A 57671-nucleotide genomic window follows, 5' to 3' on the forward strand; every position below is an offset into this window, starting at 1 on the left:
AAGCTCAAGCTAAAAGGACTGAGTCCTGTGCTGTACAGAACTCAGTCCTTAATATCGTAATTTCCCTGTCCAACTTTTCGGGGTCACTTCACATAAGCGGGCTTTTTTTTGATCTATCGCCCGCGAGTCTTCGGCAGTTGTCTAATCTCTTCCGTCACGACGCCTTCCTGCGTTTGCGATCCGCCTTCAAGGTGACGCGCGTGTCCCTTACGGCAATTTAGGCGATCCCGACGTGCCGCGACAGCACCCCGTCATAGCGGGCGCCGGTACTGCGCAGCGACGGGGGCGGTCGTGGACCGTCGCGAGAGCACCCTTCGCAAAAACCGACGCATCGGCTGTTCGAAATACCGGTGCATGCCGAGCGATATTAAAGCGATGGCGACGAGAATCACGACCGTTCTGCTGCTCAGGATCAGAATGTTGGCCAGTGTGGGATCAACGAATACGGTCGGCGCCGATTTCTCGATTATCACCATGTGCAGCAAATACATCGAGTAGCTTGCCTCACCCAGCGCGACAACCGGCGCCCATGACAGCAGTTTCACGTCATAGCGCGCACAACAGAACATCACGATGGAGATGGCGGGAAGCAGTCCCATCGCGCTCACCAACTCAGTGAGCCAGTCGGCGTCGATTTGAAACTCCAACACAAACATCGCGATATACGCCATTGCACCGATGACCAGGATGCGTGCGACACAACGCTCACGCTCGCTTACCGGATGCCTGTCAAGAAACATGTAGGCCTGTGCGACGGCGCAGCCCGTGAAAAATTCCAGCACGCGAGGATAGGGAGCGATATAGCCGAACCATTCGGAAAACTGTGTTTTCGGGTCGGCATTCGGATTCTCAATCACGCCGAGTACGGCACCCAATCGATCAATCAACGGACCATTTTCCCGTACCCACCAGAGAATCAAGGTGCTTACCGCGCAAACGCAGATCGCGACATGGATCGCTCGCTTGGGCGAGCGCGGTAGCAGGACGACAGCACACAACGCCGGGTACGTGAGGTACAGAAAAAACTCCGTGCTGATCGACCAGGAAACGTGTGTGAAATGGAAGGGGAACGTGATGGGGTGATTGCCGAAAAAACCGTACACCCAGCTTTGTATGCCAGCCAACATGTACGGCAGTGCAACAATGTAAGGTCGTCGCTCGACGCTTGTGCTATTGAGGATGAAGTTTCCGCAAATGACATCGTAGACAATCAGCGCCAGGAACAATGGATAAAGCCGACTGAAACGTGCGACAGCGAAATCGTAAAGACCGCGCGCGGAACTGACGAGCGTCGAATAGTTGTAGTGGATGATGAAGCCGCTCAGTACGAAAAACAGCGACATTCCAAGATAGGCCAACTGGTGAAACGAATCAGGATACGGTACCCCAGGGGTAACCTTCATGAGGTTCGGCCAAAGGTGCTCGACCACAATGGCAAACGCAGCAAAAAATCGAAGCCCAGTGAGCGCCGGAATGTCCCTGTTTCGCATTCGTTCTGTACGGATTTTTCTCAAATAATATGGAGTTGTGAGGAATTGCGTTTGAAGCGATGGGAGTGATTTCCACGAAAATCGTTCCGATATCCGAAGAATTAATAATTTGCGTCGATTGTTGAATTTATATCTCGTCATCACAATCGAAAATGCGGTATACCCCCTAGGGCGAGGGCCTATCGCGTCGTCATCGCTATATTGCGCCGGCAAGCATCGTGCCCGCCATTTCGAGCGCATACGATTGTGTCTTCTATCGGGATTATTGTTTGATATTTTGCTGTGCTTACGATCGAATCAAAAGGCACTCGCTCGTATCGCTGCGTTGCGGAAATGATTGCCGACTATCGGCGAGCACTTCGAATAGGCAATCGCAATAGCGGATTCCGAACCATCGATTGTGATTGTCGTGCACGCCCGGTTATCAATCTCGATAGCAGGTAATGTGCGACGGGTAGAGAGCTCGCGCTTGAGCCAGTCGTGAACCGTCGCACGTTGTTGCCCGATTCGTATTGCCGCGCCACCCACCCACACGCCTCCTGTGTGGATGGCGGCTGGAAATTCACCCGATCTCCGGGCTATGCCGCCATCGCGGCACCATCGCTGCGCGGATCGTGTGCCCCGGTGGCCAGGCCGTCCTCTGCGATAGCGATCACGCCTGCCTGACCGGCCAGCGGACTGTGCTTCGGCAACGGCGCCACGGCATGGCCGCGTTCGGCGAGTGCAGCGAACACCGCTTCCCCGGCATCGCTTTCCAGTTTGAGATTGTCCCGGCTGTCGGAGAACGTTCGGCCAAGCAGGAAGCGCGGATGCGACAGCGCCGCTTGCGGCGTCATACCGTAGTCGATCAGTCGTGTGAGCAATGCGCTCAGTGTCTGCGGTTGCCCGTCCGCGCCTTGCGTCCCATATAGCAGTCGTGCCCGTCCGCCCTTGAGGTACATGCCCGGATTCAGCGTATGAAACGGACGCTTGCCAGGCATCAATGCATTGGGATGCCCGCTGTCGGCAGGCCGAAATGCCGCCCCACGGTTGTGCCATAGCACGCCCGTGTCGCCCGCCATCACGCCGCTACCCCAGTCGAAATAAATCGTCTGCAACACACTGACCGCGCGACCTGCCGCGTCCGTCGCCGCGAAATACACCGTGTCGCCTTCGCGAAATCGATGCGGCCATTCAAGTGCGATGCGGTCGTCGATGCGAGAGGCCGCGGCCCGAAGATGCGCGTCCGACAACATCGTCTCCACCGGCACATCCGCGAATTCCGGATCCGCGACGTAACGATCGCGATCGATGAACGCCTGCTTTACTGCCTCGACCAGCCGGTGGTAATACGTTGCACTGCCATGCGCACAATCCCCGAATCCCTTGCGAGCGAGGATGCCCATGATTTGCAGCGTCGTCACCCCTTGCGTCGGCGGCGGCAACGTTGCCAGCAGACCGTCGGCGTAGGGCATCGTCAGTGCATGCGACACATGCACGCGCGTTGCGGCAAGGTCGTCGCGCGTCAACGGCGAGCCCGCCGACTGCAACCCACGCGCCATGCGCGCGGCCACGTCGCCCTCATAGAATTCGCGTGGCCCGCCGTCGGCCAGTCGCCGTAGTGTCGACGCCAAGGCCGGTTGCCGGAAACGCTCGCCGGCGTCAGGCGCGCGACCGTCCGGCAGAAACGTCCGTGCGAAGCCATGCCAGGTCGACGCGTCGACCATCTCCGCCGCGCGATACGTGTACCAGAAATCCTGCGACCGGCTCGTTGCAAAGCCGTCGGCGGCAGCCGCGATGGCGGGGGCCAACAACGATGCCCACGACAAGGTACCGCCCCACTGCTCGCGACTCACCCGGTACGCGGCCTCCCACGCTGCGACCGTGGCGGCCGACGTCAACGCGGACGCGGGCCCTCGCATGGGAATGACGTCGCCGCCCGACAACCCCGGCGGCAGATGCTGCGCTGCCTGCCCGATGCCGGAGATGGCGAGCGGTGCCGTGTCGCCCGACGCGCCGTTGGCTATCAGCCAGAAGCCGTCACCGCCCAGGCCGGTGAAGTGCGGCATCGTGACACACAGCATCGCCGCGATGGCGATGGCGGCTTCGATGGCATTGCCGCCCTGACGCAGCACGTCGCGACCTGCGGCGCTGGCCAGCCGGTGCGGGCTCGTCACCAGACCGGCACGTCCGCTCGCGGATGTCTGCTCGGCGCCACTTGCCATTCCCTTCACCGAGCCCCCTGCGCCACCCGCCTCAGCACGCACCGTCATGCCACCGCTCCCGTCTCATGTGCACCGCCGAGGTACGCTGCCGCAAGACGTGAATCGCCCGCAAGCTCGCTCGCAGAACCGCTCACCGTCACGCGACCTTCTTCGAGTACATAGCCACGGTCGGCAATCGACAGCGCCATGGCAGCCATCTGATCGACGAGCAACATCGACAGCGATTCACGTCGCAGCGCGTCGAGCGAGGCGAACAACTCGGCGATGACCTTCGGTGCAAGGCCCAACGACGGCTCGTCGAGCAGTAGCACGCGCGGAGACGACATCAACGCCCGGGCAATCGCCAGCATTTGCTGCTCACCACCGGAGAGCAGCCCCGCGCGCTGATGTTGACGTTCACGAAGCCGCGGATAGCGCACGAACATCTGTTCGATACGGGCTTCAAGCGTTGCACGCGGGAGTCGCGCGCATGGGAATGCACCGAGACGCAGGTTATCGAGCACCGAAAGCTCAGGGAATACCTGACGCCCCTCGGGCACCAGCACCACCCCCAATGCGGCGATCTTCGCCGCATCCAGACGTGAGAGATCCCGCCCGTTGAACGTGATTCCGCCACTGACCGGACGATGCAGTCCCGCCAACGCACGCATGAGCGTCGACTTCCCGGCGCCATTGGCCCCGAGCAAGGCGACGAGTTCGCCGTCACGGACCTGAATCGAGATGTCGTGCAGCACTGGCGCGGCACCGTAACCCGCTGTCAGCTTGCCGACGCCCAACACTTCGGGTGATGCAGGCACGCCGCGCTCGAGCGGTGCGGCCGATGCGGCTGCCGCTGCCCCGAGATACGCCTGCCGCACGCGCTCATCGTGACGGATTGCGCTCGGCGTACCCTGCGCGAGAAAGCGACCCGCATCGATCACGACGATGCCGTCCGACACGCCCATCACCAGCGACATATCGTGCTCGACCAGGCCGACGGCCACGCCGCTATCGGCGATTTGCCGCAGCAATCGCCCCAACTGCGCTTTGTCCTGCGTCGACAGGCCGGCGGCCGGTTCGTCGAGCAGCAACACGCTAGGGCGAGTCGCCAGCGCCCGCGCGATCTCCACGAGACGACGGTCGACGTGTGCGAGATCGGCGGCCATCAGATCGACGTCGCCGTGATAGCCACATGCGCGCAGTAGCGCGTGGGCTTCGTCGCGTCGCGTCGTGTCCTGCATGCGGGCGACGCCGAACAGTCCGCCCAGACGCCCGGCGCTCAATGCAAGCGTCACGTTATCGAGCACGCTCATGCCGCCGAACAGTTGCGACGTTTGATACGTGCGCGCCACGCCGTGCCGCGCGCTATCGCAGGCGCCCCGGGCGGGGAGGGTGTCCGGGCCGAGCGAGCGTGTGCCCGAGAGCGGCCGGTAGAAGCCCGAGAGCATGTTGAGGACCGTCGACTTGCCTGCGCCGTTCGGCCCGATGAGGCTCGTTACGCGAGCCGGGGGCAGTTCGAAGGAGAGATCGGCTACGGCTTTCACGCCGCCGAACGTCATCGCCAGCCCGTGCGCCGCGAGTCCTTTACGCTGCGCCGGCGCAAGTGCCGGCAAGGTCATTGCCGGTGCGGCTGCCGCGCCGGGGGTGTCCGACGAAGCACGCCGGCGCGACGTCCACCATTGCCCGAGGACACCGATCACCCCGTTGGGCGCACCCCATAGCACCACCAGCAGCAATACACCGAAGCACAGCAGGCGCAGGTTCTCGAGACTCGCGAGAAACTCGGGCAAGAGTCCGACGATGACCGCCCCGACGACGGGTCCGGCGATCGTTCCCGCGCCGCCGATCATCACGACGAGTACGAACAGAATCGATTGCAGGAAAGAGAACATGCCCGGTGTGACCATGCCCTGTAACGGTGCGAACAGCCCGCCCGCCAGCCCGGCAAGTGCGGCGGAAAACGCAAACGCCACGGCCTTTACGACCAGCGGATCGACGCCGATCGACGCCGCTGCGGTTTCGCTGTCCCGCACCGCGCGCATGGCGGCGCCCCACGCGCCGCGCGACACGCGTGCGTAGATCAGCAACGCGACGGCAAGTACGGCCAGCGCAGCGACCGCCACGACGCGTTCGCTGCCTGCAATGCCGAACACGCCCGGCGGCATCACGCCCATCAGTCCGTTCTGGCCGCCCGTCAGACCGCGCCACTCGACCGCGCCATGCTCGACGATGAACCCGAACGCAATCGTCACCATCGCCAGCCCCGGTCCCCGCACCCGCAGGGCGGGTAACGCCAGCAGTCCGCCCGTGAGCGCCGCGACGACGCCGCCCGCGAGCCACGCCGGCCAGAACGGCCAGCCCGCTTGCGTGGTCAGGATCGCCACCGCGTAAGCGCCGATCGCATAGAAGCCCACATGGCCGAACGACACCTGCCCCGTCAGACCGAGCAACAGGTTCAAACCCACACCGCAGATGGCGAGCAGCGCCACGCCGGCGATCACCACCACGAAGTAGCCGTTCACCACGCATGCGGCGCCGGCCATCGCAAGCAATGCGACGGCAAGCGCGGCGGTGAGGGCGAGACCGTCGCGTGAGGGAGGGCGCGCGTGCGTTGCCGAAGGCCGGGAGGGGGGCGACGTCAGCCGCAAAGAAGAATCGCTCATACCTTGCGCACCTCCGCGCGACCGAACATGCCGTCCGGACGCATCGCGAGCAACACGATGACCAGACCGAATGTGATGATTTGCGTGTAACTGGATCCGAGCGTCGCCGTGATCATCGCTTCGGTCACGCCGAACAGCAGGCCGGCGATCATCACGCCCCAGGCGCTGGACAAGCCGCCAAGAATCGCCACGGCGAACGCCTTGAGCCCGAAGACCGTTCCCATATCCGCCTGCACATTGAACAGCGGCGCGATCAGCACGCCGGCGATACCGGCAAGCAGCGTCGAGACGGCAAATGCGCCCGCGATGGTGCGCTGGATGGGAATGCCCATCAGGCGCGCGGCATCGCGGTTCTGCACCACGGCGAGCATGGCCACGCCCCAGCGCGAGCGACGCAACACGTAGTGCAGCAATGCGGCGAGCGCGAGGCCGACGACCGGGATCAGCAGTTGCAACGGATAGACACCGAGACCCGCGTCACCGATGCGCAACGAGCTTTGGGCGAGCGGCGAGGGCAGACTGCGCGGTTCCGTGCCGAACGTCAGCATGACGAGGTTGTCGAGCACGATGCCCAACGCGACCGTCGCCATCAGCCACGCGCTCGAACCGCGCCGCACGAACGGCTGCACCGCGAGCCGCTCGACTGCGAGTCCGTAGACGGCGCAAAGCGCCAGCGCCACGACGATCGCCAGCGGCATGGGCCAACCGAGCGTCTGTGCGAAGGTGTACGCCAGCACGGCGCCCAGCATCATCGAGCTGCCTTGCGCGAAATTGACCGTCGCGCTTACCGCGAAAGTCAGATGAAAGCCGAGCGCCATCAGGCCGTACATGCTGCCGAGCCCAAGGCCGGCGACGAGCGCCGAGATCCATTGCATGAGATGTCCTCCGGGACGCCGCATTGCAGCGCCCGTTCATTGCCGGTGTCGTGTGACGGATGTTCCCGACTTACTTCGCGGCGACCTTGGCAGCCGCTTGCGCCACCGGCACGATGCGGTTGTCGATGAACTGCGCCCACACATAGTCCTGGGCGGACAGTGCGTCGTGCTGCTGCTCGCTGAACGGTTTCACGTAGGTCTTGATGAGGCCTTCGTAGCGGTCGATCTTGTAGAAACCGTTGCGAATGGCGTCGCCATGGGTCGATCCCGCGCGCTCGATAGCGAGCGCCGTGAGACGCATGGCGTCGTAGGCGTTGGCAACGCCCACGGCCGGTGTGATGTCGTCCGGTCCCTTGATGTCCGGGTATTTGGCCTTGAGCGCCGCAACGACACGCGTGCTGACCGGCGACGTCGCGCCGAAGAAGCTGTACGTCTGCACGAAATGCACGGTCTTCGCGTTCGGGCCGGCCAGTTCGGTGAAGCGTCCGCCCGCAGGACCCCAATGCGAAACGATAGGCACCTTCCAGCCCATGCGGTCGAGCGACTTCACGACCTGCGCCGAGGGCCCGACGTTGCCGACCATCAGCAGCGTGTCTGCGCCGGCGGCCTTCAGGCGGCCGAGTTGCGGCGTGACGTCGACGTCGTTCGCTTCGAACTTCTCGACGGCGGCAGGCTTCATGCCCTTTGCCGCGAGAGCGGCAACGATGCCTTTCTCGTTCGACTCGCCCCATGGGTTGTTCACGAGAATCAGGCCGAGCTTCTTCGCCCCGAAGCTTTGTTGCGCATAGTTCACCATCGCACCGTCGACGATTTCATCGACCGCCGACACGCGGAACACGTAGTTCGGATTGGCGCCGTTGTGCGTGATCGCCGTGCCTGCCGCCCACGGCCCCATGAACGGCACCTTCTCCTGATTGGCGATCGGCACGATGGCCATCGAGACCGGCGTATCCAGACCGCCGAAGAGCACCGCCACCTTGTCCTTGTAGATCAGTTCGCGCGCGGCGAGTACGCCTTTGGCGGGGTTGCCTTCGTCGTCGCGACGCACCAGTTCGAGCTTGCGTCCGCCGAGCACGCCACCGCTCGCATTGATTTCGTCGATGGCGATGGTCATGCCGCGCGTGAGCGCCTCGCCCGCGCGGGCCGACTGCCCCGAGAGCGCGGTGACGAGACCGATCTTGATGGTGTCCGCCGCATAGCCCGCCACGCTCACGAACATGCCGGCGGCCGCGAGAGCGACGGCCCCGGCGCGAAGCCAGCGGCGGCGGGAGGGTGCGGATACCGGTGTCGGGGTCGTGGTGCAGACGGCATTGTGACGTGCAGAGGCAGACATGGGCAATCTCCGTGGGGACACATCGAGGTGATGCGTCATAAGCGAATCGCAAGCGAATCGAAGGCGAATCGAAAACAAATCGAAAACAAATCGGAAGGGACGGCAGCGCGTCCCGGCGTCGGGCACAGCCCGCTATGTCCTGGCCGTACGCAAGAGGCGTGCCACCTCGTCGACATTTCGAAGTCATCCTGTCGTGCAATATGAATAGCAATGTGTAGACGATCTGGCATTGAAATTGCGAACGATTGGATATGACGTTCGTTGACGATGCGCTTTGCGCCAACTCGGAACGCGCCCGCACTGCGGCGGTGCGCGAATGTTTCAAGACGACACACGATGACCCTGACGCTTCCTCTCTCGCCCTCCGACGATCCCGTGACGGGCGACGCACGTTTCGGTGCGCTTCGCTCGCACGATCGCTTCGACTATCTGCCGATCACGGCGCGCGACACTTATCGCTGGCCCAACGGCGCGCGGCTGGCCGTCTATCTCGGCTTCAATCTCGAGCATTTCGCGTTCGGAGAGGGGCTGGGCGCGAATCTCGGCCCTGTCTCGCCCCAGCCGGACGTCCTCAATTACAGTTGGCGCGAATACGGCAACCGCGTCGGCGCGTGGCGCTGCCTCGATCTGTTCGACGATCTCGCGATGCCCGCTGGCATCGTGCTCAATACGTCGCTGCTCGATCACTGCCCCGAACTCGTGCGCGCGTGCGTCGCACGCGGCGACGAGTTGATCGGGCATGGCCATACCAATGCGCACCGGCAAAGCGATTTCGAGTACGCGCACGAGCGTGATCTGCTGGCGCACTGCCGCTCACGGATGACCGAGGCGACGGGTTGCACACCATCGGGATGGCTCTCGCCGTGGATCTCGGAGACGCATCACACACCGGACCTGCTGGTGCGCACCGGCTATCGCTACACGCTGAACTGGTGTCATGACGACCGCCCGGTGCGCATGCGTACGGAACATGGCGCCTTGTGGTCGGTGCCTTATCCGCAGGAGGTGAACGACATTCCGATGATCGTCGGGCGTCAAATGGACGGTGCGGCTTTCGCCGATCTGATCGCCGACAACTTCGACGAGATGTACGCGCAGGCCGAGCATCCGACACGAGGCCAGCCGCTCGTGATGGGCATTGCGCTGCATCCCTATCTGGTCGGGCAGCCGTACCGCCTGCGGCATTTGCGGCGCGCGCTCACGCCCATCGCGCAGGCGGCGCAGCGTGGCGAGATCTGGCTCGCGACGCCGGGCGACATCGCCGCGCATGTGGCGGCCGTCGGTGAAGCCGATCCCCACGCCGTCATGGGATGAGTGCATCATGACGCTCAGGCCCTATTGCCCGGATTGCCCCCGCCCTGCCAACGACGGGCCTTCGCGCTTATTGCCCTTGCTACCATCCTCACCTTCGTCACCATCGTCATTTTTGCCCGCCATGCCAGCAGACATGTCCGCCCCGCGAGCGCGCCGCCCTGCCGCGAACGTCACCCCCGCGGCTTCCGACGCAAGCGCCACCGAATCCCGTCTCGTCGCCTTGCACGCGCCCATGGCGAACGACGACGATCAGAGCGCCGAGACACGCATCGAGACGCACATCTACCGCACCATCGTCGATGGCGTACTCGCGCATCGACTCACCCCCGGCACGAAGCTTCCCGAGCCCGAGCTATGTCAACTGTTCGAGGTGGGGCGTGCGGTCGTGCGGCGGGTGCTGGAGCGTCTGGCGCATGATGGCATCGTCACGCTCAGGCCGAACAAGGGGGCGGTGATCGCCGAGCCGACGCCTGAGGAAACGCGCGAAATCTTCGAAGCGCGTCGTGCGCTGGAGCGCTCGCTGGTGGAGCTTGCCGTGTCGCGCGTGACCGACGACGACCTCGCCATGCTGCGCCGTCAGCTCGATGCCGAACACGAAGCGATGCACCGCTTCGATCAGCCCTCGTGGGCACGGCTGGCAAGTGACTTCCACTTGCGCGTAGCGGCGCTGGCGGGCAACGCCGTGTTGCTGCGTTACCTCACCGAGCTGATCTCGCGGTGCTCGCTTATCGTCGGGCTGTACGAGCCACCCGGCTATGCGCCTTGCGAACACGACGAGCACGCGGCGATCGTGGCTTGTATCGAGCAACGTGACGCCACCGGCGCCATCGCCCGCATGCAGTCGCATCTCGAGGAACTCGAGCGCCGCATCGAGACGACCCGCATGCGCGGGCAGAAGAGTCTGGCGTCGCTGCTCGGTTTGCCGGAAGTCGCGGCAACCGAAGCGGCCATGCCGCCGTCGGTCCCGACCAAACGCGCGGGCCGCAAACGCGCCTGAGGAGAACGCATGGAAATCGACTTCCGCGAAATCACGGCCTATCAGCGCTACAAGCTGATGGCCAGCCTGATCGTGCCGCGTCCGATCGCACTCGTCACGACGATCAACGACGGCGGCACCGTCAACGCCGCGCCGTTCTCGATGTTCAACATGTTGGGCGAAGAACCGCCGATCGTGATGCTCTCGATCAACCGTCTCGACGACGATTCGCTCAAGGACACCGCGACGAACATCCTGCGAGACCGGGAGTACGTCGTGCATCTGACCGACGAGGCGATGACCGCCCGCATGCACGCATGCGGTGAACGGCTGCCGCCGACGCAAAGCGAACTGGTGCATGCGGGACTTACGCCGGTCGCGAGCCGTCTCGTGAAACCGCCCCGTATCGCCGAAGCGCCGGTGGCGTTCGAATGCACGTTATGGGAGACACTGGAGACGCCGAGCCGCCACATCTTTATCGGACGCGTCGAGCGCATGCACGCCCGGGACGAACTGATCGACACCGAGACATGGCGCGTGCGCTTGCAGAACTATTTCCCCGTGGGACGCTTCGGCGCGAGCTTCTACGTCGACACGCGCAATCGCTTCTCGCTGGAGCAGCAAGACGGCCAGCCCACCGCCACGACCGCCGTCGACGAAATGTGAGCGCCTCCGAAGGGGCGCCACGGGGGGCGGCGTCGGCATTGGGGCGCGACGCTGCGCCCGACACCGTGATCGTTGCCTGCGTCCGGCCGCGTCCTTCCGCTGTTCAGCCTTCCTGCTTCCTGTTTTTCCCTCCTCACGTCTTCCCGCTTTCGGTGCGCGGTGCGCTCGCCGCATGGCTCAGCATTTTCGTCGTCGGATCCATCGTGCAGTTTTTGTGGCTGCGTTCGCAGCGCAGCCCCTGATCGAAAGCCGACGCCTGAAATTACCGAAGATCGCCGATGCCGATAATTCAACGACCCGCGTCGATTTCATCCACGATAAATTCATTTCAACACCGCGGATATTCATCCGATCGGCTTGAGGGTTGACGCTAAGTCTCGGTCGCGTCGGAATTAATTGTGCCGATTTTGTGAAATAAAACCAGATAAAAACGAGCGGGATACGGCATTGCGTTTTAACAGGCGCAACATCGCTTCGCATCCCCGAAAACCATGATTTCTCGGGCTTTCGGGGCACCTCGGCAAATCCGGCATCGATCGGCTAGAGTGTATTGACGCGCAATGGAAATGCGCTATTTGTCGAATTATTAAAACGAGGAGACTGCTGCGATGCGGTTATTGCTGTTGCTGCCGTTCATCGGCTTGTTGTGGGTGCCGTTCTACAACCGCGAATTGCCTACGCTTTGGGGATTCCCCTTCTTCTACTGGTATCAGTTTGCCTGGGTGCCGCTGACCTCTTTGCTCATCTGGATCGTGTTCCGCGATGGTCTGAAAAAAGGGGACGTGTAAATGGGTACCGGTATCAACTGGACCGCGCTGGCGGTCTTCGTGTTTTTCTTCATCCTCGTGACTGTCATGGGGTTCTGGGCGTCGCGCTGGATGGCCGGGCCGTCGCACAAAGGCGCGCATCTGGATGAGTGGGGGCTGGGCGGGCGTAACTTCGGCGCGTGGATCACCTGGTTCCTCGTCGGCGGGGACTTCTACACCGCTTATACCGTGATCGCTGTGCCGGCGCTGGTCTACGCGGTCGGCGCTTACGGCTTCTTCGCGTTGCCGTACACGATTCTCGTCTACCCGATCGTCTTCCTCATCATGCCGAAGCTGTGGCAAGCGGCGCACAAGGCGGGACATGTGACGGCGGCCGACGTCGTGTTCGGTCGCTATCAGTCGCGTCCGCTGGAGTTCGCGATTGCGCTCACCGGCGTTGTCGCGACGATGCCGTACATCGCGCTGCAACTGATCGGGATGGAGGTCGTCATCAAAGCGCTGGGGCTGACCGGCGAATTGCCGCTGCTCGCCGCCTTCGTGATCCTCGCGCTGTACACCTACTCGGCGGGCCTGCGAGCACCGGCGCTGATCGCGTTCGTCAAGGATCTGATGATCTACATCGTCGTGCTGGTGGCGGTGGTCGTGGTGCCGGCCAAGCTGGGCGGGTATGGCGTGGTATTCGATTCGGCGCGCGACGCTTTCGCGAACAAGGGCGGTGCGACGGGGCTGACGCTCAAGCCGGCGCAGTTCCTGCCGTTCGCCACGCTTGCGCTCGGCTCGGCGATGGCGGCCTTCATGTATCCGCACACGCTCACGGGCATCTTCGCTGCGAAGGATGCCAACACGATTCGCAAGAATGCCGTGTTCCTGCCGGCCTACACCGTGCTGCTCGGCCTGATTGCGTTGCTCGGCTTCATGGCGTATGCCGCCGGCGTGAAGGTGCAGACCAACAACGATGTGGTGCCGGCGTTGTTCAACGGTCTGTTCCCGAGCTGGTTCGCGGGCTTCGCGTTCGCCGCCATCGCCATCGGTGCGCTGGTGCCGGCGGCGGTGATGTCCATCGGCGCATCGAACTTGTTCACGCGCAACTTCTGGAAGCCTTACGTCAACCCGGGGATTTCGAACGAGGGGGAAGCGAAGGTCGCCAAGGTCGTGTCGCTGCTGGTGAAGCTGGGCGCGCTGGTGTTCATCCTCTTCCTGCCGACCCAATTCGCGCTGGATCTGCAATTGCTCGGCGGTGTCTGGATCCTTCAGACGTTCCCGGCGCTGGTGTTCGGCCTGTTCGTGGGCTGGTTCGGCGCGCGCGCGCTGCTCACCGGCTGGGCCTTCGGCATCGTATGCGGTAGCTGGCTGGCGTTTGCGGACGGTATCAAGCCGGTGCACACGTTCACGCTCGGCGGCGACAAGTATTCGATTTACACGGGCCTGGTCGCGCTGGCGGTGAACATCGTCGTCGCCGTGATCGCGAACGTGGTGCTCGGCAAGGGGACGCGTCCGGCGCTGCGCAACGCCTGAACGCCGATTGCGCCTTGCGTATCGTCGCCTTGGCGACGTGATACCTGGCTGCGGTCGCCACGCGCGGGGCTTCCCACGCGCGGCGACCGGCCAAGCGGCGATTTTCCCGATATCAAGGACATTCGATGCGCAATCTCGACCAGCACACGATTACGCAGGAGGTGATCGACCGACTCGTCGATACCCCCGACCCGCGCCTCAAGGAGGTTTTCAGCAGCCTGATTCGCCATCTTCACGACTTCGCCCGCGACGTTAGCCTGACGGAAGACGAATGGGCCAGAGGCATCGCCTTCCTGACGGCAACCGGGCACAAATGCGACGCCAAGCGCCAGGAGTTCATTCTGCTGAGCGACGTGCTGGGTCTGTCGATGCTGACGGTCGCGATGAACAACGCGAAGCCGCCGCAATGCACGGAAGCGACGGTCTTCGGGCCGTTCTTCGTCGACGATGCACCGCACTACGACAACGGCAGCGATGTCGCCAACGGCGCGGCGGGTGAGCCTTGCGAAGTGAGCGGCACGATTCGCGATCCCGAAGGACGCGCCGTTGCCGGCGCGAAGATCGATGTCTGGCAAGCGGATGCGCAGGGGCTTTACGACGTGCAGCGCGACGAACTCGATCGGCCTCAGGCACGCGGCGTGCTCCATGCGGACAGCGAAGGGCGTTACCACTTCCACAGTGTGCTGGCCGAGGCGTACCCGATTCCCACGGACGGACCCGTCGGCGAGTTTCTGGCGGCAACGGGCCGGCATCCGTGGCGTCCCGCGCACCTGCACTTCCGGATCGAAGCGCCGGGCTATGAGACCCTCGTCACGCATGTGTTTCGCGAAGACGACCGGTGGCTCGATTCGGATGCCGTCTTCGGCGTGCGACAGTCGCTTATCGCGCCGTGGGTGCGGCGCGACGACGGTAGCTATTCGCTGCGATACGACTTCGTCCTGAATCCGGAGACAGCCCCTGTGTCGCAAGCTCGCTGATGCGTTGCGAACGGCCAGCGCACCGCCGCGTGCGCGCCGCACAGCATTGCATTCCCGTAGCGCGCGCATAAGCTTTGCGAAAACGATTGCTTCGCCGGTGTCGGACGCGGCCGTAGGATCTGAGCTTTCCCTCGGTTCCTACCTCGCACGCTTGTGAAGGCCGTCACCATGGCAAATCCGTCCCGATATCGGCAGTGGTTCTCCGCCGCTGTTTCCTCCCCGTCCCGGCTTCAGGTAACGCGTCGACTGCGTCATTTGCCCGATCGGCTGCCTCGCAAGCTCCTGACGCTCGGCGCAGCCCTCGCCGTGGCGGCCGCCGCCCTGTATCTGCGTCCCGCGCAAGCAGCGCCTGCGTCCGGCGACCCGGTCTGGGTCGGTGTGTCGGGACCTGTCACGGGCCAGAATGCCCAGTACGGTTTGCAGTGGAAGCGCGGGTTCGAACTCGCGCTGGACGACATCAACGGCGACGGCGGCATCAAGGGACATCCGCTCAGCCTCGACTTTCAGGACAGTCAGAGCGATCCGCGTCAGGCTGTCGCCATCGCGCAGAAGTTCGTGGGCGATCCGCGCATCCTCGTGGAACTGGGCGACTTCTCCAGTCCGGCGTCGATGGCGGCGTCGCCGATCTATCAGCGTGGCAAGCTGATCCAGTTCGGCTTCACCAACTCGCACCCCGACTTCACCAAGGGCGGCGACTACATGTGGAGTACGTCGATCAGTCAGGCCGAAGAGCAGCCGCTGCTGGCCGACTTCGTCGTGCGTCAGCTCGGGCTCAAGCGTGTGGCCGTGTTGTATCTGAACACGGACTGGGGACGCACGAGCAAGGATCTGTTCACGAAAGCCGCCGAACAATACGGCGCGAAGGTCGTGGCCGCAGAAGGCTATCAGCCCGACGAGAAGGATTACCGCTCGACGCTGGTGCGTGTGCGTGACGCCAGGCCCGACAGTCTCGTGCTGATCTCTTATGCACCGGACGGCGCGCAGATTGTCCGTCAGGCACATCAGGCCGGCGTGACACTGCCGACCATCGGCGCCAGTTCGCTGTATTCGCCCAAGTTCCTCGAATTGGGGGGCGCGGCTGCCGAAGGCGTGCATCTCGATTCGAACTTTTTCCCCAACGATCCGCGCCCGGAAGTGCAGCGCTTCGTGACCCGCTATCGCGCCAAGTACCAGCAGGAGCCGGATGCTTTCGCTGCCCGCGCCTACGACGCCTTGTGGGTCACGGCTACGGTGCTGCGCGAATTCGGCACGTCGCGCGAGGCGGCCCGCAAGGGCTTTGCGCAGGTCAAGGACGCGCCGAGCATCGTCTTCGGCAAAGTCGCCTTCGACCCGCAGACGCGCCGTGTCGCACAGGCGAAGAACGTGCACCTGATCGTCAAACAGGGCCATTTCGTGGTGTGGCAGGGCGACGCATCCAAGGTCGCCGCGAAGTAAGCGCCAATGAGTGCAGTAAGCGCTGATGGGCGCAAGTCTGCGCGACGCCACACGTCGCAACGTTCGGGATGACGTCATGGGTTCATGGTTCGATTACACGATCAACGGGTTGATCGTCGGCAATATTTACGCGCTGCTGGCCGTAGGGCTGGCGTTGATCTTCGGCGTTTCGCATCTGATCAACTTCGCCCACGGCGCCGTGTACTCGGTCGGCGCGTTCCTGGGATGGGTCGCGATCACCTATTTGCATACCCCGCTGCTGGCGACGCTCGCCATCGTCGCGATCGGGTGCGCGTTACTCGGCGCGGCCATCGAACGGCTCGCGCTGCGGCCGCTGCAAAACGCCCCGCGCATTGCACCGCTGCTCGCCACCATCGGCGTGTCCATCGTGATCGACCAGTGCGTGCTGCTCGGCTTCGGCGCGGACCCGCGCGCGCTGCCGAATCCACTGCCGGACTGGCGGTTGTCCATCGGCGGCGGCAACATCGGCGCGCTCGACCTGCTCATCGCCGGTGTCGGTATCGGCACCGCCGCTCTCCTGTTCGGCTTTCTACGCTTCACGCGACTGGGCTGGGCCGTGCGCGCGACCGCGCAGGACCGCGATGCCGCCCGTCAGATGGGCGTGGACGTCGACATCGTCAACAGCACCGTCTTTGCGATTGCGGGCGCGCTGGGCGGCGTGGCGGGCATGCTCGTCGGCATGTATTACAACAGTATCGATCCCTCGATGAGCTATCAGGCAACGCTCAAGGGCGTGGTCGCACAGGTGATCGGCGGCGTGGGCAATGTGCCCGGCGCGATTGCCGGTAGCTTGCTGCTCGGCGTGATCGAGAGCTGGGGAGTCGGGCTGCTCGGATCGAGCTACCGGAACCTGTTCGCCTATGTGTTGCTGATCGTCGTGCTCGTGTGGCGGCCCAACGGGCTGTTCTCGCGCTCGGCGACGCGCGCTCCGGAACCGTTGACGGGCACGTTCATCGCACCGAGCCGGCCGGTCGTCATCCGCCCTCGCTGGTGGGTACTGGCGTTTGCGGTGGCGGCGTTGTTGCCGCTCGCGCCGTCTTCGGCCGTTGGCGATTACCTGCTGCGCACACTGACGAACGCATGGCTGTACGGCTTGCTGGCGCTGTCGCTGCTCGCGCTCGATGCGGGATGGCCTGTGCTCGGGGCGATCCTCGCGGCCAGCGTCGTAACCGGCGTGATCGGTGCGCTGCTGGTCTGGCCGGCGTTCCGGCTGCGCGGCCATTACGTGTCGATTGCGACGCTGGGCATCGGCGAAATCGTGGCGCTCGTCGTGCTCAACGGCGGCAGCATCACGCGCGGCCCCATCGGCGTGGCAGGGGTTCCGCCGTTGTCGCTGGGTGGCTACGAAGTGCTCGACGTTCGCGGCCAGTACTGGATCGCGCTGGCAGTGCTGGGGGCGCTCTCGCTCGCGCTATGGCGGCTTCTCGGCTCCCACCTCGGACGGACTTGGCGCGCCATGCGCGACGACGACGTGGCGGCACGCGCGCAAGGTATCGCACTCGATCGCTATAAAGGGCTCGCCTTCGGCATTGCCGGGGCGGTGGCCGGCATGGGCGGCGCGATCATGGCGCACATTTTCTCTTACATCAATCACGAGACGTTCACGTCGCAGGTGTCCGTGCTGGCGATCACGATGGTCATTCTCGGCGGGCTGGGCAATCTTGCCGGTGCCGCGCTCGGCGCCCTCGCGCTGATCGGTCTGCCGGAGTGGTTCCGGGCGCTTGCCGACTATCGCATGCTGATTTACGGGGTGGCGCTGCTGCTCCTGATCCGCTTCCGTCCTCAAGGTTTGCTGGGAACCCGCTGATGGCTTCGTTACTACAGATCGATGGCCTCACGCGCCGCTTCGGCGGGCTGACGGCGCTCGCGCCGCTCACGCTTCACGTGAGCGAAGGCGAACTCGTGAGCGTGATCGGCCCCAACGGCGCGGGCAAGACGACATTGTTCAATGTCGTGAGCGGCGCGGATCGTCCGGACAGCGGCCGCGTCACGCTCGCCGGGCGTGATATCACCGGCTGGACACCGGAAGCGGTCGCCCGCGTCGGGCTGGCTCGCACGTTTCAGCACGGACGCGTCTTCGCGAACCTGTCTGTGCTCGATAACGTGCTCGTCGGCGCGCATACGAAGCTGCAGGCGGTGATACCGGGGCGAGGGCTCGCACGGTGGTCGGGACCCGTCGCAGAGTTGCTGCTGGCGCTGCTGCGCCCGCGTTCGGTGCGCGCCGAAGAGGCGGCGCTTCGCGAACAGGCGCTGGCGTTGATCGCGCGCTTCGGCGAGCGTCTGACGCCACGTCTGGATCACCCGACGCACAGCCTGTCGTATGCGAACCGCAGACGCGTAGAGATCGCGCGGGCGCTGGCGTCGCAGCCGCGTATTCTCCTGCTCGACGAACCGACGGCGGGCATGAACCCCAGCGAGACGGCGCAAATGCAGACGCTCATCGCGGAACTCAAATCGGAAGGGCACACGATCCTGTTGATCGAACACAAGCTCGAGATGGTCATGGCGCTGTCGGACCGGGTGATCGTGATGGACGACGGTCACAAGATCGCGGAAGGGCTGCCGGAGCAGGTGCGACAGGATCCGCGCGTCATCGAAGCCTACCTCGGCACGCGTTACGCGCAGAACGCAGTGCACGCAGACGCGACGGGGAACGATAGCCAAAGGAATAGGGAAGCCGCATGAGTCTGCTGGAACTGTCGGGGATCGACACGTATTACGGCGCGTCGCAGGTCCATTTCGACCTCGGATTCTCGATCGACGAGGGCAAGATCGTCTGTCTGCTGGGGGGCAACGCGAGCGGGAAGTCGACGACGATGAAGATCGTACTGGGCTTGCATGCGCCGCGTCGCGGCACGGTACGCTTCGCGGGTGAGGACATTACCGGACTCAAAACGCCTGCCATCGTGAGGCGTGGCATCGGTTCGGTGCCCGAGGCGCGGCGTCTGTTCGGCGCCATGACCGTGCGTGAGAACCTGCTCATGGGGGCGTATGCGCGTCGCGACAAGGCGGCGATACAGGACGACTACGAACGTATGCTGGCGCTGTTCCCGCGCCTGAAAGCGCGGCTGACGTTCGCGGCGGGCGCGCTTTCGGGCGGTGAGCAGCAAATGGTCGCCATGGCGCGGGCGTTGATGGGCAGGCCGCGTCTGCTATGCATGGACGAGCCGACGATGGGCCTGTCACCGCGCTACGTCGATCACGTGCTGGCATTGATTCAGACAGTCAACAAGGGCGGTGTGACGGTCTTCATGGTCGAGCAGAACGCGAACCTTGCGCTGGCGATCGCGCACGACGCCTACGTGCTTCAGACCGGCCGCATCGTGTTGCACGGCGATGCCCGCACGTTGCTCGACGATCCGCGTGTTCAGGACGCATACCTCGGTGGCAATCCGGGCACGGCGTCGCACTAAACGAGGGGTTTGACGAGACGATGACATCGTTTCGTATTGGGCGCCTCAACTTCGGGTTGAGAATTTGACGGGGGGTGGGTAGGAATACATTTTGATTTCCTAAATAAAAATAATGTCAACGATGAAGATCCAGAGCGCCCCCAGTCAGTCTACCGATCTCGCAAATCACCCGGCCACTTCGACGCCGGCCCCGCTCAAGCCGGAACCGGCGCATTTATCCGCCGAGCCCTGCGCATCCTCACCACCGCTCAAGCCGTTTCGCCCGTCTGTGTCGGAAGCCGGAGGCCGCAGGCCGCGCGCAGCGCTCCCTGCCCGCCCCACGGCGGCCGCGCTTGCTGCGGACGCATCGGCCTGCGCCCCTTCTGCGCCCCCGACGCCCCCGACGTCCCCTGTGGCGCGGGTGGAGACAGCCGACGCGCGTGCCGCGCGACAGGCCGGTGTCCATGCCGTCGTCTCCCAGTACTTCATGCGTCACGCCACCGATGGCGAAGACTCCAATCGTGCCGCGCTCGCCGCGCAGATCGACGACCGTGTTGCCGGTCTGGTTGCGATGGGTGAAACAGGGGAGAGCGTGGCGGCGACGTTCGCCAAAGCGCGTCGGCTCGACATCGTCAGTGCGACAGCGCTGGGCGTCACTTCGGTGCCGTTCGGGATCGCGTCGCGCATGCTCGACGCGGTGCCAGGTATCGGTAACGCGGTCGTTGCGGGCATGAACGCCGTGCCGGGTCTCCGGCACGCGTCGGAAACCTTCAAGCCGGGGTCTGCCGCCGGGTTGGTATCGGGCGTTATCGATCATGTTGGCTCCCAGGCGGCGGGGCCGGCGATGGCGAACACGGAATGGCTGGCGTCGCCCTCGGCGGCGCTCGAAGGTGCGATGCCCGAGGCCAAAGCCAACGCGGAAGGGGGCATGTTGCGCGCCGTTTGGCAGAACGCCGCCTCGATTCAGGCATTCACGGTACGCAACGTGGTGCGAGGTGTCGTCGGACCGACGTTGACGGTGTTGGGGCACGTGGCCGCAGCCGCCAAAACCGATTCGTGGCTGGCTGCCGTCGGGTCGCCGATTGCGGGGGCGGGGTTCAACCTCAGCAACCGGTATTTTGCCGAGAAGGACCATCGTATCGGCCCCGAGTATCTGCTGGGACGCAATGACTGGAAAATCCAGTATCAGGCGCTCAAGGCCGCGACATGGACCGGGGCGGTTGCAAACGGCACGGGACGCGTGGCGAAGGCCCTCGTCAATACCGTTGACGCGACGCTCAGCGCGCCGAGGACCCTGCTCTCGGCGCCGAGCCTTGCGATGAACGTGGGCGCGCTGGGCGTGGGGCTGGGGGCCGTGACGATGGCGACGAGTGGGGCAGCCAAGCTGGCGAAGCGGGCAGGGGCCGGGGCGGCCGGCGTATCGGCGGCCACGCATGCGGCGCGAACCGTGGCGTCGGCGGGCGTGTTTGCATCGTGGACCACCGCTGCCATTGTGACGCAGCCGGTCGTCGATGCAGCGCGAGGCGCTTCCGCCGCCATTGGCGATCGGGTCCAGAAGGGCGTATCGACGGCGGTGAAAGCGGGCTCGGATACGGTTGGCAGGAGCGCGCAGGCCATCGGCAGGCAGGCGGAAGCCGGTGCGAACTACGTCGGACCGAGGCTAAGCCTTGCGCGCGACGCGGTCCTGCGGCGACGCCCCAATGCGACGCCACAGCCCATGGCAAGCGCGGAGTCGCATGAAATGCCCGTCGTGCCGCGCGGCGACAATGCCGTGTAGCCGTAGCGGTCGGCAGACGCCGCCATAACGTCTGCTCGTCTGCCCGTCCGGCCTGCGCCGGCCTTCGTCGGCCTTCGTCGCCCCGGGTCGTCCGGCGTTGGGAATAAACCCCGATCCTCAAGTGTTTCACGGGCAGTCGCCGCAAGTGCGATCTCAATGGACTGTACCGGAAACACTGATCGGGGGTAACGAAATGACTATCGTACGGCGTCTCGTCATCACGCTGGGCGTGGCTTTGTTCGCGCTGGCGTTCGTCGGCGGCTACGGCTTGCTGCAACTGAAACGCTCCTTTACCCGTATCGAGGGACTGGAGACGCAGACCATTCCCGGCCTGCAATCGATCTCCATGGCGCTCGGCGACGTCGGCGACATGCGGCTGAACCTTTACCGGTATGTGGTGGACGGCGTGGACGACGCCAGCCGCACGTCGATGGCGCAGATCATCGCGGACGCCGACCGTCGATACGATCAACATCTCGATGAATATCGTTCACACGGTTTCATCGACGCCGCCGATCGCCAGTTGCTCGATGCCGACGTTGCCAACATCGCCGCCTATCGCCAGGCGCGCCTGACGTTCTTCGAGCGCATGCGCGCCGGCGAGCGCGACGCTGCGCTCGACATGCTGCACGACGGCGGTGCGGTCCACACGGCCGCCGACAACCTGAACCGAGGCCTGCACAAGCACCTCGCCTACGACGTCGAGCACGGGCAGACGGTGCGCGCCGAGAATGCACGTGCCTACCGCCTGGCGACCGGTGTCATGGCCGCGATCATTCTGGCCGCACTGGTGCTGACGGGCGCGCTGGGCGCTCGTCTGTATCAACTGATCCGGGACGGCTTGCAGCGTCTTCAGCACACCTTGCAGTACATGAGCGAATCGCTCGATCTGTCGCAACCGGCGAGCATCGCCCGCATGGACGAAATCGGCCTGACCGCCGTGGCCCTGAACCGGTTGCTCGAACGGATTTCGGTCGTCATCACGGAAGTGCGCACGTCGAGCGACGCCGTGAGCGTGGCGTCGCAGCAAATCGCAGCAGGCAACATCGATCTGTCGTCGCGCACGGAGCAACAGGCGGCGTCGCTGCAACATACGGCGGCGAGCCTCGGTGAGATTACGCAGACGGCGCAGCGCAACGCCGACAGCGCCAATCGGGCCAATACGCTCGCCATCGACACCTCGCGGATTTCCGAAGAGGGCCATCGGGTCGTCAGCCGCATGGTCGAGACGATGAGCGATATTTCGTCGAGCGCGTCGCGCATCGCGGAGATCACCAACCTCATCGAGGGCATCGCCTTTCAAACGAACATTCTCGCCCTGAATGCCGCCGTCGAAGCGGCGCGAGCCGGTGAACAGGGACGAGGCTTCGCGGTCGTGGCCGCCGAGGTGCGCAACCTTGCGCAGCGCTCCTCGAGTGCTGCCAGAGAAATTAAGGGATTGATCGAACAATCGGTCGTCACCGTGCAGGCGGGATCTGCGCAGGCCGAGGAAGTCGGGCGGGTGACGGCGTCGGTGCAGCAGGCCGTGAAGCGCGTGATGAGCATCGTGGGCGAGATCGCCACGGCGTCGGACGATCAGGGGCATCGCATCGAGCAGATCCATCAGGCTATCGGTCAGATCGACGAAGTCACGCAGCAGAACGCCGCGCTGGTCGAGGAGGCGGCCGCCGCGTCGCAGTCGCTCGACGAGCAGGCCACGCGCATGCGGGAAACGGTGGCCGTGTTCACCGTGGCGGCGGCTGCCTGACCGGCGCCGCTATCCGCGCGCACGGTTAGGTCAGCGCACGCGCAATCCCCACAGGGCGTCGAGCACATGACGGGTGGCGCGTTCGAGCGTGCCCGTCGCGTGCGCGATGCCCAGTTCCCGCCACAGCGCAGGGCGTAACGGATGCATGGCGATGCGCGCGTCGGTATGGGGGGTGGTGGCCTCGTGCGGCAGCAGAGCGGCGCCGTAGCCTGCCGCAACCAGACTCTTGATCGCGTCGTTGTAGTTGAGTTCGATGCGCGGTGTCGGGTGATGGCCTGCGGCGGCGAACCACTCGGTGGTTTGCCGCGATAACCGCGTGGTGCTGTCGTTCAGGATGAGGGGTTGCGTGGCCAGCCAGTCCGGTGTCACGTGTTTCGGGCCTGGCCAATGCGCCGGCACAAACGCCATGACGGGATCGCGACGCCATGGCTTGAGCGTGAGCCCTCTGACCTGCGACTGCGGCAGCGCGACCAGTCCCAGATCCAGCGCACCACGATGCAGGCGGCTGAGCGTCTCCTGAGACGTGAGAACCGCGACCTGGACGTCGATATCCGGATGCGCCAGACGCAGCGCTTCGAGCGCTTGCGGGAGCAGGTGAGCGATGGCTCCGGTGGAGGCGCCGATCCGCACACGTCCGGCCAGCCCCTGCGCATGACGCCGGATGTCCTCCAGCGTGCGCTCCGCGTCGGCCAGCAAATGCCGCGCGCGCTCGATCAGTGCTTCGCCCACCGAGGTCGGTCTGACGTGCCCGCGCTTACGCGAGAGCAACTGTGCGCCGACGCGAGCCTCCAGATCCGAAATATGCAGACTGACCGTGGGCGGCGAGAGATGCAACGCCTGTGCGGCGTCGGCGAACGAACCGCTGTCGGCAACGGCGACAAGCGTCTTCAACCGGTCGAGACTGATTTCTCTCATGGTGTCGTCTTGATTCAGAAAAATGGAATTTCAGATTCATGAAATTCAACTTTTTTTATTTTACGCGAGGCGCGAACATGGTGGCTCGACACGGTTCACGAACGAGGGATGGGGGTAATCGCAAATGGCTTCTCCGCTGATTTTCATCGATGGCGATCAGGGCACCACCGGCTTGCAGATTCACGAAAGGCTGCGCGGTCGCACCGACATTGCGCTGATCACGCTGCCGGACGCGCATCGCAAGGACCCGCAGCGTCGCGCAGAGGCCATCAACGATTGCGATATCGCGATTCTGTGCCTGCCGGATGCCGCCGCGCACGAGGCCGCCGAATCCATCGTCAATCCGCGCGTGCGGGTCATCGATGCGAGTTCCGCGCATCGCATGCACGCGGCATGGGTCTACGGCTTTCCCGAAATGATGAAAGGGCAGGCGGCGCGCGTGGCGAGCGCGAGTCGCGTCTCCAACCCCGGTTGTTATCCGACGGCCGCGATCGGGCTGCTGCGGCCGTTGCTCGATGCGGGGCTGGTGCCGCGCGACTATCCGGTCGGCGTCAACGCCGTGTCGGGGTATTCCGGTGGCGGGCGCGCCGGTGTCGAGGCGCACGAAGGGCCGCATGCATCGGGCCGGTCATCGCATCGCGTGTACGGACTGGAACTCGCGCACAAGCACACCCCGGAAATCGAGAAGCACGCGGGTCTGGTGTTCCGGCCGATGTTCGTGCCCTCGTACGGTTCGTACCGCCAGGGGATCGTGCTGACGATTCCGCTCGAGACGCGGTTGCTGGCATCGGGCGTGGACGGCGAGACGCTGCATCGTTGCCTGTCGGCTCACTACGCCGATGAAAAATATGTGCAGGTGATGCCGATGCAAGCGCCTGGCGTTGTGAAACAACTCGATCCGGAAACGCTGAACGGCACCAACCTGATGCAGTTGAGCGTGTTCTCGCACAAGGAAAACGGCCAGATTTTGCTGGCGGCCGTGCTCGACAACCTCGGTAAGGGGGCGTCCGGCGCGGCGGTTCAGAATCTGGAATTGATGCTCGCGCAGTAAGCCTTCGGCGCGGCCGGGCGCCATCGTGTGTCTGGCCGATGCCGTTTAGTGTTCGTGTTCATGCGAATGCGGTATCGTGGTGACTCCCGCCATTTGTTGTTGAAGTCCTCGATGATTCCGCGTCACTCCGATCCAGCGTTTTTTCAACTCCTGGCGCGTAGCCATGCCCGACTGCTTGGCCGCCCGCTTGTCCCTGACGATGTCCCTGCCGGTCAGGCCGCCGAATGGCTTTATGAAAGCGCCCCGTTCGCGGTGCTCGCGCACAACACGGCGACCGATCCGGTATTCATGTACGGTAATAAGGCCGCGCAGCGCCGTTTCGGTTACGACTGGGACGAGATCACGGCGTTGCCGTCGCGCCTGTCCGCCGAAGCCCCCAATCGCGAAGAACGCCAGCAGTTTCTCGAACGTGTGCAGCGTCTGGGCTACGAGTCGGGTTACAAGGGCGTACGCATCACCAAGACCGGTGAGCGATTCATGATCGAAGAAGCCACGCTCTGGCAATTGATCGATGACGACGGCAAGCTTCACGGGCAGGCCGTCGTCATTCCCCGTACCAGCGATCTCTGATCGGTTCAGGGCGTGATCATGACGCGCCCGAATGCCTGACGCGACTGCACGTAGGCGTGCGCGATCTGCGCCTGATCGAGCGGGAAAGCCCGGTCGAGCACAACCTTGAGTTCGCCCGAAGCTACGCGGTGCAGCAGCGAGTCGACGACCGCGTGCACGCGGTCGTGCTCACGATCGAGCCGCGTGGGGAAGTACACGCCATGCACGCTCTGATTGCCGCACCAGAGGCTGACCGGATCCAGCCGGGTCGTGTCGCGCCCCGAGACGCCCACCGTCACGATGCGACCGCCGTAAGCCAGTGCATCCACGCCGCGCACGAGCGTGCTGCCTGCAATGCTATCGACGATGAGGTCGACGCCCCGCCCCCCGGTGAGCGTTTTGACGCGCGCAACGAAGTCGTCGCTGGCGTAATTGATGCCGGCGGTCATGCCGAAGGACGTCAGGCGCGAGAGTCGTTTTTCGCTGGAGGCCGTCGCGTAGACGGTTGCCCCGGCGGCGCTCGCCAACTGGATCGCCGCGAGGCCCAGCGCACCCGCGCCCGCATGTACCAACACTGTCTGACCGGCCTGAATTTGGCCGGTGTGGAACAGGCATTCGTGTGCGGTGCCCCAGGCAACGGGCGCCGCCGCCGCCTGCATCAGATCCAGCGAATCGGGCACGATCCATGTGTCCGCTGCGGGCGCGGCTACGCGCTCGGCGTGCGAGCCCCACGCCAGCACGGCGACGACGCGCTGCCCGACCTGCCGGTCACTCACCTGTGCGCCGACCTCTCTGACGACGCCCGCACATTGATAGCCGACGATATGCGGCACACGTGCCAGCGGACGAATCTCACGGTTGATGAGGTCGCCGCCTTCGAGCGAGATGGCCTGAATGTCGATGACGACGTCGTGAGGACCGCATACCGGATCATCGACGGATTCGAAGCGGAAGACCTCAGGTCCTCCGTTCACGTAATACACAGCTGCTTTCATTTCGGTGTCTCTCCTGGAACGGAATCACTGCGCCGCAATCGGCACGATCGCACCGATACGCCAGCCATCGGGCGTGCGCACGGCGACTTCGTAGACGAGGTAGGGCGCGGTGCGGGCGTCGGCATCGGTATGGCCCAGCGTGATTTGCGTAGGGGCATACAACTGGGCGACATCGGGGGTGAGCGCCACGATGCGCAACTGCGCCATGTCGGGCGCGAATTTCCATACGCCCTTGAACGTCTCGCGGAAATGCTCGACCAGCGCCGCTTTGCCCCAGTAGCGGTAGGCGCGTGCGACGAAGACGACGGGGTCGGTCCCGTCGGCCGACGCGTCTGCGAGCACCGACGCGAACGCGGCGAGGTCGTGGGCCGTGGCCGCGCTGGCCTGTTTCGCGAAAAGGGCGGCGATCTGTTCACGGTCGCTGTCGCTGAAATTCGTCGCGGCGCGGCCCGGCAGGGGGAGAACGGCCATTGCGCATGCGAGCGCAATGGCCAATGTCGTGACGGCTTGCCTGAACATCGCGGCACTCCTTATTGCGCCGGAACGGGCAGAATCGCCGTGAACTTCCAGCCCTGAGGCGTGCGCACGGCAAATTGGTTGATGAGGAACGGCGCGGTGACGGCGGGCTTGCCCGGCGCGCCGAGCGTCACTTGTGTCGGTGCATAGATTTGCGCCGTGTCGTCACTGAGCGGGATCACCCGAATCTGGCGCTCGTCCGGCGCCAGATGCCACGTGCCCGCGAAGGCTTCGCGAAAGTGCTGCATCACGGCGTCTTTGCCCCAGAAGCGATAGGCCCGCGCCACGAACGACACGGGGGAAGGGCGTTGCGCATCGCCGTCGGCCAGCACGGTGTCGAGCGCTGCAATGTCGTGTGCGTTCTCCGCCGCGACCTGCGTGAGAAACAGCGAACGCACGCGTTGCTCATCGTCGGACGACCAGGTGGCGGCGAACGATGCGCCGGCATGCATCATGGCAAACGCCAGGATCGGGAACCGCGTGCGACTAAGAAGGGAATGCCGCATAAATATCCTTATATGCCCGTATATGGAAAATAAAACGCGGACTGGGCGGCCCGCGTGACCGGTGAGTCGGTTATCGACGCTCGGCGGCGCCGGTGTCCTGGAGATCCAACGCGGCGATACGCGCCATGATGCGGCGCATGGCAAGTGCGTCTTCCTTGCCGAAGCGGGCTTCGAACTGCTGCTGCGCACGACTCCAGGCGAGTTTGCCTTCGGCTTCGAGCGCTACGCCTTCGTTCGTCAGCGTGACTTCGCGCTCGCGCCGATCGCGTTGGCCCACGCGGATCGCGATGAGTCCGTCGCGTTCGAGGGGGCGCAGATTGTGGCCCATCGTCGCGCGGTCCATGACAAGCGCGTCGGCCAGATCCGCGATGGTCGACGGCCCACGGGCCACCAGCAGCTTCAGGATGGCGTATTGCGTGCCGCGCAACCCGGTTTCGGCGAGACAGGCATCGTAAAAGCGCGTCACATGCCGTGCCGCCTTGCGCAGGGCGGTGTTGTTGCAGACGAGGGGGGCCGGGGGCGAAGCGTTCATACCGATGCTCGATGCTCAGGTGAGACGATGTCCGGATTATGTGGGCATATGCCCGTATAAGTCAAACGACACAAAATCATCGTGGCGCGCGGGAGCCGTTTTGCGCCGACGGAGGATTCAGTGTGGCGCGAGCATTGCCAGACAGGCGGCCGTCATCCGTTCGGCCAACACGGCGCTGCCCGCGACGTTCGGATGGAGGCGCGAAGCGTCGAGCAAAGGGGCCGGGCCATCGTGGCGGTACCGGGCCACATCGCCGAACGCCGATTGCAGGTCCACCACCGGCAGGCCGTAACGCGCGGCAATCGATGCCGCCGCGTCCTGATAGGCTGCCATCGGACGTGTGCGTCGTTGCGGCTCGTCGCCGCAATTCTCGGGCGAGCACGCGAGGGTGAGCTTGAGCGAAGGCAACTGGTTGCGCAGACGCTCGACGATCTCCGCGAGATTCGTGCGGTAAGCGGCGGGCTCGATATCCCGTTGGTCGTTGGTGCCGAGCAGCAGCACCGCGGCATCGATGCCGAGCGAGTGAATGCCGGCAAACCAGCCGCCCGAGCGCATCGCGCCCAGCCAGTCGGCGGTCGTGCTGCCGCCCGCACCGAGGTTGTGGAGGCGAACGCCCGGCATGCCCGCAACGTCGGCGCGGTGTTCGATGCCGGCGAGCGTCACCCTGCCTTGCGCGACGGCGATATCCAGTTCCCACGTGCCCGTCTCGGGAAATTCCTGCAAGGCATAGCGCGATTGCCCTGACCCGCCGCCGAGCGTCAGACCGTGCCAGCGTCCGCCATTCCAGCGGTAGTTGATTGCGCCGCCGGCAAACGCGTGCAGCACGACCGCAGATGTCGCATCGCCCAGCCACGTCACCCGAATCAGATCGCCGGGGGTGTCGCTCGTGCTGGTGCAGATGTCCGGCGTGGGCTGATCGCGTACGTTGGTGCGCCAACTCCCGACCCCCGACTGATGCCACCGGTCGGGCTCGGCGGAGCCGCCGCGCCGGTCGGTGGCCGTGGTGTAAGACAAACCGCACCAGCCGCCGCCGGCATCGCCGAAGCGCTCACGTAATGTGCGAGCGAGTTGGGGGACGAAGTAGGTCGGGGCGCAGCCGGTCGCCGCGAACGGCAGACCGGAGCCGCGCACCCAGCTATCGCCGAGCAATGCGAGGGTTCGCGAAGTCCTGGAAATACGTTGCATAGCGCAAGGCAGAGTTGCGATAGCGGTAGACGATATCAGAACACGTGACGAATGCCGACTGTCGCACCGACCTGCGAACTGGTGGACGACGCCGACAGGTTCGCCACGGCGGCGACGGCGGCCTTGCCCGTCGAATCCACCCCCGACGCGCGCTGATACACCATCACTGCGTAGACGTCGGTGCGTTTGGACAGCGCGTAATCCGCGCCGAGGTTCCACTGACCGTAGTTCGCGCCGGACACGCTGCCCACCGAACTGCCGTGCGTGAGCGCGTACGACAGGCCGAGTTGCACCACCGGCACGGGACGCCACGTCACGTTCAGTTCATACGTGTTGAACACGGCGGTGCCGGCGAGCTTGAGGGGATTCAGGCCGTTGCCCGGCGTGCCGCCCAGATGCTGAAACTCCACGTTCGTGTAGATGCCGCCGACACGCACCGCGCCGATCCGATAGGCCGCGCCGGCCGCCACGACCTGCATCGTTTTGGCGGACGCAAACCCGCTGTAGACCGGGCTGTTCATGTTGAGCGAACTGGTCGACGTCGCGGTGTTCGCGCTTGGGTTCACCCCTCAGTTGGCGTAGTTCGGGTTACGTACGTTCTGGTACGCGACGCCGGCGTCGAGCGGGCCGTTGCGGTAGGCTCCGGCGAAGCTGAAGCTCTGGCTGTTGCTGAAGTCGCCCGCCTTGTTGCCGAAGCTGTAAGCGGATTCGAACGACAGACCGTTGAAGTCGGCGCTCGAGAACTTCACGGCGTTGTTGGTCCGGTTCGAGCCGCCGAGGTTATCCAGGTCGCCCGGGTGTGCGCCGTACACGCCGGCCCACGACTTGACCACGTCGCCGTGCGCCGAGCCGGTGGCCGAATAGCTTGCCATGTAGTCGGTAAGCGCATCGTACTGACGGCCCAGCGAGACGGTGCCGTAACGGTTTGCCAGCCCGAGCGTCGCGCGTCGGCCGAACAGCGACCCACCTTGTGCGAGCGCGCCGGTGTCGATGTTGTAACCGCCTTCGAGACGGAACACGGCCGACAGCCCGCCGCCGAGATCCTCCTTGCCGGTCATGCCCCAGCGGCTGCCTTGCAGGTTGCCCGAGGCCAGCTGGTATTGCGACGCGCCCTTGGCGTTGTTGTTGTAGACGAATCCGTTGTCGATCAGACCGTACAAACGGACGTTGCTGCTCTGTGCGAAAGCGCTCCCGCAAACCAGACAACTGGTGAGCGCAATCGCCGGCATTCCATACTTCATCGTGATATCTCCAGGGGACCTGAACCCGCAAAGGCACAGCGCGGCGAGTCGGCTGTCACGAAGGCTTTCCTTCGCGGGCGTTGTTGTAAGCGTGATTGGCAAGTCGACTGCGCGCCGTCGGGCACAGGGCGTTTGCGAGGGCAGAGTTTTCAAGAAAAAGAAATGTCGCGGAAGCCAAGTTCAGCGGTTCACGATCGATTTTTCCGATAGGGTTTCGATCCCCGGGAAAACCCTGATTCAAGCCGGTTTGGCGGGATTGGCGGCCGACAATCCATGCGGGACTTTGCAGCGCACGCGAATCGGTAGATGAACGGTTTTTCGACGGGGGCGCGGCGTCGTGATCGGCAAAAGCGATACCGATCGCCGAGTCGGTGCTTCCCGGGCGAGATTTGGCCTCTTACGATGATCGGGTGTCAGGGTTCCGGCATGCCTCTTGTGTGCGGAAAACCCATGAAAACCAGGCAAATCCAAGACTTGACGAGACAAAACACGATGAATGCCAATGAAGCCTTTCCGCTGGTCGATGTGAGCGGCGGCCCCTTCGAGCGCGGGCTGGCGCACGGACGTCAGGTGCCCGAGCGTGTGGCGCGCAGTCTGGCCCTGTATCGATCGCAACTGGACAAGCGCGGCGTGTCGCATGAGCGTCAGCGCGCCTTGTCGGCCCGCATGATGCCGATCATCGAAGCGTTCGACGCGACCTATCTCGAGGAAATGCGCGGCATCGCCGAAGGCGCGGACCTGGCGATCGAGGACATCGTGTTGATCAACTGCCGCACGGAAATGATGTACGGCCATGAAGAGATCGGCGAAGCCCGCAAGGCGCTCGACGACGGTTGCACCGGTCTCATCGTCATGCCGCCGGCGAGCGCGACCGGTCGCCTGATGCACGCCCACAATTGGGACTGGCGTGCGGAGTGTGCGGACACGGGCATCGTGCTGCGCATGCGTCGCGACGACGGGCCGGATCTGCTGGTGTTCACGGAGGCCGGCACGCTTGGCCGTCACGGCATCAACAGCGCAGGCCTGTCGCTCTCCGGCAACTTCCTCACGTCCGAGCGCGATTACGTCAACGCCGGTCAGGCGGACACGCCGCTCGCGCTGATTCGCCGCCGCATGCTCGATTCGACCAGCATGGCCGACGCGATGAAGGCGCTGTGGAGCACGCGTCGCTATGCGTCGAACAATCTGATGCTGGCCGACGCCAGGGGCGAGGCCGTCGACCTCGAATGCGCGCCGGACGAAATTTTCTGGCTCACTCCGGAAGACGACGTGCTGGTGCACGCCAACCACTGGATGTGTCCGGTGGCGCGCACCAAGCTGCGCGATCTCGGTCTGGCCAAAAGCCCGGATTCGATCTACCGTCAGCGCCGGGTCACGCAGGCGCTGCAGGACGCGCGCCGCGCGCACGGCAAGATCGACTGGCACGTCGTCAAGGCGGCGCTGGCCGACGACTTCGGTGCACCGGTGGGCGTGCTGCGCGTGCCGCGCAAGATCAGCTTCGACAGCATTGCGGCGACGGTCTCGACCACGCTCATGGACGCCGCCGAGGGCGTGCTGTGGATCGCGCGCAAGCCGTACGAATCTCGCGAATTCGTGGAATACCGCCTGCGCTGAGATCGCAGGCCGGTCGTTCAGGCACGCCGGGTGACGTCATCAGGAGACAACGCCCCGGCGCCGGTTCTTTCTATCCCAACGATTTCCGATGTTCCCAAAAACAATGACGACAATGTCGCGCCATCGGCTGCGCACGCGTGTGCGCGGCGCGACGCTGGCTGCCACGGCCCTCGCCGCTGCGGTCCTCGCGCTCGCGGGCACGGCCGTCGCGCAGACCGCTGCGCCGTCCGCCGCGGCGCCACATCACGAGATTCGCTTTGCGCTCAGCACCGACACGCCCACGTCGATGCCGGGCAGCATTTTGCGTAACACCGCGACCGACACGATCCTCGCGCATGTGGTCGAGTCGCTCGTCGCGCTGCGCGCGGACATGAGCATCGGCCCGATGCTCGCCGACACGTGGGACATCTCGCCGGACGGCAAGACCTACACGTTCCATCTGCGTCACGGCGTGCACTTCCACAACGGCAAGACGGTCACGGCTGCGGACGTGAAATGGAGCTACGAGTACTTCATGAACCCGAAGACCGGGTTCTACTGCCGCCGCGCCTACGACGGCCATACCGGCGCGAAGGTGGTGGGTGTGCACGCGCCTGACCGCCACACGGTAGTGTTTTCGCTCGACAAGCCCTCGGCGCTGTTCCTCAATCACATGACCGATCCGCGCTGCCCGATGGCGGTGCTCAGCCCCGATAGCGTCGATGCGCAGGGCAAGTGGGGGCAGCCCATCGGCACGGGGCCGTATCGGTTCGGCGACTGGCAGCCGGGGCAATACGTGCTGCTCAAACCGTTCGACGACTACCAGCCGCGCAAAGAGCAAGCCAGTGGTCTGGCCGGCAGCAAGATCGCGCACGCCGACGTGCGTTTCGTTGTCATTCCCGACGAGACCTCGCAACTCTCGGCGCTCATGGCCGGGCAGATCGACGCGATGAACATGTCGGAGCAGATCGTGCCGCCGAAGGATCCGCGCTGGCACATCGTGGCCGGACCCGGGGCCGATCCGGCAACATTGCTCATCCAGAACCGCGATCCGCTGCTCTCCGATGTGCGCATTCGACGCGCCATCGCGCTGGCCGCCGACCTGCCGGGCATCGCGAACGCCGTGACGGAAGGCCGCACGGGCTACAACCCGTCGCTGGTGCCCAACGCCAGCGCGCTCGCCACCGACGTCACCAAGGCCGGTTACGCGCAGTCGTTGCCCGAGGTCCGGCGTCTGCTCAAGGAGGCGGGGTATCGCGGGCAGACGATCACGCTGGAGACGAACCGCCGCTACTCGCATATGTTCACGATGGCCGTGTACCTGCAATCGTTGCTCTCGCGCGCCGGGATCAACGTCAAGTTGCAGGTGGTCGAGTGGGGCAAGCAACTCGCGGACTATCGCGCGGGCCGGTTTCAGTTGATGGCATTCGGCTACACCGCGCGCACCGATCCCGCGCTGATCTTCGCCGACGTGCTGGGCGACAAATCGCGCAACCCCCTGGTTCAGTGGGAGGACCCGGATGCGCTCGCGCTGCTGCGTAGCATCTCGGGCGAAACCAATGAAGCGGTGCGCGCCAACGTGCTTGCCGAACTGCACCGGCGCATGCTGGCCGATGCGCCGATGCTGGTGCTCTACGACTCGCCGGACCTGATTCTGGTCAGCTCGCGCCTGCATGGCGTGACGACCTGGCCGTTGCGTCTGAAGCGCTTCTATAACGTTACGAAGGACTGAGGGCCATGCCGACGTATCTGTTCAAACGTATCGCGATGGCCTTCCCCACGGTGGTCATCGTGGCGGTGCTCGTCTTCGCGATGATCCGCGCGATTCCCGGCGATCCGGCCACGCTGATGCTGGGCGACATCCACGATCCCGCCTTGCTCGCCCACCTGCGCCACGAGTTCGGCCTCGACGAGTCGTTGCCCGTGCAGTTCCTGCATTGGGTCGAGCGTTTGCTGCGTGGCGATCTGGGCATGTCCATCGCGCGTCATCGACCGGTCTCGACACTTATCGCCGAAGCGTTTCCGGTGACGGCGCAGATCGTGCTGAGCGCGACGGTAATCGCCTGTCTCGTGGCGATTCCGGCAGGGCTGTTTGCCGCGTGGCGTCAGAACCATCGCAGTGATCTGGCCGTCGTCATGACGACGATCCTGCTCGTCTCGATTCCGAGTTTCTGGTCCGGCATTCTGCTGATCTGGGTCTTCGGCGTGAAGCTGCACTGGTTGCCGACCTTCGGGTATCAGACGTTCGCGCAGGCCGGTTGGGGGTCGCTCAAGTATCTCGTGTTGCCGGTGATCGCCGTGAGCCTCGGAGAAATCGCGGTCGTCACGCGCATGATCCGCGCGAGCAGCATCGAAGTGCTGCGCCTCGAATACATCGCCCATGCGCGGGCGAAGGGACTCGGCGAAGGGCGCGTGCTCGCGCGTCACACGCTACCGAACGCGTTCGGCCCGGCGCTCACGGTGATCGGTCTGGTCGTGGGGCACCTGCTCGCGGGCGGGGCTGTGATCGAGACCGTCTTCACGCTGCCGGGCATGGGGCGTTTGCTGGTCGAGAGCATCTATGCGCGCGATTACCCCGTGGTGCAGGGGTGTTTGCTGGTGATCGCGCTGATCTACGTCGTCATCAACCTGATCGTGGATTTGCTCTACCCGCTGTTCGACCCCCGACTCAAACACTGAACGCCATGAAATCTTTACATCGCGCCAACCTCTGGATCGGCGGCTTTCTGGTCGGGCTGCTGGTGCTGATCGCCGCGGTCGATCTCGTCTACACGCCCTATAACCCGATCGACGTGGACCTCTATGCGCGCTATGCCGCGCCGAGCCTGAAGCACTGGTTCGGCACCGACGCCTTCGGTCGCGACGTACTCTCGCGTCTGATGGCCGGCGCCGGCGTGAGCATCACGGTCAGTCTCGCGTCGGTATTGCTCGCGCTGGCCTGCGGCACGCTGATCGGCGCCATTTGCGGCTATGTCGGCGGCTGGCTCGACCGCATTGCCGGCATGCTCGTGGACGCGCTCATGGCGTTCCCCGGCCTGCTGCTGGCGCTGGGCATCATGACGGTGCTCGGGCCCTCGAAGTGGGGTGTGGTGCTCGCGCTGGGGCTGGCGTACACGCCGTCCGTGAGCCGCATCGCCCGTGGGGCCGTGCTCTCGCTGCGCACGCGCGACTATGTGGTCGCCTCGCGCACGATGGGCAACGCCGAAGTCTGGACCTTCATCCGTCACGTGCTGCCGCATTGCGTGCAGCCGCTGCTGATTTTTTCGACGTCGCTGTTCGGCTCGGCCTTGCTTGCCGAGAGTGCGCTGAGCTTTCTGGGCCTGGGCGTTCCGGCGCCTGAGCCGACGTGGGGCGGCATGCTGGCCGACGGCCGCTCGTCCATCGAGCAGGCGTTCTGGCTCGTACTGTTCCCCGGCACGGCGATCTCGCTCGCGCTGTTCGGCATCAACCTGCTGGGAGACGCCGTGCGCGATCTGCTGGACCCTCGCATGAAGGAGGCGAAATGACGCCCACGACCGATAACCATCAGGCCGTGCAGGCCGCCGGCGCGCCCTCGCTGCTCTCGATCGAGGGACTGCGCATCGCTTTCCCGGACGGGCAGGGCGCGCAGCGCGACGTCGTGCGCGACATCGATCTGACGCTGCGGCCCGGCGAGTCGCTGGCCATCGTCGGCGAGTCGGGCAGCGGCAAGACGCTGATCGGCAAGGCGCTGTTGGGGCTGCTGCCGGATTCGGCAACGGTGCAGGCGACCTCGATGCAATTCGACGCCCGGTCGTTGCTCGACCTGACGCCCCAGGCATGGCGCGAATTGCGCGGTACCGAGATCGGCATGGTGTTTCAGGAGCCGATGGTGTCGCTCAACCCTGCGATTCGTATCGGCGAGCAGATGGTCGAAGCGCTGGTGCGTCGCCGTGGCGTGCCCGAGGCGCAGGCGCGCGAGAAGGCCATTGCGATGCTCGAACGGGTGCGCGTGCGCGACCCGCGGGGCTGCATGAGCCGCTTTCCGCACGAGTTCTCGGGTGGCATGCGTCAGCGGATTCTGCTCGCGGCAGTGATGCTGCTCAAGCCGCGGTTGCTGATCGCGGACGAACCGACGACTGCGCTCGATTGCGTCGTGCAGAAGGAAGTGCTCGACGTGATGATCGGCCTGACGCGGGAAGCAGGCACGGCGCTGATCTTCGTGAGCCACGATCTTGCGCTGGTTGCCGCCTATACCGATCGGGTCATGGTCGTGCGACGCGGCGATCTCGTCGAAACCGGCCCCGTGGCGCGCGTGCTGGCGCATCCGTCCAACGATTACACGCAGCGCCTGCTCGAATCGCTGCCGCGCCGCGATGCCCGGGATACGCATGACGTCGCGCATGTCGCCGCAGTCCCTGCGGGGGAGCGCGTGCTGGAAGTCGACCATGTCGCCATCGACTACATGGTGCCTACGCGCCTGTGGGGCAAGACGCGTGTGCCGACGGTGTTTCCGTGCTCGTTCTCGCTGCGTGCGGGGCAGACGCTCGCCATCGTCGGCGAGTCGGGCAGCGGCAAGACCACCATGGCCAAGGCGATCATGGGTCTGCTGCCGCTTGCGGGCGGCGAAGTCAGGGTGCTGGGCAAACCGTTCCCGGGGCACGGCACGCGCAGCGAGTTGCGCGAAGCGCGTCGTTCGATCCAGATGGTGTTTCAGGACCCGTACTCGTCGCTCGACCCGCGCATGCGCGTCGAGGCGCTGGTGCACGAAGCCTTGCGGCTCGATACGTCGCTCGGCGCGGCCGAGCGTCGCGAGCGTGTAGCGCAGGTATTGGACGACGTGGGACTGAGCGGCTTCGGCCCGCGATTCGTCCATCAACTCTCGGGCGGGCAGCGTCAGCGCGTGGCGATTGCGCGGGCGCTCGCCAGCCATCCCGCGATCATCGTGGCAGACGAGCCGGTGTCGGCGCTCGACGTCACCGTCCAGAAGCAGGTGCTGGAAATGCTCGTGGCGCTGCAGGCGCGCTATCGCTTCGCGTGTCTACTGATTTCGCACGATCTGGGCGTGGTCGAGCAACTGTCCGATCACGTCATCGTGATGTTCCGCGGGCATGTCGTGGAGTCGGGCACGCGGGACGCGATCTTCGATATGCCGGCGCATCCGTACACACGACGTCTGTTACAGGCGGTGCCGGAGTTGCGCGGTAGTCGCGAGACGGGCTTCGCAGTGCGCACGCGCTCGCTGGGCCCGCACGACGCTTCGCTGCCGTACTTCGACCCCGAGCGCTCGCCCCAGGCCATGCCCGCACTCGCCGCCGTGGCGGGCAGTGTGGATGCGGCCCATCGCGTGGCCGTGCTGGCCGCCTGATGCCTCTTGATGCCTATCGATGCCTATCGATGCCGCTTGATGTGGTCCGACGCCCCGATCCGAGTCCGGCCCCGGGCGATCGGTTTCTCGATCGTCCGGGTGATTGGCAAACCTGATCCTGATCGGTGCAGCCGCATTCCTGAGCATCGCTCGGCTGCCTACACTGGCGCATCGGCCATCGCGCCTTCGCACTACTCGTACGACCTGATTCGACTCCATTCATGCAAAGCGTAATTCATCCCCTGCCGTTCGTTGGCACCGGCACCGCGCAATCCGTCGTGGCACAGCACTTCGGTGAGCCGAACTGCGGGCGCAAGGTCTATGTGCAGGCCGCCCTGCACGCCGACGAGATCCCGGCAATGCTCGTCGCCACCCGCCTTCGCGAGAAGTTGCTCGTGCTCGAAGCGCAGGGCCGTCTGCGTGCGCAAGTCGTGTTGCTGAGCGTGGCGAACCCGCTCGGCCTCAACCAGTGGCTCATGGGCGCGCCGCAGGGGCGCTTCGAACTCGCCAGCGGCCGCAACTACAACCGCAGCTTTCCGATGCTGTTCGACGCTATCGTCGAGCGGCTGGAGCGCCAGCCGGGGCAACTGTCCGACGACGTGGCGCGCAACCGGGACCGCGTACGTGCGGCATGGCGCGACGCGTTGCTGGCGCGCCCCGCGACCGATGCCTTCGGCGCGCTTCAGTCCCTGCTGATGCTCCAGGCGTTCGACGCCGACATCGTGCTCGATCTGCATTGCTCGCGCGAAGCGGCGATGCACCTTTACACCGGCGACGAGTGCTGGCCTGCCGCCGAGCCGCTGGCGCGCTATCTGGGATCGACGGCGAACCTGCTGGCGCTCGATTCCGGCGCGCATTCGTTCGACGAAGCGCAGAGCTACACGTGGTATCGGGTGCGTCAGCATTTCGGCGCGAAGTATCCGATGCCTTCCGGCCCGGTGTCGGTGACGATCGAGCATCGCGGCCAGCGCGACGTGTCGTACGCGCAGGCCGAAGCCGACGCCAGCGCCATCATGCAATACCTCACCTATACCGGCGACGTGGACGGGCAGGTCTCGCCGCTGCCGGACCTGCCGTATCCGGCCACACCGCTTGCGGGCAGCGAACAGTTCCGCGCGCCGAGCGCGGGCGTGCTCGTGCATCGGGCCACGCTCGGCGCGCTGATCGAAGTCGGTCAGCCTGTCTTCGACATCGTGGATCCCATCACGGGCGATGTCACCACGCTCGTGAGCCGTACGCAGGGCGTGATGTACATGCGGCGCGACGTGCGCTTCGTCAACGCGGGCGACCCGCTCGGCCGCGTGACGGGACACCGTGCGCAACGCACGGGCATGCTGCTCGGCGCCTGACGAGCATCCGCTTCATCGACCCCGACACTTTCGACACGCCATCCGCCAATGTAGGCCGAACCGTATTCTGACAACGAGACAATTCATGACTCGCTATATCGACATTCACGACGTTCAAAAGCTGTTACGAAAAACCGGTGTCGCCCCGTTCATCGAGACGCTGGCCGATTACATCCGCGACGACTATCTGCGCTGGCCCGAGTTCGACAAATCGGCGCGTGTGGCCAATCACTCCAGGGACGGTGTCATCGAACTGATGCCCGTCTCCGACAACGACCTGTACGGCTTCAAGTACGTCAACGGGCACCCCATCAACACGCGTCGCAACCTGCTGACCGTGATGGCCTTCTCCGTGCTGGCCGACATGCATACGGGCGCGCCGCTGCTGCTCTCGGAGTTCACGCTGATGACGGCGCTGCGCACGGCGGCCACGTCGGCGCTTGCGGCCACGGTGCAGGCGCGTCCCGACAGTCGTGTGATGGCGCTGATCGGCAACGGCGCACAGAGCGAATTCCAGGCGCTCGCGTTTCACGCCATGCTGGGCATTCAGGAGATCCGTCTGTTCGACGTCGACCCGCATGCCATGATCAAGCTTGTGCGCAACCTCGAGAACGTGCCTTACCTGCGCGTGCTGTGCGCCGGTTCGGCCCGCGAGGCGGTACGCGGCGCGGACATCGTGACGACCGTGACGGCGGACAAGGCGAACGCCACCATCCTCACGCCGGACATGATCGAGCCGGGCATGCACCTGAATGCCGTGGGCGGCGACTGCCCGGGCAAGACCGAGTTGCACACGGATATCGTGAAGAACGCCCGTGTGATGGTGGAGTTCGAGCCGCAGACGCGTATCGAAGGCGAGATTCAGCATCTCCCGGCGGATTCGCCGGTCATTCATTTCTGGCAGGTCCTGTCGGGCGACGTGGCGGGGCGCGAGACCCCCGAGCAGGTGACGGTCTTCGATTCCGTGGGCTTCGCGCTCGAAGACTTCTCGACGCTGCGCTATCTGTATGACCTCGCGCGCGACGCCGGCGTGGGCCGTGTGATCGACCTGATCCCCGAGCTGGATAACTGCAAGGACTTGTATCAACTCGTCGCACCTTCGGCGGCGCCGGCATCCGTGGCAGCGTGCGCTGCATGATCTTCGGGATGCCCTGAGGTACGATGACGAGTTTGCGGTGCGAACGTCTCGGTATCGCGCGTCATTGCCGTCTGCGTAATTGGCGCGAACGTCGCACCGACCGGTCAAGACGATGAGAGGTCCTATGACACTAGTCCAGCTTCGCGTGTTCTGCGCTGTGGTCGAGCAGGGAAGTTTTCGCGCGGCCGCGCGCACGCTCGATATTGCGCAAAGTACGCTGACGCAGGCGATTCAGGGGCTGGAGGGCGAGTTGGGCGTGACATTGCTCAACCGCTCGCATCAGGGCATCAGCCTCACGCCCGTCGGCGAGCGTTTTCTGGTGCGCGCCAACGCCATCCTGCGCGACTGCGAACTCGCGTCGCAGGACGTCATGCAGTCGCGTGGGGAAGAGGAAGGCAATATCACGCTCGGTGTGACGTCCGAGCCGCTGGCCGAGTTGTTGCTGCCGGTAGTCAAGCGTTTCGTCGAGCGCTTCCCGCGCGTGAGGGTGCACGTCACCAGCGGCTATACGAAGATGCTCATCGAGCGTATTCGCGACGGACGGCTCGACTTCGTCCTCGCGCCGCTCGCGCCGCAGGTCAGCGACGTCGATCTTTCGATCGAACGACTGTACCGGTCCGTGCCCAGCGTGATCGCCCGCAAAGGGCATCCGAAGGCGCACGTCACATCGATTCGCGATCTGGTCGATTGCGAATGGGTGAGCATCCGTCCGGCGGGGATTGTCGGTGGTGCGGAAAACCGGCTGATCAGCCTGTTCAATACCGAGAATCTCGGCGCGCCGAAGATCGTGCTCACGGCGGAGTCGCTGCTCGAGACGCTCCACATCGTGTGCGAGTCCGACTATCTGACGATCGAGCCGCGCGTGCTCTCCGAGCTGACGCTGTTCTCGGGCGCGCTCACGAGCATTCCGATTCGCGAGGCCTTCGATCCGCGCGACGTGTGTCTGGTGGCGCGCCGCTCGGCGCCGTTCACACTGGCCACGCAGGAGCTGGTGTCGATGCTTGTCTCGTACTCCCGCCTCGTACACGGGCCGGCGGCGAGGAATACGGCGGGTTGACCGGGGCGGGGCGTCTCGCGTCTTGTCACCCGCAACGACCTTTCGTTTAGCCGATCATCTGACGGCTGCGCAACCACGTCTCGTAAAACCCCGGCCATTCCGCGCTCGGCGAGCCCGGTTTGCCCATGCCGAAGCCATGCCCGCCGCTGGCGAGCGGATGGAACTCGACCGGCACACCGGCCTGTTCGCACGCGCGCGTCATGATGCGGGTGTTCTCCGGATTCGAGACGGGATCGTCGTTCGCCTGAGTCAGAAAGACCGGCGGGCAACCGTGTTTGACGTGTGTTTGCACCGACCATTCTGCGCTTTCCTGCTTCGTCGGATGATCGCCGACGAGGATGCGCCGTGTGGATGTGTGATCGTAAGGCGGCATCAGGGTGATGACGGGATAGATCAGCGCAGCATTGGCCGGTCGTGCCGAGTGAGTGTCGATATCGTCGATGGGGCGATACGACGCAAAACCCGAACGCGCCGCCGTGAGTCCCATCAGATGGCCGCCCGTGGAGAAGCCGAGCACGCCTACGCGCTGGGCATCCAGTCCCCGCCGGGGGGCTTGTGAGCGAATGATGCGCAGGGCGCGTTGGGCATCCTGCAACGGGGCGAGCGCGCCGTCGACCCATTCTTCGTTCGGCAGGCGATACGCCAGCACGAACGCGGTGATGCCGCGCTCGGTAAGCCACTGTGCGGCGGGAATTGCCTCCGAGCCCATCTGTTCATATTTGTACCCCCCGCCTGCGGCCACGAGCATGGCGGCTCCGTTGGGGCGCTCGGGGAGGTAGACGTCCAGATACGGCGTGACGACATTGCTGACGGCGCCCTTGGCGCTCGTTTCCACGTGACCGCCAGGGCCGCCACCGCCGGGCGGCATGCCCGGCCACAGCGCAATCTGCGTTGCACGCGCGTCGGCCGCACGCGGTGCGGCGCGTAATGTACCTGCCGAGCCGGCCATCGCCGCCATGGACGCCAGGGTGGTCCAGCGCAGCAGGGCGCGTCGATTCATCGTCATCGGGGTCTCGCTTGGGCAAACGCGCGCATCGCGCAATGGCGAATATTCTGCGCGGGACAAATTGCGATGGCACGTGGCAACGAATTGACGTTGCGTTGAGAAGGATAAATATCTCCGCAGATTACAAGTCTGGTGGGAAACGTGGCAACCGATCCAGCACGGTCTGCTGAGCGGATAGCGGCGTGCTTAACTCGCGCGAAATCAGCGACACGATGTCGTGAATCGAGTCGTGTGTGTCCGGCCGAATGACCAGCAGGGGCGGCAAGGCCTGAATGAGGCCACGGCCCACGTCACCGGCCAGCCGGTAGGCACCGCACAAGAATAGGTCGGTGTCGGGATTGCCTGCGTCGACGGCATCTCTTGCCCAGAACTGCTCATGAGACATGCACAGATTGGGGTCCGGCTGATGCGCGATGTGATGATCGCGTCCGCCGACCACTAACGCCACATCACCGGGCAGAAGGCGTAGCGCTTCCGCTGGCTTTTCATGCCACACCCACATGGATCCGCGCAGCACAGTGTGCAGAGCCAATTGAATGGCGGCCGGAAGCTTGAGCCCCCAGGGCGGAAGGGCGACCGAACGTGCAAACAGCGCCCCGGACGCCCGGGCGCGGGTGAGATATTCATGCAGTAAGTCCATGCGGAATTGAGAGCATTGAATGGAAATTTGAGCGATTCGAACATTGAGACGAACATTCGTCTATCGCATCATGACCCCATGAACAACGACGCCCCGCTCGTAGGTTTCGCAACTTTACCCATCCATACACCACGACCTGAAGGTATCCACATGATTGACCACGTCTATATCTCCGTCACCGACATCGAGCGGTCGTTGCGCTTCTACCTGGAAGCATTGGCGCCGCTTGGCTGGCGCGCATTCGGAAAATACGATGCTGCGGCCGGCCCTCAAAGTGTCCCCGACCTCTACGGTATCGGCGATGACAGCTACATTAGCGGAACGGCCGTCGGCGCAAGCATTTGGTTACGCCAACGCCTCGCAGGCGAGACGGGACTCTACCTCGGCATCGTTTGCGACACCAACGAACAGGTCGACGCAGCCTACGCAGCCGCAATCACGGCGGGGGGCATTGACGAAGGCGCGCCTGCCGATCGCACCTACTTCGCGGCAGGCTACTACGCCGCGAATGTCTCGGACTTCGACGGAAACCGGCTCGAGTTCGTCCATAAGGCATGGAACCCCAAGCGCCATGGGTAAGAGCGCATGATGCGGTTTTCCCCCTCAGACCTTCCGCGTCCGTGGGGCATGACCGAATTTCTCCCGATAGGCGGCCGGACTCGTGTGGGCGATGCGTCGGAAGTGTCTGCGCATTGACGCTTCCGACCCGAAGCCGGCCAACTCGGCGACGCGCAGCACCGGCATGGACGGTTGCGCTTCGAGCAACTCTCGCGCCACCGCCACACGCTCGTGCGTCAGCCATTCATACGGCGCCATGCCGGTAGCGTCCCGAAAATGCCGCTGCAAGGTGCGCGGACTCATCGCCACGCGTTCGGCAAGCGAGCGCAGCGTGTGCGGTAAGGCCGGATGTTGGCGTACCCAATCGATCAACTTCGCCAGACGTCCGCTTTCGTCGTGCGGCATCGGTCGCGGCACAAACTGTGCCTGGCCACCCTCGCGATGTGGAGGCACGACAAGCCGCTGCGCGACACGATTGGCCACTGCGCTTCCATAGTCCCGTCGCACCAAATGGAGCAGCATGTCGAGCCCCGCCGCCGAGCCCGCCGAAGTCATGATCTGACCCTCGTCGACATATAGCGCATCTGACTGCACATGCACCTTCGGGTAGCGCTGCTGCAGTTTCTCGGCGTAGCGCCAGTGGGTCGTCACCGTCTTGCCGTCGAGCACGCCAGCCGCCGCCAATACAAATACGCCGGAACAGATCGAGCAAAGACGTGCGCCGCGCCGATGGGCTGCGCGAATCTTCTTCAGCAGCGCCTCGGGCGGCACCTCGTCCGGATCGCGCCAACCGGGCACCATGATCGTGTTCGCACTGTCGAGTCGCCTGAGCGTGTAGGGCGCGGCAACGGTAATGCCACCGGCCGCGCGCAGCGGCCCGGGCTCGATAGCGCAAACGCTGAAGCGGTACCAGTCGACGCCGAGTTCGGGGCGCTCCAGCGCGAACAGTTCGGTGACGCAGCCAAATTCGAAAGTGCATAGCCGGTCATAAGCCAATGCAACGACAAGATGTTTTTCCATGGCGTAATGTTACCGGACATTGTCATTTACGACACTTATCGGCCGAACGGCATAACGGCAAAATGAGGCTTTCCGAATCACCCTACCCGGGCACCACGCGTGCCGCACTTTCCTTCGACCCGACCTATGCCCACCCTCAGCGAAAACAACGCCGTTACCGCCATCCCTGCCGCCGAGAGCGCCGCGGCTCTTGCCCACTTTCGCGCGTCGCTGCAATTCGAAACCGATTGCGCCGATGTTGCCAGTGCACTTGCCGGCGGATCACCCGGCTTCGTATTGCTCGACGTTCGCAGCCCGGCGCTGTTTGCTCGCGGCCACATTCCCGGCGCCGTGAACTTGATGCACGGCAAGATTGTCGCGTCGAAGCTCGCCAATTACGCGCGTGACACGCTCTTCGTTACCTACTGCGCAGGACCACACTGCAATGGCGCAACGCGAGGCGCTATTCGGCTGGCGCAGTTGGGACGGCCGGTGAAGGTGATGATCGGCGGTGTTACCGGATGGCTCGACGAAGGTTTCGACCTTACTGTGAGCGAACTGGTGTGATCGATCCGAAGGGGGCGTTTCGTCTTGGTTCTCTTAGTCAGGAGCTTATTCAGGAGCTGACTCAGGAGCTGACTCAGGAGCTTAGTCAGGAGCTTAGTCACGAGGCCAAGCGTTCCCGAGTGTCTTTGCGTCCGGTCGGTGCACGAGGCGAGACGATGCTCAGCGCACCGACTCGACGACGATTTCCGGATATTTGTGGAATTCGGTGAGGACATCGGCATCGGCCGGCGCGTCGGTGACGAGGGTCCACGCGCGCGCTAGCGGGGTCCAGTGCTGCTGGCTCGCGCGGTCGAGTTTGTTCGCCGTCACCAGGACATAAACGCTCGCCGATTGGCGAACGATGCATTCCTTGAGCCATGCCTGCTCCGCCGAGGCTTCGCACAGCCCGCGACCGGCAACTACGCCGTCAGCGCCCAGAAAGGCTTTGTCGACGGACACTCGCGAGAGCGCGAGTTGCGCCAGCGGGCCGAGCACACTCATGCTCGACGGGCGAACGTCTCCACCGATGAGCGTCACCGGCACTTTGTTGGCGGCCAGCACACCCACGGCCAGCAGGTTGTTGGTCACGACCCGAACGTTCTCGCGTCCCGCCAGAAAGCGGGCCATCGCTTCGGTCGTCGTGCCCCCATCGAGAAAGATCGTGTCGCCGTCCGCCACGTGAGCGACGGCGGCACGCGCAATGGCGTCCTTCTGCTCGCGGAAGCTCTCGCGACGCAATTCCAGCGATTCCTCAGGTTCGTGCATGCGCACAGGGGCAGCGGCGCCGCCGTAGGTGCGCACGATGCGACGCTCGTCCGCCAGCGCACGCAGATCGCGACGCACGGTCGCCTCCGACATGCCGAAATGCGCGCACAGCGCGGCGACATCGGTCATGCCCGACAGGACGGCTTTGAAAATCGCCTCTCGGCGGTTGGCTACTTTCATGAAGGCTCGGTCAGCAAAGGAAGCCGTACGAATGGGCCACACGAACATCTCGTGCGAATGCGGCGGCGCGCGGCGTCGACCTCGGCAGGCTCGCCGCGCAGCGCGCATAGTGTAGCGTGCTGCGTCCGGAAATCGACCGTCGCCGGCAGTCGCGACCATCGGCCACGGCCAGAGGGGCATGCTCCTGGAAAATGATCGATTCGATCATTTTTGGGGCGCTGGGTGACGCTATTTTGATCGGTTCATCCGAGGATAAACCCCTAGTCACAAAGTTTGCACATTTTTCTGGCAGAGATTAGACTTCCGTCTGCTCAAATCGATCAAAAAAATGATTGATTGATCAATATAGAAATCAGTCGGGAGACAACAATGGCTCAAATTCGTATCAAGCGCGGGATCGAGCGCGTGCCGGGCGGGATGATGATCGTTCCCTTGCTGATCGGCTCCCTGATCGCCACGTTCCTGCCGGGCATGCCGAAGTTCTTCGGCTCGTTCACGAACGCGCTGTTCACGGGGGCGCTGCCGATTCTGGCAGTGTTCTACGTTTGCATGGGCGCGAGCATCGACGTGAAGGCCACGCCGTACCTCGTCAAGAAGGGCGGTGCATTGTTCGCAGCCAAGGTGGGCGCGGCGATTGTCGTCGGTATCGTGCTCGGGCACTTCCTCGGGGAGGCGCCCGTGTCGTCGGGCATGTTCGCGGGCATCTCCACGCTGGCCGTGGTCGCTGCGATGAACGACACCAACGGCGGCCTGTACATGGCGCTGATGGGCCAGTACGGCCGGTCGGAGGACGTGGGCGCCTATACGATCATGTCGCTCGAATCGGGGCCGTTCCTGACGATGGTTACGCTGGGCGTGGCCGGTTTATCGGCGTTTCCGTGGCCGACGCTGGTGGGCAGCATTCTCCCGCTGGCCGTCGGCATGCTGCTCGGCAACCTCGATCGCGAGATGCGCGACTTTCTCGGTCGCGCCGTGCCGGTCATGATCCCGTTCTTCGCGCTGGCGCTCGGTGCCGGGCTCGACCTGCACAAAGTCTGGCAAGCCGGCCTGCTGGGTATTCTGCTCGGTTTTGCTGTCGTGGTCGTGACGGGGATTCCGCTGTACATCGTCGACCGTGTGACGGGCGGCACGGGCGTGGCCGGCACGGCTGCCGCCAACACGGCGGGCAACGCTGCCGCCGTTCCCGCGCTGATCGCTGCGGCCAATCCGGTGTATGAGGAAGCCGCCAAGAGCGCGACGCTGCTCGTGGCCGCCTGCGTGGTCGTGACCGCGATCGTCTCCCCGATCCTGACCGCCGCCGTCGCCAAACGCGCCATGGCGCGCGGTGCCATGGCAGGCAAGGGAGCCGTGCAGTGAGTGTGTTGATTGTCGCCGACGATCTGTCCGGCGCAGCCGACTGCGCCATTGGCTTCACCAATGCCGGACGACGCAGCGTGGTGTCGCTGGACATCGACGGCTTCAATGCCTCAGCACAGGTCGTAGCAATCGACACGGATACCCGTCGCCTCGCGCCGGCCGATGCCGCGTCGCGGGCGGTCGCCGCGTGGCAGCGATTGGCGGCCCCGGGGCGTCGTCTGTACAAGAAGGTCGACTCGACGTTACGTGGCAACTGGGTCGCGGAAGTCGCGGCGCTCCAACCGCTCGCCGGTCTGGCGATCGTCGCGCCTGCGTTTCCGGCGACGGGCCGCACTGTGCGCGATGGTGAAGTGTTCGTACTTGGCGTGCCGCTGGCCGACACGGATACGTGGCAGCTTGAGCATCAAGGACAGGAAGCGCGGCTCGCGCCAATGCTGGCGGCAGCTGGCATGACCCCGCAAATCGTGTCGGCAGGCATGCTGCGTGGTGAGCCCGCGCAGGTACAGGCGGCGCTGAACGGTATCGTCGCGCAGGCGCGTGCGCAGGGCGTCACGGCCCTGATCGTCGATGCGCAAACGGACGACGATCTGGCGATGCTCGCGAGAGCGAGCGTCTTGCTCACGGACATTTTCTGGGTGGGGTCAGGCGGTCTTGCGCGCGAACTGGCCGGGTTGCCGGCGTTGTTCGAGCGGCAGGCGGGGGCGGCGCAAACGAACGATGTGTCGACCGTTAGCCGCGCGGCGCTCGGCGCCGGTCGCATTCTGACACTGGTCGGCAGTCTGTCCGCCGTCTCGCGCCAGCAATGTGCGCGACTGTGTGAAGACAACGACGTCGTGGAATGGATCGTCCCGCCGGCAGTATTGCGCGCGGGTGAAGCGCATGCCGAGCGTGCCGGTTGGTGCGAGCGCATCGGCCGGGCGATCGGGCAGGGCACCGACCTGCTGGTGCGTATCGGGCGCGACGACGCTTTCGATCCCGGCGAAGGTGCACAACTGTCGGCGGCGCTGGCCGCGTTGATCGCGCCGCACTTCTCGCAGTTGTCGGGATTGATCGTGACGGGCGGCGAGACGGCGCGGGCGATGTTGCGCGCCGCGAACATCGGCGCGCTCGAACTGCTCTCGGAAGTCGAGCCGGGCGTTGCGGTGGGACGTCCCGCCAACGGCGCGCCCGTGCATGTCGTCACGAAGGCCGGCGCCTTCGGCGGCGAGGCAGCGCTCCACAGCGCTTATCGTCATTTGCGCGCTACGGCGCACGCTGAGCGTCGGTGATACACACCCGCGTCGGCAAAAGATCTGGATATCGTTCCGGCCATGGCATCGACAGGCCGGACACCCCCAACGAAACGGATAGGAACGCAAACGCCATGAACCCTTACCTCCCTGTCATCGGCATCACCATGGGTGATGCGGCTGGGGTCGGCCCCGAAATCATCGTCAAGAGTCTGGCCCACGAGCGCGTGTATGCGCAGTGCCGCCCGGTCGTGATCGGCGACGCGCGCCGTCTCGAACAGGCGATCGCCATCGTGAACCTGCCGCTGAGCGTTCGCCGTATCGAGACGGTGGGCGAGGCGACGTTCGCGCGCGGCGTCATCGAGTGCATCGACCTGAACCTGATCCCGGAAGACCTGCCGTTCGGTGAACTGTCGGCCGTGGCGGGCGACGCGGCGTATCAGTACATCGCACATGCCGCCAAGCTTGCCGAAGCGGGCGAGATCGACGCCATCTGCACCGCGCCGCTCAACAAAGAGGCGCTGCACGCGGGCGGCCACAAGTTCCCGGGCCATACCGAGATGCTTGCGCACCTCACGGGCGTGGACGAGGTATCGATGATGCTCGTCGCGCCGCAGTTGCGCGTGATTCACGTGACGACGCACATCGGCATCATCGATGCGATTCGCAAGATCGAGCCGAGGCTGGTGCAACGTACGATCGAGCGCGGTCATGCAACGCTGGTGAAGGCCGGGATCGCGAACCCGCGTATAGCGGTGTGCGGCATCAACCCGCACGCCGGCGAGAACGGACTGTTCGGCTACGGCGAAGAGGAAGAGAAGATCGTGCCGGCGGTGCAATTGCTGCGTGAGCGCGGTTGGGACATCGAGGGTCCGCTGCCGGCCGACACGTTGTTCTTTCGCGCCGGACGCGGCGACTTCGACCTCGTCGTGGCGATGTACCACGATCAGGGGCACGGTCCGGTGAAGGTGCTGGGCCTCGAAGCCGGCGTGAACGTGACGGTCGGGCTGCAAGTGGTGCGTACGTCGGTCGATCACGGCACGGCGTTCGATATCGCCGGCAAGGGGATCGCCGACGAAGGCAGTATGCTCGAAGCGCTGCGTCAGGGCGCGGAACTGGCCACACGGCGCGCGTGAGGCTTCATTGCCGCGTATTGTCCCGGTGGGCGCCCGTGGGCCCCGGTCATCCCGTGGCCCCGGCAGATGACAGGGGCGGGCGTCAAGCGTCGTTAATCGGCGGCCGGATCGCCTGTCTGGGCGATATGCCGTAATACCGTGCCCTCGTCCGCATACCAGCGAACGAGACACTCGCGATCATGGCAGTTTTTTTCCCGGTAGCGCCAGGCCGCCCGCGCTCTTTCCCTAAAGGTGTCCTGATCGGAGACAGCCGCTCTCGCATTCGCGAACAGGGCGGCCAATTCCACGTCGGCGCTTGCCAGTTGCGGATCGCTGCAAATGATTCGCTCGGCATTGGACTGGGCTTTGGTGCAGTCGAAACTCGCGCGTATCGCATTGCGTGGCGCCGTGCGTGTGGCGGCCGGGTCCGCAGTTGTCGTCGCGTCGCTCTGCGCCTTGTCCTTGCGTCGGGCCGACGCTTGCGACGTTGCCTCCCTACGCGACGCATTCTCAGCGTCATGTCTCTTGGAAGCGGCGGCTTGCGTCGGTTTTTGCGCTGCCGACATGGGTGACAGATGCGGCGGACTGCTCACCCAGGCGAAGCCCGCGACGACCAGCGCGACGGCGGCGAATCCGGCTGCCTTCAACGGTGGGTTTCCGGCGGTTTCCGGTAGCGACGGTCGCGCTGAAATCTCCACGCTTAACAGCGAGTCGAAGCGTTTATTGATATCGGCAACCACTTCCTCGATAAAGCGCTTTCGCTTTAAATACCCTTGAAGCCGAAAGGCGCCGAATGCCAGCGCCAGAATGAGTAATCCGACGCCGAGCGCCCCCCAATTCATGTACAAACAGATCGCGCCGGCGAGGGCCGTCAGAAAGGGGGCTGTCCATGACGGCGGCGTCGGCCATGCACTCACCGCTTGAGACAGGCTGGCGGCGGCATCCGCCAACGCGCCCTGAAGTCCAAGGTTGCTCGCGCATTTTTGCTCGATCGAGTAGACAGCGAGCATGGCCTTTTCTTTCTCCGCAAGCGATAAGGATCGAATATCGCTTGCGAGCATGATCGCCCGGTTCGTCGCATCGAATTCGTTTGCGACGCTTGCGAGAAATCGCTGATGCCCTTCCAGCGCCGTGGCGTCGGGAAGGTGGTCGTATTGCCGAACGTACACGCCGTGCGACATAAAGTAGCGAATGAGTGCGTCTCCCGTTCGGCTACGGACCTGCGCTGCGAACTCAAGCGCGGCTTGCTCCCTTTTCGACATGCTGATATTTCCCCGATTGCGCCTATCGCCTGAGTTCTTTAGCTTCTCTAAATCTTTTAAGTGCTTTTGCCGGCGAGGCGACGTTGCGTGCTGTAAAACTTCGTTTATTTAAATAAGAGTGCTATGTATTCATGTTTAAAACGTTGCCGCATGAAGCATAGCATTTAAATATCGGTTCTACGCACGGGACATGGTTGAATCGGCGCCTTGATCGGACGTCTGCAATACGGCACGTCACCGGACAGACGTGGTCGTGTCCGTTGAGCGTCCTGGTGGCGATTTCGTCTTGGGACTCGTTGACCAGGGGGATCGGCGTGTCCTTGCCGATGCAGGGCGGTGCGGCCTCACCCGATGTCACCCCCACCTCTTGTGACAAAAGCGCCTGCCGGGCATGCCGGCAGGCGCTCTGCACTTTCGCCCGCACGCACGCGCGCGCGGATCGACCTCGTCAGTCGGCGCGAGGGAAGTCCAGCGCCGTATCGTTGATGCGGTTCACCAGATTCGTGAACGTGATGCCCGACATCACCAACGCGATTTCGATGACCTGACGCTCCGTGAAGCCGGCGTCGCGCACGCGCTGATATTCGTGCGTCTCGATCGAACCGTGGGTCGTGACCAGCGTGCGTACGAAGTGCGCCAGCGCGTCGCGGCGATCGTCGCCCGACACTGCGCCGGCACGCACCGCGCGCATCGCGTCCGGCGCGAGACCGGCGATCTTGCCGATGATCATGTGCGCGGCCAGGCAGTAATCGCAGCCGCTAACCTCGCTGACCACGAGACGGATGGTCTCGATGTCCTGCTTGCTCAGACTGCTCTTGCCGATGACGGCGTCGAGGGCGAGCGCGGTCTCGAGGGCGTCCGGGGCGTGGGTGCCGATGGCGAGGTACAAGTTGGGCACGCGACCCGTGCCGGCCTTGATTCTGGCGAACAGTTCGGCAGTGTGACCGGTGGCGTCTTGCGGCGAAACGGTGGAGATACGACTCACGGTTAAGCTCCTTCAGGGTTGAGATACCGCGACAGAGTGGCGACGGCATGGATCCCATCTTAAGGAGAATCGGTGATATTTTTAATGCCTGTTTTTCACGGTATGATGCTCAATCGTCTCAAGTATGCCGTATGGACTGAAGCCGTATGAATTTGCTGGATCGTCTGCTGACCTTGATTCCCGTGACCGGGCAACTCGACTTTCGTTGTCATTTCGGCGCGCCGTGGCGTATCGACGAGGCGCGCTCGCCGGCCAGCCAGATCATGTGGCACCTGCTGCTCAGCGGCACGGCCACGGTCGAGCACGACGACGGCCCGCCGCTCGTCATGGCGGCCGGCGATATTGTGATGTTTCCGGCGGGGCATGCGCATTCGCTGCATGAGGGGGCGGGGCAACCGGCCGATACGCCGCACCTCGAAGCGGGCGCGGGCTTCACCATCGTTCGTCAGGGCAGTGGCGATGCGGCCGACGTGCTGTGCGGGCGATTCTTCTTGGGCACGGTGCCTGACGGGTTGCTTCGGACATATCTGCCGTCGCGAATGGTTGTGCGTGGCGGGCGCCGGGGAGAGGGCGCCGAGGGAGCGCCGGCGCCCGGCAGCATGGGCGACCGGCTGGCGCGTCTGATCGCGCTCATGCGCGACGAGACCATGGCGCAGGAGGCGGGATGCGAGTCGCTCGTCGGTCATCTGTCCGGGGCCCTCTTCGCCATGACATTGCGGGCGGCGGGCGAGGGGGACAATGCGCCGCGTGGGCTGCTGGCGCTCGCTCGCGAGCCGCGTCTGCAACCGGCGTTGGCTGCCATGTTCGAAGCGCCGGCGCATGCCTGGTCGTTGCCCGATCTGGCGGCGTTGTGCCATATGTCACGCGCTACGTTTTCGCGTCGCTTCGATGATGCGCTCGGTTGCTCGGCGCACGACTTTCTCACCGAAATCCGCATGACGCTCGCGGGACGCAAGCTCGTGCATACCGCGGCCTCCGTCGCCGGTATCGGCGAGTCGGTCGGCTATCAGTCCGACGCGGCGTTTCAGCGCGTCTTCAAGAAGGTTGTCGGCGTGACGCCCGCACAGTGGCGCGCGCAGGCGCGGCGGGCCGAGCCGCGCTGAATCCGTTGGCGCACCGACTGGACGACCCGTCGGGTTCCGAATTTTCCGCTGTCGCTATCCATGTCGCTATGGATGTCGCTGTCAACACCGTAGTCGATGCTGCAATCAATGCAGCGGTTCCGAAGGCGCTTCGTCCTCGAACGTGCGGAAGCGCCAGCCGAACCACACTGCCAGCATGCGGATGACGAAGCCGGCAACGAAACCCACGCTCGTCGCGACACCGTTCGGGACACCGAAATGCAGCATGGCGACATACATCGCACCGGCAATACACGCCACGCTCGCATACATCTCCCGGCGCAGCACCAGCGGCACCTGCCCGCACAGCAGGTCGCGCAGCATGCCGCCGCCGATCCCCGTCAGCACGCCCGCCAGCACCACGATGACCGGACTCGTGCTCACGGTCATGCCGATATCGCAACCCAGAATCGTGAAGGCGGCGAGCCCGATGGCGTCGACCGTGATGAACGTCATGCGCAGCCGGTGAATGTGGCGCGCCACGATCGAGGCGAGCGTTGCGGCCCCGAGCGTGAGCAACAGGTACTCCGGGTGTGCGATCCAGACGAGCGGGTGACGACCGAACAGCACGTCGCGAATCGTGCCACCGCCCAGGGCCGTCACCATGCCGACAAAGGCGAGCCCGAAGCGGTCCATGCCGCGCTGCATCCCCATGATGGCCCCCGACATCGCTTCGGTGACGATAGCGATCAGATAAAGGGCGTAGAAGATTTCTGTTTTCATGATGTCCCTTGCAAAGGCCGGGCGACTATATCACTTCGTGCGTTTTTTCCCGGTTTTTCCGGGGGCGCCGGCCCTGCTGCTGCGATTTATACGAGTTTTCCGCGTGCGCACTTGATGCGACACTGCTCGCAACGAAACGACACGGATGGGCAGACGCGGCCCCAACGCCGCCCAAACCCCTTAAACTCTCAACCTTTTGTGCGACGGTGCGCAGTGGGTGGCGTCCGGTCGGCAAAACGACCGGCCAGCCAGTCTTACTGATGCGTTCGCCGGATGCACTGTGGACCTGTAGCGCCTTTTTCGACATGCCTTTTTGATCGCCAATTTCGTTCCATGATCCAGTTCATTCGCCGCCGGCCGTATCTGGTCGCCAGCCTCGTTGGGCTTCTCGTTCTCGTGGCGCTCGGTCTGCGCAGTCTCGCGACCCCGAAGCCGCCGCAGTACATCAGCGCCAAGGTCGAGCGCAGCGATCTCGAGAACACCGTGCTGGCCACGGGCACGCTTCAGGCGTTCCAGCAGGTCGACGTCGGTGCACAGGTCAGCGGTCAGTTGAAATCGCTCAAGGTCAAGCTCGGCGACAAGGTGACGAAGGGGCAGTGGCTCGCTCAGATCGATCCGGTGCTGGCGCAGAACGCGTTGCGGCAGGCCGAGGCCGACGCGCAGAATCTTCAGGCGCAAAAGCGCTCGACGGCGGCGCAGTTGAAGCAGGCCGAGCTGGCGTTCGCGCGGCAGCGTCAGATGTTGCCCGACGACGCCACGTCGCGTCAGGACTTCGAATCGGCGCAAGCCACACTCGATACCCAGCGCGCCGCACTCGCGGGTCTCGACGCACAGATCCGCAAGGCAGGGGTGGCCATCGAGTCGGCCCGCGCGAATGTCGGGTACACGCGCATCGTCGCGCCTATCGATGCCCAGGTGGTTGCCATCGTCACGCAGGAGGGCCAGACCGTGATCGCTCAGCAACAGGCGCCGGTGATTCTGAAGCTCGCCGACATGGACACCATCACCGTGAAGGCGCAGGTCTCGGAGGCGGACGTGATTCGCATTGCCCCGGGCCAGACCGCTTACTTCACGATCCTCGGCGATCCCGACAAGCGCTATTACGGCAAGCTGCGGGCCATCGAACCCGCGCCGCAGAACTTCCTCGACACGCAGAGTACGCTCGGCGGGGGGGCGACGCGCAACAACACCGCCGTGTTCTACAACGCGCTGTTCGACGTGCCGAACACGGATCATCGTCTGCGCATTTCGATGACGGCGCAGGTCAACGTGCTGCTCGGTACCGCCAGGCAGGCGCTGAGTGTGCCGGTGGCGGCGCTGGGCAAGAAGGTCGGCCCGGATCGCTACGAGGTGCGCGTGCTGGACAAGGACGCCGGGGATGGCCGTGCCGTCACGCGTCAGATCGTGACCGGACTGAACAACAACGTGCGCGTGGAAGTGCGTGAAGGTCTCACCGCCGACGACCGGGTCGTGATCGGTGAAGCGGGCGACGGCGCACCGGCGCAGACCGAGGCGTCGTCCGGCGCTGCCAAATAAAGGAAGTCGAGGATGTCGAGCGCGATGACTCAAGCCTCTCAATCGTCCGAAGCCACGACCGATATCGGCGGTGTCGGTCCGCACCCGATGTTGGCGCTCACGGGCATCACCCGGCGCTTTCCGTCGGGGGAGCGCGATGTCGTCGTCCTGCGCGATGTGAACCTCACCATCGACGCGGGGGAGATCGTCGCGATCATGGGCGCATCGGGCTCGGGCAAGTCGACGCTCATGAACATTCTCGGGTGTCTGGATCACCCGAGCGCGGGGAGCTACCGCGTGGCCGGGCGCGAAACCCGCGAACTGGACGCCGACGCGCTCGCGCAACTGCGTCGCGAGCACTTCGGGTTCATCTTCCAGCGCTATCATCTGCTGCCGCACCTCGACGCCGCGTCGAACGTCGAAATGCCGTCCGTCTATACGGGCACGCCGCATGCGGCGCGTCGTGCGCGTTCGATCATGCTGCTCGAACGACTCGGCCTCGCGGACCGTACGGCGCATCGGCCCAGCCAGTTGTCGGGCGGTCAGCAGCAGCGCGTGAGTATCGCGCGCGCGCTGATGAACGGCGGCGAAGTCATTCTGGCGGACGAACCGACCGGCGCGCTCGACACGCGCAGCGGCCGTGAAGTCATCCGTATTCTCAAGGAACTCAACGCGCTGGGGCACACGGTCATCATCGTGACCCATGACGAGACGGTGGCCGCCCACGCGCGTCGCATCATCGAGATTCGCGACGGCGAGATCGTGGCCGATCGGCAGAACACGCCGGTCGAGGTTGCGCCGGACGCGCCGACGGACGCCGCGTCCACCTTGTCCACCTCGTCCACCTCATCCACCTCATCCACCGTGTCCTCCCCGGACGCTGCGCCGGATGAGACGCCGCAGGAAGTGGCGGTGGCTGCGGCCTCGGCGGCATCGCCGACCGACCCGGCGTCGGTGAACGCCAGTCATGGCGGGGCGATCCCGCCGCGTCGCTGGACGGGCGGCATCGGTCGTTTTGCCGAAGCGTTTCGCATGGCGTGGATCGCCCTGGTGTCGCATCGGCTGCGTACGTTCCTGACGATGCTCGGCATCATCATCGGGATTACGTCCGTCGTCTCCATCGTCGCGATCGGCGAGGGGGCAAAGCGCTACATGCTCGCCGAGATCGGCAGCATCGGCACCAACACGATCAACATTTACCCGGGCAAGGACTGGGGCGACAACCGCGCGACGGCGATCCAGACGCTGGTGCCGGAGGACGTTCAGGCGCTCTCCGAACAGGTCTACGTCGACAGTGCAACGCCCGAGACCGCTCGCAGCCTGTTGCTGCGTTATCGCAACATCGACGCGAGTGCAATGGTCACGGGCGTGGGCGAGCACTTCTTTCAGGTGCGCGGTCTGAAGATCGGGCAGGGCATCGCCTTCGGGCCGGACGAGGTGCGTCGTCAGGCACAGGTCGCGGTCATCGATCAGAACACGCGTCGCAAGCTTTTCGGCGCGAATCCGAATCCGCTGGGCGAAGTGATCTTCGTGGGCAATCTGCCGTGCGTGGTGATCGGCGTGACGGTCGAGAAGAAGAGTGCGTTCGGCGACACGAAGAGCCTGAATATCTGGGTGCCGTACACCACGGCGGCGGGGCGCCTGTTCGGACAGCGCAACGTCGACAGCATCACCGTGCGGGTGCGCGACGGCCAGCCGAGCAAGGCCGCCGAGAAGAGTCTGGAGACGCTCATGACGCAGCGTCACGGCCGCAAGGACTTCTTCACGTACAACATGGACAGCGTGGTGAAGACGGTCGAGAAGACGAGTCAGTCGCTGACGTTGCTGCTCTCGCTGATTGCCGTGATTTCGCTCGTCGTGGGCGGGATCGGCGTGATGAACATCATGATTGTGTCGGTCACGGAGCGCACGCGGGAGATTGGCATCCGCATGGCGGTGGGGGCGCGTCAGAGCGACATCATGCAGCAGTTCCTTGTGGAAGCGGTGATGGTGTGTCTGATCGGCGGCGCCATCGGGATTGCCCTGTCCTTCGGGGCGAGTTTCCTGTTCTCGCTGTTCGTCGAGAAATGGAAGATGGTGTTTTCGATGGGCTCGGTCGTCACGGCGTTCCTGTGCTCGACGCTCATCGGTGTGGTGTTCGGCTTCATGCCGGCGCGAAATGCCGCGCGGCTGGATCCGGTCGAAGCGCTTGCCCGCGATTGAGGTATTGCCAGATGACCCGAATGATGTCTGAGACTCGCAAGTGGTTGGATTCGTCCGTTGGTTCGGCGTCGTTGGCATCGTCGGTGCCGTCGGTGCCGTCGGTGCCGTCGGCAATGTCGCTGCGTCGCTCCGGACTCGCGCTGGCCAGCGTTGCGGCGCTGCTTGCGGGGTGTGCCGGGGCGCGTCACGATGCGCTGCCCACGGTGCCCGTGCCGGCCCAATGGACGGGCGCGCCCGTGGCCGCCACTGTGCCGCTCGCGGCGGCGGTGTCCGATCCCACGGGCAATACGACCCGTGGGGTCAATGCGGTGGTTGGGGTGGATGGGGTCGATGGCGTCGATGGCGTCGATGGCGTCGATGGGGGCGACAGGCGCCATGCGGCGGCG

The 57671-nt window shown here is 64.5% G+C and carries 50 protein-coding genes and 1 pseudogene (1 of these 51 running past the window's edge); 32 read left to right on the plus strand and 19 right to left on the minus strand.

The window, feature by feature from the left end; all coding sequences use genetic code 11:
• Window positions 1-251: 251 nt before the first annotated feature.
• The 5 genes from PAN31108_RS20530 to PAN31108_RS20550 all read right to left on the minus strand — a co-directional run bounded on the left by PAN31108_RS20530 (window position 252) and on the right by PAN31108_RS20550 (window position 8430).
• Window positions 252-1730 (minus strand): acyltransferase family protein, encoded by a 1479-nt coding sequence (locus PAN31108_RS20530; RefSeq protein WP_150670625.1) that lies wholly within the window; start codon window positions 1728-1730, stop codon window positions 252-254.
• 338 nt (window positions 1731-2068) lie between these two features.
• On the minus strand, window positions 2069-3742 hold the full coding sequence (locus PAN31108_RS20535; protein WP_150670626.1) for a gamma-glutamyltransferase family protein: 1674 nt from the start codon (window positions 3740-3742) through the stop codon (window positions 2069-2071).
• Window positions 3739-6336: a branched-chain amino acid ABC transporter ATP-binding protein/permease gene (locus PAN31108_RS20540; RefSeq protein ID WP_150670627.1), complete on the minus strand. Its 2598-nt coding sequence runs from the start codon at window positions 6334-6336 to the stop codon at window positions 3739-3741. The genes PAN31108_RS20535 and PAN31108_RS20540 overlap by 4 nt, the downstream gene beginning before the upstream one ends.
• Window positions 6333-7211, minus strand: coding sequence for a branched-chain amino acid ABC transporter permease (locus PAN31108_RS20545; RefSeq protein ID WP_150670628.1), 879 nt, complete (start codon window positions 7209-7211; stop codon window positions 6333-6335). Before PAN31108_RS20545 ends, PAN31108_RS20540 begins: the two co-directional genes overlap by 4 nt.
• 70 nt (window positions 7212-7281) lie before the next feature.
• Window positions 7282-8430: an ABC transporter substrate-binding protein gene (locus PAN31108_RS20550; RefSeq protein ID WP_150670708.1), complete on the minus strand. Its 1149-nt coding sequence runs from the start codon at window positions 8428-8430 to the stop codon at window positions 7282-7284.
• A 450-nt stretch (window positions 8431-8880) separates the two neighbouring features.
• Between PAN31108_RS20550 and PAN31108_RS20555 the strand changes: the two genes are divergently transcribed.
• From PAN31108_RS20555 to PAN31108_RS20615, 13 genes are all read left to right on the plus strand, one after another.
• Window positions 8881-9858: a polysaccharide deacetylase family protein gene (locus PAN31108_RS20555; RefSeq protein ID WP_150670629.1), complete on the plus strand. Its 978-nt coding sequence runs from the start codon at window positions 8881-8883 to the stop codon at window positions 9856-9858.
• A gap of 232 nt (window positions 9859-10090) precedes the next feature.
• Window positions 10091-10855, plus strand: a complete 765-nt coding sequence (locus tag PAN31108_RS20560) for a GntR family transcriptional regulator (protein WP_150670709.1) — start codon at window positions 10091-10093, stop codon at window positions 10853-10855.
• A 9-nt stretch (window positions 10856-10864) separates the two neighbouring features.
• Window positions 10865-11500 carry a flavin reductase family protein gene (locus tag PAN31108_RS20565; RefSeq protein WP_150670630.1) on the plus strand — a complete coding sequence of 212 codons (636 nt, stop codon included), beginning with the start codon at window positions 10865-10867 and terminating at the stop codon, window positions 11498-11500.
• 172 nt (window positions 11501-11672) lie between these two features.
• Window positions 11673-11861, plus strand: coding sequence for a hypothetical protein (locus PAN31108_RS26470; RefSeq protein WP_174995079.1), 189 nt, complete (start codon window positions 11673-11675; stop codon window positions 11859-11861).
• 247 nt (window positions 11862-12108) lie between these two features.
• Entirely contained in the window at window positions 12109-12288 is a 180-nt protein-coding gene (locus PAN31108_RS20575) for a DUF3311 domain-containing protein (protein WP_150670632.1), read from the plus strand.
• Window positions 12289-13782 carry a monocarboxylate uptake permease MctP gene (gene mctP / locus PAN31108_RS20580; protein ID WP_150670633.1) on the plus strand — a complete coding sequence of 498 codons (1494 nt, stop codon included), beginning with the start codon at window positions 12289-12291 and terminating at the stop codon, window positions 13780-13782.
• A 125-nt stretch (window positions 13783-13907) separates the two neighbouring features.
• Window positions 13908-14759 carry an intradiol ring-cleavage dioxygenase gene (locus tag PAN31108_RS20585; protein ID WP_150670634.1) on the plus strand — a complete coding sequence of 284 codons (852 nt, stop codon included), beginning with the start codon at window positions 13908-13910 and terminating at the stop codon, window positions 14757-14759.
• A 168-nt stretch (window positions 14760-14927) separates the two neighbouring features.
• Window positions 14928-16193 carry an ABC transporter substrate-binding protein gene (locus tag PAN31108_RS20590; protein WP_150670635.1) on the plus strand — a complete coding sequence of 422 codons (1266 nt, stop codon included), beginning with the start codon at window positions 14928-14930 and terminating at the stop codon, window positions 16191-16193.
• Between the two features lie 76 nt (window positions 16194-16269).
• Window positions 16270-18021 (plus strand): ABC transporter permease, encoded by a 1752-nt coding sequence (locus PAN31108_RS20595; RefSeq protein WP_150670636.1) that lies wholly within the window; start codon window positions 16270-16272, stop codon window positions 18019-18021.
• Window positions 18021-18899, plus strand: coding sequence for an ABC transporter ATP-binding protein (locus tag PAN31108_RS20600; protein WP_150670637.1), 879 nt, complete (start codon window positions 18021-18023; stop codon window positions 18897-18899). Before PAN31108_RS20595 ends, PAN31108_RS20600 begins: the two co-directional genes overlap by 1 nt.
• Window positions 18896-19627: an ABC transporter ATP-binding protein gene (locus PAN31108_RS20605; protein ID WP_150670638.1), complete on the plus strand. Its 732-nt coding sequence runs from the start codon at window positions 18896-18898 to the stop codon at window positions 19625-19627. Before PAN31108_RS20600 ends, PAN31108_RS20605 begins: the two co-directional genes overlap by 4 nt.
• A gap of 400 nt (window positions 19628-20027) precedes the next feature.
• Window positions 20028-21383: a hypothetical protein gene (locus PAN31108_RS20610; RefSeq protein WP_150670639.1), complete on the plus strand. Its 1356-nt coding sequence runs from the start codon at window positions 20028-20030 to the stop codon at window positions 21381-21383.
• Window positions 21384-21576: 193 nt separating this feature from the next.
• Window positions 21577-23130: a methyl-accepting chemotaxis protein gene (locus PAN31108_RS20615; RefSeq protein ID WP_150670640.1), complete on the plus strand. Its 1554-nt coding sequence runs from the start codon at window positions 21577-21579 to the stop codon at window positions 23128-23130.
• A gap of 30 nt (window positions 23131-23160) precedes the next feature.
• Here the strand turns inward: PAN31108_RS20615 and PAN31108_RS20620 are convergent, their stop codons facing one another.
• Window positions 23161-24045: a LysR family transcriptional regulator gene (locus PAN31108_RS20620; protein ID WP_150670641.1), complete on the minus strand. Its 885-nt coding sequence runs from the start codon at window positions 24043-24045 to the stop codon at window positions 23161-23163.
• Window positions 24046-24169: 124 nt separating this feature from the next.
• On the opposite strand from PAN31108_RS20620, the gene argC reads away from it, so the two are divergent.
• Complete coding sequence (argC, locus tag PAN31108_RS20625) at window positions 24170-25096, plus strand: N-acetyl-gamma-glutamyl-phosphate reductase (RefSeq protein WP_150670642.1); 927 nt, start codon at window positions 24170-24172, stop codon at window positions 25094-25096.
• A 111-nt stretch (window positions 25097-25207) separates the two neighbouring features.
• Window positions 25208-25666 (plus strand): MEKHLA domain-containing protein, encoded by a 459-nt coding sequence (locus tag PAN31108_RS20630; RefSeq protein WP_150670643.1) that lies wholly within the window; start codon window positions 25208-25210, stop codon window positions 25664-25666.
• Window positions 25667-25671: 5 nt separating this feature from the next.
• Here the strand turns inward: PAN31108_RS20630 and PAN31108_RS20635 are convergent, their stop codons facing one another.
• The 6 genes and pseudogenes from PAN31108_RS20635 to PAN31108_RS20660 form a co-directional block, all read right to left on the minus strand.
• Window positions 25672-26640 (minus strand): quinone oxidoreductase family protein, encoded by a 969-nt coding sequence (locus PAN31108_RS20635; protein WP_150670644.1) that lies wholly within the window; start codon window positions 26638-26640, stop codon window positions 25672-25674.
• A gap of 24 nt (window positions 26641-26664) precedes the next feature.
• Entirely contained in the window at window positions 26665-27159 is a 495-nt protein-coding gene (locus PAN31108_RS20640) for a YybH family protein (RefSeq protein ID WP_246184062.1), read from the minus strand.
• A gap of 11 nt (window positions 27160-27170) precedes the next feature.
• Window positions 27171-27611: a YybH family protein gene (locus PAN31108_RS20645; protein ID WP_150670645.1), complete on the minus strand. Its 441-nt coding sequence runs from the start codon at window positions 27609-27611 to the stop codon at window positions 27171-27173.
• Between the two features lie 121 nt (window positions 27612-27732).
• Window positions 27733-28194 (minus strand): MarR family winged helix-turn-helix transcriptional regulator, encoded by a 462-nt coding sequence (locus PAN31108_RS20650; protein ID WP_246184063.1) that lies wholly within the window; start codon window positions 28192-28194, stop codon window positions 27733-27735.
• A gap of 117 nt (window positions 28195-28311) precedes the next feature.
• Complete coding sequence (locus tag PAN31108_RS20655; protein ID WP_150670646.1) at window positions 28312-29379, minus strand: SGNH/GDSL hydrolase family protein; 1068 nt, start codon at window positions 29377-29379, stop codon at window positions 28312-28314.
• 35 nt (window positions 29380-29414) lie between these two features.
• Window positions 29415-30620 (minus strand): annotated as a pseudogene (locus PAN31108_RS20660) (porin).
• A gap of 492 nt (window positions 30621-31112) precedes the next feature.
• Between PAN31108_RS20660 and PAN31108_RS20665 the strand changes: the two are divergent.
• The 8 genes from PAN31108_RS20665 (at window position 31113) to PAN31108_RS20700 (ending at window position 41083) form a co-directional block, all read left to right on the plus strand.
• Window positions 31113-32234, plus strand: coding sequence for a C45 family autoproteolytic acyltransferase/hydrolase (locus tag PAN31108_RS20665; RefSeq protein WP_150670647.1), 1122 nt, complete (start codon window positions 31113-31115; stop codon window positions 32232-32234).
• Window positions 32235-32337: 103 nt separating this feature from the next.
• Window positions 32338-33945, plus strand: a complete 1608-nt coding sequence (locus PAN31108_RS20670) for an ABC transporter substrate-binding protein (RefSeq protein WP_281350126.1) — start codon at window positions 32338-32340, stop codon at window positions 33943-33945.
• 5 nt (window positions 33946-33950) lie between these two features.
• On the plus strand, window positions 33951-34892 hold the full coding sequence (locus PAN31108_RS20675; protein WP_150670648.1) for an ABC transporter permease: 942 nt from the start codon (window positions 33951-33953) through the stop codon (window positions 34890-34892).
• Between the two features lie 5 nt (window positions 34893-34897).
• Window positions 34898-35719 (plus strand): ABC transporter permease, encoded by an 822-nt coding sequence (locus tag PAN31108_RS20680; RefSeq protein ID WP_150670649.1) that lies wholly within the window; start codon window positions 34898-34900, stop codon window positions 35717-35719.
• A complete protein-coding gene (locus PAN31108_RS20685) occupies window positions 35716-37539 on the plus strand; it encodes a dipeptide ABC transporter ATP-binding protein (RefSeq protein ID WP_150670650.1) in 1824 nt (607 codons plus the stop codon). Before PAN31108_RS20680 ends, PAN31108_RS20685 begins: the two co-directional genes overlap by 4 nt.
• A 221-nt stretch (window positions 37540-37760) precedes the next feature.
• Complete coding sequence (locus PAN31108_RS20690) at window positions 37761-38888, plus strand: succinylglutamate desuccinylase/aspartoacylase family protein (RefSeq protein ID WP_150670651.1); 1128 nt, start codon at window positions 37761-37763, stop codon at window positions 38886-38888.
• Between the two features lie 85 nt (window positions 38889-38973).
• Complete coding sequence (gene ocd / locus PAN31108_RS20695) at window positions 38974-40026, plus strand: ornithine cyclodeaminase (protein WP_150670652.1); 1053 nt, start codon at window positions 38974-38976, stop codon at window positions 40024-40026.
• 124 nt (window positions 40027-40150) lie between these two features.
• On the plus strand, window positions 40151-41083 hold the full coding sequence (locus PAN31108_RS20700) for a LysR substrate-binding domain-containing protein (protein WP_150670653.1): 933 nt from the start codon (window positions 40151-40153) through the stop codon (window positions 41081-41083).
• 46 nt (window positions 41084-41129) lie between these two features.
• Here PAN31108_RS20700 and PAN31108_RS20705 read toward each other — a convergent pair whose 3' ends face one another.
• Both PAN31108_RS20705 and PAN31108_RS20710 read right to left on the minus strand, forming a co-directional pair.
• On the minus strand, window positions 41130-42089 hold the full coding sequence (locus PAN31108_RS20705) for an alpha/beta hydrolase (protein WP_217426344.1): 960 nt from the start codon (window positions 42087-42089) through the stop codon (window positions 41130-41132).
• A gap of 121 nt (window positions 42090-42210) precedes the next feature.
• Window positions 42211-42729, minus strand: coding sequence for a cupin domain-containing protein (locus PAN31108_RS20710; RefSeq protein WP_150670654.1), 519 nt, complete (start codon window positions 42727-42729; stop codon window positions 42211-42213).
• Window positions 42730-42879: 150 nt separating this feature from the next.
• Between PAN31108_RS20710 and PAN31108_RS20715 the strand changes: the two genes are divergently transcribed.
• Window positions 42880-43308, plus strand: coding sequence for a VOC family protein (locus PAN31108_RS20715; RefSeq protein WP_150670655.1), 429 nt, complete (start codon window positions 42880-42882; stop codon window positions 43306-43308).
• A gap of 24 nt (window positions 43309-43332) precedes the next feature.
• On the opposite strand, the gene ftrA is transcribed toward PAN31108_RS20715, so the two are convergent.
• Window positions 43333-44307 carry a transcriptional regulator FtrA gene (ftrA, locus tag PAN31108_RS20720; protein ID WP_150670656.1) on the minus strand — a complete coding sequence of 325 codons (975 nt, stop codon included), beginning with the start codon at window positions 44305-44307 and terminating at the stop codon, window positions 43333-43335.
• Window positions 44308-44433: 126 nt separating this feature from the next.
• On the opposite strand from ftrA, the gene PAN31108_RS20725 reads away from it, so the two are divergent.
• Entirely contained in the window at window positions 44434-44853 is a 420-nt protein-coding gene (locus PAN31108_RS20725; RefSeq protein WP_150670657.1) for a rhodanese-like domain-containing protein, read from the plus strand.
• Window positions 44854-45012: 159 nt separating this feature from the next.
• On the opposite strand, the gene PAN31108_RS20730 is transcribed toward PAN31108_RS20725, so the two are convergent.
• A complete protein-coding gene (locus PAN31108_RS20730) occupies window positions 45013-45777 on the minus strand; it encodes a DeoR/GlpR family DNA-binding transcription regulator (RefSeq protein WP_150670658.1) in 765 nt (254 codons plus the stop codon).
• 369 nt (window positions 45778-46146) lie between these two features.
• On the opposite strand from PAN31108_RS20730, the gene PAN31108_RS20735 reads away from it, so the two are divergent.
• The 3 genes from PAN31108_RS20735 (at window position 46147) to pdxA (ending at window position 49498) form a co-directional block, all read left to right on the plus strand.
• Window positions 46147-47133 (plus strand): 2-keto-3-deoxygluconate permease, encoded by a 987-nt coding sequence (locus PAN31108_RS20735; RefSeq protein ID WP_150670659.1) that lies wholly within the window; start codon window positions 46147-46149, stop codon window positions 47131-47133.
• Window positions 47130-48401 carry a four-carbon acid sugar kinase family protein gene (locus PAN31108_RS20740; RefSeq protein ID WP_150670660.1) on the plus strand — a complete coding sequence of 424 codons (1272 nt, stop codon included), beginning with the start codon at window positions 47130-47132 and terminating at the stop codon, window positions 48399-48401. The genes PAN31108_RS20735 and PAN31108_RS20740 overlap by 4 nt, the downstream gene beginning before the upstream one ends.
• A gap of 95 nt (window positions 48402-48496) precedes the next feature.
• A complete protein-coding gene (pdxA, locus tag PAN31108_RS20745; RefSeq protein WP_150670661.1) occupies window positions 48497-49498 on the plus strand; it encodes a 4-hydroxythreonine-4-phosphate dehydrogenase PdxA in 1002 nt (333 codons plus the stop codon).
• Between the two features lie 92 nt (window positions 49499-49590).
• Here pdxA and PAN31108_RS20750 read toward each other — a convergent pair whose 3' ends face one another.
• Both PAN31108_RS20750 and PAN31108_RS20755 read right to left on the minus strand, forming a co-directional pair.
• Complete coding sequence (locus tag PAN31108_RS20750; RefSeq protein WP_150670662.1) at window positions 49591-50427, minus strand: lysozyme inhibitor LprI family protein; 837 nt, start codon at window positions 50425-50427, stop codon at window positions 49591-49593.
• 760 nt (window positions 50428-51187) lie between these two features.
• Window positions 51188-51724, minus strand: a complete 537-nt coding sequence (locus PAN31108_RS20755) for a carboxymuconolactone decarboxylase family protein (RefSeq protein WP_150670663.1) — start codon at window positions 51722-51724, stop codon at window positions 51188-51190.
• A 146-nt stretch (window positions 51725-51870) separates the two neighbouring features.
• Here PAN31108_RS20755 and PAN31108_RS20760 point away from each other — a divergent pair, with 146 nt between their 5' ends.
• Entirely contained in the window at window positions 51871-52827 is a 957-nt protein-coding gene (locus tag PAN31108_RS20760; protein WP_150670664.1) for a cupin domain-containing protein, read from the plus strand.
• Window positions 52828-52932: 105 nt separating this feature from the next.
• Here the strand turns inward: PAN31108_RS20760 and PAN31108_RS20765 are convergent, their stop codons facing one another.
• The gene (locus PAN31108_RS20765) at window positions 52933-53568 is read right to left on the minus strand and encodes a trimeric intracellular cation channel family protein (protein ID WP_150670665.1); all 636 of its coding nucleotides are present in this window, start codon (window positions 53566-53568) and stop codon (window positions 52933-52935) included.
• A gap of 333 nt (window positions 53569-53901) precedes the next feature.
• On the opposite strand from PAN31108_RS20765, the gene macA reads away from it, so the two are divergent.
• The 3 genes from macA to PAN31108_RS20780 form a co-directional block, all read left to right on the plus strand.
• Entirely contained in the window at window positions 53902-55104 is a 1203-nt protein-coding gene (gene macA / locus PAN31108_RS20770) for a macrolide transporter subunit MacA (RefSeq protein ID WP_150670666.1), read from the plus strand.
• A gap of 87 nt (window positions 55105-55191) precedes the next feature.
• Window positions 55192-57285 carry a MacB family efflux pump subunit gene (locus PAN31108_RS20775; RefSeq protein WP_370819701.1) on the plus strand — a complete coding sequence of 698 codons (2094 nt, stop codon included), beginning with the start codon at window positions 55192-55194 and terminating at the stop codon, window positions 57283-57285.
• 113 nt (window positions 57286-57398) lie between these two features.
• Window positions 57399-57671, plus strand: the 5' end (the start) of a protein-coding gene (locus tag PAN31108_RS20780) for an efflux transporter outer membrane subunit (RefSeq protein ID WP_150670714.1). 1248 nt of this gene lie beyond the right edge of the window; only the first 273 of its 1521 coding nucleotides appear in the window; the start codon lies at window positions 57399-57401; its stop codon lies off the right edge, out of view.

The organism is Pandoraea anhela (genome assembly GCF_902459655.1).
In the GTDB taxonomy this organism is placed as follows: Bacteria; Pseudomonadota; Gammaproteobacteria; order Burkholderiales; family Burkholderiaceae; genus Pandoraea; species Pandoraea anhela.

Bases quoted from the DNA above. Each gene is read 5' to 3' on its own strand.
- PAN31108_RS20775 (WP_370819701.1), top strand. From the start codon at position 55,192: ATGTTGGCGCTCACGGGCATCACCCGGCGCTTTCCGTCGGGGGAGCGC.
- macA (WP_150670666.1), top strand. From the start codon at position 53,902: ATGATCCAGTTCATTCGCCGCCGGCCGTATCTGGTCGCCAGCCTCGTT.
- PAN31108_RS20710 (WP_150670654.1), bottom strand. From the start codon at position 42,729: ATGGACTTACTGCATGAATATCTCACCCGCGCCCGGGCGTCCGGGGCG.
- PAN31108_RS20760 (WP_150670664.1), top strand. From the start codon at position 51,871: ATGAATTTGCTGGATCGTCTGCTGACCTTGATTCCCGTGACCGGGCAA.
- PAN31108_RS20530 (WP_150670625.1), bottom strand. From the start codon at position 1,730: ATGCGCTCGAAATGGCGGGCACGATGCTTGCCGGCGCAATATAGCGAT.
- PAN31108_RS20700 (WP_150670653.1), top strand. From the start codon at position 40,151: ATGACACTAGTCCAGCTTCGCGTGTTCTGCGCTGTGGTCGAGCAGGGA.
- PAN31108_RS20590 (WP_150670635.1), top strand. From the start codon at position 14,928: ATGGCAAATCCGTCCCGATATCGGCAGTGGTTCTCCGCCGCTGTTTCC.
- PAN31108_RS20540 (WP_150670627.1), bottom strand. From the start codon at position 6,336: ATGAGCGATTCTTCTTTGCGGCTGACGTCGCCCCCCTCCCGGCCTTCG.
- ocd (WP_150670652.1), top strand. From the start codon at position 38,974: ATGACTCGCTATATCGACATTCACGACGTTCAAAAGCTGTTACGAAAA.
- PAN31108_RS20555 (WP_150670629.1), top strand. From the start codon at position 8,881: ATGACCCTGACGCTTCCTCTCTCGCCCTCCGACGATCCCGTGACGGGC.
- PAN31108_RS20665 (WP_150670647.1), top strand. From the start codon at position 31,113: ATGAATGCCAATGAAGCCTTTCCGCTGGTCGATGTGAGCGGCGGCCCC.
- PAN31108_RS20615 (WP_150670640.1), top strand. From the start codon at position 21,577: ATGACTATCGTACGGCGTCTCGTCATCACGCTGGGCGTGGCTTTGTTC.
- PAN31108_RS20765 (WP_150670665.1), bottom strand. From the start codon at position 53,568: ATGAAAACAGAAATCTTCTACGCCCTTTATCTGATCGCTATCGTCACC.
- PAN31108_RS20545 (WP_150670628.1), bottom strand. From the start codon at position 7,211: ATGCAATGGATCTCGGCGCTCGTCGCCGGCCTTGGGCTCGGCAGCATG.
- argC (WP_150670642.1), top strand. From the start codon at position 24,170: ATGGCTTCTCCGCTGATTTTCATCGATGGCGATCAGGGCACCACCGGC.
- PAN31108_RS20675 (WP_150670648.1), top strand. From the start codon at position 33,951: ATGCCGACGTATCTGTTCAAACGTATCGCGATGGCCTTCCCCACGGTG.
- PAN31108_RS20575 (WP_150670632.1), top strand. From the start codon at position 12,109: ATGCGGTTATTGCTGTTGCTGCCGTTCATCGGCTTGTTGTGGGTGCCG.
- PAN31108_RS20685 (WP_150670650.1), top strand. From the start codon at position 35,716: ATGACGCCCACGACCGATAACCATCAGGCCGTGCAGGCCGCCGGCGCG.
- PAN31108_RS20705 (WP_217426344.1), bottom strand. From the start codon at position 42,089: ATGACGATGAATCGACGCGCCCTGCTGCGCTGGACCACCCTGGCGTCC.
- PAN31108_RS20535 (WP_150670626.1), bottom strand. From the start codon at position 3,742: ATGACGGTGCGTGCTGAGGCGGGTGGCGCAGGGGGCTCGGTGAAGGGA.
- PAN31108_RS20655 (WP_150670646.1), bottom strand. From the start codon at position 29,379: ATGCAACGTATTTCCAGGACTTCGCGAACCCTCGCATTGCTCGGCGAT.
- PAN31108_RS20670 (WP_281350126.1), top strand. From the start codon at position 32,338: ATGACGACAATGTCGCGCCATCGGCTGCGCACGCGTGTGCGCGGCGCG.
- PAN31108_RS20735 (WP_150670659.1), top strand. From the start codon at position 46,147: ATGGCTCAAATTCGTATCAAGCGCGGGATCGAGCGCGTGCCGGGCGGG.
- PAN31108_RS20715 (WP_150670655.1), top strand. From the start codon at position 42,880: ATGATTGACCACGTCTATATCTCCGTCACCGACATCGAGCGGTCGTTG.
- PAN31108_RS20650 (WP_246184063.1), bottom strand. From the start codon at position 28,194: ATGAACGCTTCGCCCCCGGCCCCCCTCGTCTGCAACAACACCGCCCTG.
- PAN31108_RS20620 (WP_150670641.1), bottom strand. From the start codon at position 24,045: ATGAGAGAAATCAGTCTCGACCGGTTGAAGACGCTTGTCGCCGTTGCC.
- ftrA (WP_150670656.1), bottom strand. From the start codon at position 44,307: ATGGAAAAACATCTTGTCGTTGCATTGGCTTATGACCGGCTATGCACT.
- PAN31108_RS26470 (WP_174995079.1), top strand. From the start codon at position 11,673: ATGGCTCAGCATTTTCGTCGTCGGATCCATCGTGCAGTTTTTGTGGCT.
- PAN31108_RS20595 (WP_150670636.1), top strand. From the start codon at position 16,270: ATGGGTTCATGGTTCGATTACACGATCAACGGGTTGATCGTCGGCAAT.
- PAN31108_RS20585 (WP_150670634.1), top strand. From the start codon at position 13,908: ATGCGCAATCTCGACCAGCACACGATTACGCAGGAGGTGATCGACCGA.
- PAN31108_RS20635 (WP_150670644.1), bottom strand. From the start codon at position 26,640: ATGAAAGCAGCTGTGTATTACGTGAACGGAGGACCTGAGGTCTTCCGC.
- PAN31108_RS20690 (WP_150670651.1), top strand. From the start codon at position 37,761: ATGCAAAGCGTAATTCATCCCCTGCCGTTCGTTGGCACCGGCACCGCG.
- PAN31108_RS20725 (WP_150670657.1), top strand. From the start codon at position 44,434: ATGCCCACCCTCAGCGAAAACAACGCCGTTACCGCCATCCCTGCCGCC.
- PAN31108_RS20550 (WP_150670708.1), bottom strand. From the start codon at position 8,430: ATGTTCGTGAGCGTGGCGGGCTATGCGGCGGACACCATCAAGATCGGT.
- pdxA (WP_150670661.1), top strand. From the start codon at position 48,497: ATGAACCCTTACCTCCCTGTCATCGGCATCACCATGGGTGATGCGGCT.
- PAN31108_RS20630 (WP_150670643.1), top strand. From the start codon at position 25,208: ATGATTCCGCGTCACTCCGATCCAGCGTTTTTTCAACTCCTGGCGCGT.
- PAN31108_RS20645 (WP_150670645.1), bottom strand. From the start codon at position 27,611: ATGATGCATGCCGGCGCATCGTTCGCCGCCACCTGGTCGTCCGACGAT.
- PAN31108_RS20560 (WP_150670709.1), top strand. From the start codon at position 10,091: ATGGCGAACGACGACGATCAGAGCGCCGAGACACGCATCGAGACGCAC.
- PAN31108_RS20640 (WP_246184062.1), bottom strand. From the start codon at position 27,159: ATGTTCAGGCAAGCCGTCACGACATTGGCCATTGCGCTCGCATGCGCA.
- mctP (WP_150670633.1), top strand. From the start codon at position 12,289: ATGGGTACCGGTATCAACTGGACCGCGCTGGCGGTCTTCGTGTTTTTC.
- PAN31108_RS20680 (WP_150670649.1), top strand. From the start codon at position 34,898: ATGAAATCTTTACATCGCGCCAACCTCTGGATCGGCGGCTTTCTGGTC.
- PAN31108_RS20605 (WP_150670638.1), top strand. From the start codon at position 18,896: ATGAGTCTGCTGGAACTGTCGGGGATCGACACGTATTACGGCGCGTCG.
- PAN31108_RS20730 (WP_150670658.1), bottom strand. From the start codon at position 45,777: ATGAAAGTAGCCAACCGCCGAGAGGCGATTTTCAAAGCCGTCCTGTCG.
- PAN31108_RS20600 (WP_150670637.1), top strand. From the start codon at position 18,021: ATGGCTTCGTTACTACAGATCGATGGCCTCACGCGCCGCTTCGGCGGG.
- PAN31108_RS20565 (WP_150670630.1), top strand. From the start codon at position 10,865: ATGGAAATCGACTTCCGCGAAATCACGGCCTATCAGCGCTACAAGCTG.